Source organism: Bacteroides sp. AF39-11AC, assembly GCF_003474285.1.
Taxonomy (GTDB): domain Bacteria; phylum Bacteroidota; class Bacteroidia; order Bacteroidales; family Bacteroidaceae; genus Bacteroides.
The window spans coordinates 57672-115342 of record NZ_QROH01000007.1 but is presented as its reverse complement, the minus strand read 5'-3'; the positions used below and the strand labels follow the sequence as shown (position 1 = coordinate 115342).

53 protein-coding genes, 1 tRNA gene and 1 pseudogene (2 of these 55 cut by a window edge) are annotated in these 57671 nt (G+C 42.4%); 31 read left to right on the top strand and 24 right to left on the bottom strand.

Features of this window, described 5'->3' with window-relative positions:
• The 6 genes from dnaE to DW036_RS16255 form a co-directional block, all read left to right on the top strand.
• On the top strand, positions 1–54 hold the 3' end of the coding sequence (gene dnaE, locus DW036_RS16280; RefSeq protein ID WP_118465330.1) for a DNA polymerase III subunit alpha. 3741 nt of this gene lie to the left of the window's left edge; only the last 54 of its 3795 coding nucleotides appear in the window; its start codon lies off the left edge, out of view; its stop codon occupies positions 52–54.
• 66 nt (positions 55–120) lie between these two features.
• A complete protein-coding gene (gene trxA / locus DW036_RS16275) occupies positions 121–438 on the top strand; it encodes a thioredoxin (protein WP_007667249.1) in 318 nt (105 codons plus the stop codon).
• A 45-nt stretch (positions 439–483) separates the two neighbouring features.
• Complete coding sequence (locus tag DW036_RS16270; RefSeq protein WP_117693968.1) at positions 484–822, top strand: hypothetical protein; 339 nt, start codon at positions 484–486, stop codon at positions 820–822.
• A 218-nt stretch (positions 823–1040) separates the two neighbouring features.
• Positions 1041–2240 (top strand): efflux RND transporter periplasmic adaptor subunit, encoded by a 1200-nt coding sequence (locus tag DW036_RS16265; RefSeq protein WP_118465329.1) that lies wholly within the window; start codon positions 1041–1043, stop codon positions 2238–2240.
• Positions 2237–5368, top strand: coding sequence for an efflux RND transporter permease subunit (locus DW036_RS16260; RefSeq protein WP_118465328.1), 3132 nt, complete (start codon positions 2237–2239; stop codon positions 5366–5368). The genes DW036_RS16265 and DW036_RS16260 overlap by 4 nt, the downstream gene beginning before the upstream one ends.
• A gap of 3 nt (positions 5369–5371) precedes the next feature.
• Positions 5372–6748: an efflux transporter outer membrane subunit gene (locus DW036_RS16255; protein ID WP_118465327.1), complete on the top strand. Its 1377-nt coding sequence runs from the start codon at positions 5372–5374 to the stop codon at positions 6746–6748.
• 59 nt (positions 6749–6807) lie between these two features.
• Here DW036_RS16255 and DW036_RS16250 read toward each other — a convergent pair whose 3' ends face one another.
• From DW036_RS16250 to DW036_RS16215, 8 genes are all read right to left on the bottom strand, one after another.
• Positions 6808–7023, bottom strand: a complete 216-nt coding sequence (locus DW036_RS16250; protein ID WP_007667236.1) for an immunity 17 family protein — start codon at positions 7021–7023, stop codon at positions 6808–6810.
• A 6-nt stretch (positions 7024–7029) separates the two neighbouring features.
• Positions 7030–7455 carry a tRNA (adenosine(37)-N6)-threonylcarbamoyltransferase complex ATPase subunit type 1 TsaE gene (gene tsaE, locus DW036_RS16245; protein ID WP_118465326.1) on the bottom strand — a complete coding sequence of 142 codons (426 nt, stop codon included), beginning with the start codon at positions 7453–7455 and terminating at the stop codon, positions 7030–7032.
• A 25-nt stretch (positions 7456–7480) separates the two neighbouring features.
• The gene (locus DW036_RS16240) at positions 7481–9040 is read right to left on the bottom strand and encodes a bifunctional response regulator/alkaline phosphatase family protein (protein ID WP_118465325.1); all 1560 of its coding nucleotides are present in this window, start codon (positions 9038–9040) and stop codon (positions 7481–7483) included.
• Between the two features lie 16 nt (positions 9041–9056).
• A complete protein-coding gene (locus DW036_RS16235) occupies positions 9057–12044 on the bottom strand; it encodes a tetratricopeptide repeat protein (RefSeq protein ID WP_118465509.1) in 2988 nt (995 codons plus the stop codon).
• 60 nt (positions 12045–12104) lie between these two features.
• Positions 12105–12932, bottom strand: a complete 828-nt coding sequence (locus DW036_RS16230; RefSeq protein ID WP_118465324.1) for a metal ABC transporter permease — start codon at positions 12930–12932, stop codon at positions 12105–12107.
• A 1-nt stretch (position 12933) separates the two neighbouring features.
• On the bottom strand, positions 12934–13350 hold the full coding sequence (locus DW036_RS16225) for a phospholipase (protein WP_118465323.1): 417 nt from the start codon (positions 13348–13350) through the stop codon (positions 12934–12936).
• Positions 13351–13353: 3 nt separating this feature from the next.
• Positions 13354–14604, bottom strand: coding sequence for a 3-phosphoshikimate 1-carboxyvinyltransferase (locus DW036_RS16220; protein WP_118465322.1), 1251 nt, complete (start codon positions 14602–14604; stop codon positions 13354–13356).
• A 397-nt stretch (positions 14605–15001) separates the two neighbouring features.
• The gene (locus DW036_RS16215) at positions 15002–15922 is read right to left on the bottom strand and encodes an AraC family transcriptional regulator (protein ID WP_118465321.1); all 921 of its coding nucleotides are present in this window, start codon (positions 15920–15922) and stop codon (positions 15002–15004) included.
• 147 nt (positions 15923–16069) lie between these two features.
• On the opposite strand from DW036_RS16215, the gene DW036_RS16210 reads away from it, so the two are divergent.
• The 4 genes from DW036_RS16210 to DW036_RS16195 all read left to right on the top strand — a co-directional run bounded on the left by DW036_RS16210 (position 16070) and on the right by DW036_RS16195 (position 21397).
• Positions 16070–17380 (top strand): TolC family protein, encoded by a 1311-nt coding sequence (locus DW036_RS16210; RefSeq protein ID WP_118465320.1) that lies wholly within the window; start codon positions 16070–16072, stop codon positions 17378–17380.
• 47 nt (positions 17381–17427) lie between these two features.
• Complete coding sequence (locus DW036_RS16205) at positions 17428–18462, top strand: HlyD family secretion protein (protein ID WP_118465319.1); 1035 nt, start codon at positions 17428–17430, stop codon at positions 18460–18462.
• A gap of 4 nt (positions 18463–18466) precedes the next feature.
• The gene (locus DW036_RS16200; RefSeq protein WP_118465318.1) at positions 18467–20062 is read left to right on the top strand and encodes a hypothetical protein; all 1596 of its coding nucleotides are present in this window, start codon (positions 18467–18469) and stop codon (positions 20060–20062) included.
• 129 nt (positions 20063–20191) lie between these two features.
• On the top strand, positions 20192–21397 hold the full coding sequence (locus DW036_RS16195; protein ID WP_118465317.1) for a multidrug effflux MFS transporter: 1206 nt from the start codon (positions 20192–20194) through the stop codon (positions 21395–21397).
• Here DW036_RS16195 and DW036_RS16190 read toward each other — a convergent pair.
• Positions 21364–21756: a hypothetical protein gene (locus DW036_RS16190; RefSeq protein WP_118465508.1), complete on the bottom strand. Its 393-nt coding sequence runs from the start codon at positions 21754–21756 to the stop codon at positions 21364–21366. The two genes, DW036_RS16195 and DW036_RS16190, sit on opposite strands and share 34 nt — an antisense overlap.
• Before the next feature lie 231 nt (positions 21757–21987).
• Between DW036_RS16190 and DW036_RS16185 the strand changes: the two genes are divergently transcribed.
• Both DW036_RS16185 and DW036_RS16180 read left to right on the top strand, forming a co-directional pair.
• Entirely contained in the window at positions 21988–22425 is a 438-nt protein-coding gene (locus DW036_RS16185) for a cupin domain-containing protein (RefSeq protein ID WP_118465316.1), read from the top strand.
• Positions 22426–22625: 200 nt separating this feature from the next.
• Positions 22626–23015: a DUF2721 domain-containing protein gene (locus DW036_RS16180; protein ID WP_022392763.1), complete on the top strand. Its 390-nt coding sequence runs from the start codon at positions 22626–22628 to the stop codon at positions 23013–23015.
• 10 nt (positions 23016–23025) lie between these two features.
• Here the strand turns inward: DW036_RS16180 and DW036_RS16175 are convergent, their stop codons facing one another.
• From DW036_RS16175 to DW036_RS16165, 4 genes are all read right to left on the bottom strand, one after another.
• Positions 23026–24267 (bottom strand): nitroreductase family protein, encoded by a 1242-nt coding sequence (locus DW036_RS16175; protein WP_118465315.1) that lies wholly within the window; start codon positions 24265–24267, stop codon positions 23026–23028.
• A 198-nt stretch (positions 24268–24465) separates the two neighbouring features.
• Complete coding sequence (locus tag DW036_RS25415; protein WP_147401503.1) at positions 24466–24789, bottom strand: hypothetical protein; 324 nt, start codon at positions 24787–24789, stop codon at positions 24466–24468.
• Between the two features lie 240 nt (positions 24790–25029).
• A complete protein-coding gene (locus tag DW036_RS16170; RefSeq protein WP_118465314.1) occupies positions 25030–26625 on the bottom strand; it encodes an aspartate:alanine exchanger family transporter in 1596 nt (531 codons plus the stop codon).
• 82 nt (positions 26626–26707) lie between these two features.
• Positions 26708–29908, bottom strand: a complete 3201-nt coding sequence (locus tag DW036_RS16165) for a S41 family peptidase (protein ID WP_118465313.1) — start codon at positions 29906–29908, stop codon at positions 26708–26710.
• A gap of 293 nt (positions 29909–30201) precedes the next feature.
• On the opposite strand from DW036_RS16165, the gene DW036_RS16160 reads away from it, so the two are divergent.
• Complete coding sequence (locus DW036_RS16160) at positions 30202–30384, top strand: type II toxin-antitoxin system HicA family toxin (RefSeq protein WP_118465312.1); 183 nt, start codon at positions 30202–30204, stop codon at positions 30382–30384.
• Between the two features lie 34 nt (positions 30385–30418).
• Positions 30419–30817 (top strand): type II toxin-antitoxin system HicB family antitoxin, encoded by a 399-nt coding sequence (locus DW036_RS16155; protein WP_118465311.1) that lies wholly within the window; start codon positions 30419–30421, stop codon positions 30815–30817.
• 180 nt (positions 30818–30997) lie between these two features.
• Here DW036_RS16155 and DW036_RS16150 read toward each other — a convergent pair.
• A tRNA-Pro gene (locus tag DW036_RS16150) sits at positions 30998–31071 on the bottom strand.
• Positions 31072–31433: 362 nt separating this feature from the next.
• Between DW036_RS16150 and DW036_RS16145 the strand changes: the two genes are divergently transcribed.
• The 10 genes and pseudogenes from DW036_RS16145 (at position 31434) to DW036_RS16095 (ending at position 38974) form a co-directional block, all read left to right on the top strand.
• Complete coding sequence (locus tag DW036_RS16145) at positions 31434–32702, top strand: site-specific integrase (protein ID WP_118465507.1); 1269 nt, start codon at positions 31434–31436, stop codon at positions 32700–32702.
• Complete coding sequence (locus DW036_RS16140; RefSeq protein ID WP_118465310.1) at positions 32699–33484, top strand: hypothetical protein; 786 nt, start codon at positions 32699–32701, stop codon at positions 33482–33484. Before DW036_RS16145 ends, DW036_RS16140 begins: the two co-directional genes overlap by 4 nt.
• Before the next feature lie 143 nt (positions 33485–33627).
• A complete protein-coding gene (locus DW036_RS16135) occupies positions 33628–33945 on the top strand; it encodes an AlpA family transcriptional regulator (RefSeq protein ID WP_118465309.1) in 318 nt (105 codons plus the stop codon).
• A gap of 119 nt (positions 33946–34064) precedes the next feature.
• Positions 34065–34937 (top strand): phage/plasmid replication protein, encoded by an 873-nt coding sequence (locus DW036_RS16130; protein WP_233560461.1) that lies wholly within the window; start codon positions 34065–34067, stop codon positions 34935–34937.
• 382 nt (positions 34938–35319) lie between these two features.
• On the top strand, positions 35320–35769 hold the full coding sequence (locus DW036_RS16125) for a hypothetical protein (RefSeq protein WP_118465307.1): 450 nt from the start codon (positions 35320–35322) through the stop codon (positions 35767–35769).
• A 40-nt stretch (positions 35770–35809) separates the two neighbouring features.
• Positions 35810–36148: a hypothetical protein gene (locus DW036_RS16120; protein WP_118465306.1), complete on the top strand. Its 339-nt coding sequence runs from the start codon at positions 35810–35812 to the stop codon at positions 36146–36148.
• A 32-nt stretch (positions 36149–36180) separates the two neighbouring features.
• On the top strand, positions 36181–36699 hold the full coding sequence (locus DW036_RS16115) for a hypothetical protein (protein WP_118465305.1): 519 nt from the start codon (positions 36181–36183) through the stop codon (positions 36697–36699).
• Positions 36700–36727: 28 nt separating this feature from the next.
• Positions 36728–37495, top strand: a pseudogene (locus DW036_RS16110) (ADP-ribosylglycohydrolase family protein); the annotation flags it as partial.
• A gap of 233 nt (positions 37496–37728) precedes the next feature.
• Positions 37729–37920: a hypothetical protein gene (locus tag DW036_RS16105; protein WP_118465303.1), complete on the top strand. Its 192-nt coding sequence runs from the start codon at positions 37729–37731 to the stop codon at positions 37918–37920.
• A 733-nt stretch (positions 37921–38653) separates the two neighbouring features.
• Complete coding sequence (locus DW036_RS16095; protein ID WP_118465301.1) at positions 38654–38974, top strand: HigA family addiction module antitoxin; 321 nt, start codon at positions 38654–38656, stop codon at positions 38972–38974.
• Positions 38975–39094: 120 nt separating this feature from the next.
• Here the strand turns inward: DW036_RS16095 and DW036_RS16090 are convergent, their stop codons facing one another.
• Together DW036_RS16090 and aroB are read right to left on the bottom strand one after the other, a co-directional pair.
• Entirely contained in the window at positions 39095–39352 is a 258-nt protein-coding gene (locus tag DW036_RS16090) for a hypothetical protein (RefSeq protein ID WP_233560460.1), read from the bottom strand.
• A gap of 68 nt (positions 39353–39420) precedes the next feature.
• Entirely contained in the window at positions 39421–40482 is a 1062-nt protein-coding gene (aroB, locus tag DW036_RS16085) for a 3-dehydroquinate synthase (protein ID WP_118465300.1), read from the bottom strand.
• A 202-nt stretch (positions 40483–40684) separates the two neighbouring features.
• Here aroB and DW036_RS16080 point away from each other — a divergent pair, with 202 nt between their 5' ends.
• The 3 genes from DW036_RS16080 to cls all read left to right on the top strand — a co-directional run bounded on the left by DW036_RS16080 (position 40685) and on the right by cls (position 45687).
• Positions 40685–41098: a hypothetical protein gene (locus DW036_RS16080; RefSeq protein ID WP_118465299.1), complete on the top strand. Its 414-nt coding sequence runs from the start codon at positions 40685–40687 to the stop codon at positions 41096–41098.
• Between the two features lie 99 nt (positions 41099–41197).
• Positions 41198–44116, top strand: coding sequence for a TonB-dependent receptor (locus DW036_RS16075; RefSeq protein ID WP_118465298.1), 2919 nt, complete (start codon positions 41198–41200; stop codon positions 44114–44116).
• A gap of 131 nt (positions 44117–44247) precedes the next feature.
• Positions 44248–45687: a cardiolipin synthase gene (gene cls / locus DW036_RS16070; RefSeq protein WP_118465297.1), complete on the top strand. Its 1440-nt coding sequence runs from the start codon at positions 44248–44250 to the stop codon at positions 45685–45687.
• Here the strand turns inward: cls and DW036_RS16065 are convergent.
• The 3 genes from DW036_RS16065 to DW036_RS16055 are packed head-to-tail and all read right to left on the bottom strand — an operon-like array spanning position 45682 to position 47709.
• Entirely contained in the window at positions 45682–46233 is a 552-nt protein-coding gene (locus DW036_RS16065; RefSeq protein WP_022392751.1) for an RsmD family RNA methyltransferase, read from the bottom strand. The two genes, cls and DW036_RS16065, sit on opposite strands and share 6 nt — an antisense overlap.
• Positions 46224–47003 carry a DUF3822 family protein gene (locus tag DW036_RS16060; protein ID WP_118465296.1) on the bottom strand — a complete coding sequence of 260 codons (780 nt, stop codon included), beginning with the start codon at positions 47001–47003 and terminating at the stop codon, positions 46224–46226. Before DW036_RS16060 ends, DW036_RS16065 begins: the two co-directional genes overlap by 10 nt.
• Before the next feature lie 19 nt (positions 47004–47022).
• Positions 47023–47709, bottom strand: coding sequence for a hypothetical protein (locus DW036_RS16055; protein ID WP_118465295.1), 687 nt, complete (start codon positions 47707–47709; stop codon positions 47023–47025).
• A 95-nt stretch (positions 47710–47804) separates the two neighbouring features.
• Between DW036_RS16055 and DW036_RS16050 the strand changes: the two genes are divergently transcribed.
• Positions 47805–49223, top strand: a complete 1419-nt coding sequence (locus DW036_RS16050; RefSeq protein WP_118465294.1) for an ATP-dependent RecD-like DNA helicase — start codon at positions 47805–47807, stop codon at positions 49221–49223.
• Positions 49224–49315: 92 nt separating this feature from the next.
• On the top strand, positions 49316–50146 hold the full coding sequence (locus DW036_RS16045; protein ID WP_118465293.1) for a hypothetical protein: 831 nt from the start codon (positions 49316–49318) through the stop codon (positions 50144–50146).
• Between the two features lie 414 nt (positions 50147–50560).
• Here the strand turns inward: DW036_RS16045 and alaS are convergent, their stop codons facing one another.
• Positions 50561–53179 (bottom strand): alanine--tRNA ligase, encoded by a 2619-nt coding sequence (gene alaS / locus DW036_RS16040; RefSeq protein ID WP_118465292.1) that lies wholly within the window; start codon positions 53177–53179, stop codon positions 50561–50563.
• A 152-nt stretch (positions 53180–53331) separates the two neighbouring features.
• Between alaS and DW036_RS16035 the strand changes: the two genes are divergently transcribed.
• Both DW036_RS16035 and DW036_RS16030 read left to right on the top strand, forming a co-directional pair.
• Complete coding sequence (locus DW036_RS16035) at positions 53332–54300, top strand: M23 family metallopeptidase (protein WP_022392745.1); 969 nt, start codon at positions 53332–53334, stop codon at positions 54298–54300.
• A gap of 5 nt (positions 54301–54305) precedes the next feature.
• Positions 54306–54683 carry a MerR family transcriptional regulator gene (locus DW036_RS16030; protein ID WP_022392744.1) on the top strand — a complete coding sequence of 126 codons (378 nt, stop codon included), beginning with the start codon at positions 54306–54308 and terminating at the stop codon, positions 54681–54683.
• Between the two features lie 81 nt (positions 54684–54764).
• Here DW036_RS16030 and DW036_RS16025 read toward each other — a convergent pair whose 3' ends face one another.
• The 4 genes in view from DW036_RS16025 to DW036_RS16010 are tightly spaced (at most 58 nt apart) and all read right to left on the bottom strand, a layout consistent with a single transcriptional unit that may run on beyond the window.
• Entirely contained in the window at positions 54765–55472 is a 708-nt protein-coding gene (locus DW036_RS16025) for a hypothetical protein (RefSeq protein ID WP_118465291.1), read from the bottom strand.
• Between the two features lie 28 nt (positions 55473–55500).
• Positions 55501–56070 (bottom strand): hypothetical protein, encoded by a 570-nt coding sequence (locus DW036_RS16020; RefSeq protein ID WP_118465290.1) that lies wholly within the window; start codon positions 56068–56070, stop codon positions 55501–55503.
• Positions 56071–56128: 58 nt separating this feature from the next.
• Positions 56129–57424 carry a phenylacetate--CoA ligase family protein gene (locus DW036_RS16015; protein WP_118465289.1) on the bottom strand — a complete coding sequence of 432 codons (1296 nt, stop codon included), beginning with the start codon at positions 57422–57424 and terminating at the stop codon, positions 56129–56131.
• Position 57425: 1 nt separating this feature from the next.
• Positions 57426–57671 carry the final stretch of a C45 family peptidase gene (locus tag DW036_RS16010; RefSeq protein ID WP_118465288.1) on the bottom strand. Its footprint extends 1422 nt past the window's final position, so only the last 246 of its 1668 coding nucleotides appear in the window; its start codon lies beyond the right edge, outside the window — the gene reads right to left on this strand; its stop codon occupies positions 57426–57428.

Genomic DNA, 57671 nt, shown 5'->3' with positions numbered 1-57671 from the left:
GAGTTAATCTCTTATTTAAATGATCGTCCCGAACTGGAATTCCGGATAAATTAGTTATCTTTGCTTCCGTAAATAATTTGACAGTAATCATTAAACATTAAATAATTAATCATTAACGCAATGGCTTTAGAAATTACAGACAGCAACTATAAGGAAATCCTTGCAGAAGGTAAGCCTGTAGTGATTGACTTTTGGGCCCCTTGGTGTGGTCCTTGTAAGATGGTAGGTCCTATCATAGAAGAATTGGCAGAAGTGTATGAAGGACAGGTTCTCATCGGTAAGTGTGATGTAGATGAGAATGGTGATGTGGCTGCTGAATATGGTATCCGTAACATTCCTACCGTATTGTTCTTTAAAAACGGTGAGTTGGTTGACAAGCAGGTAGGTTCTGCTGGCAAATCTGCTTTTGATGACAAGATAAAAAAGATGCTTTTATAGGAGCATAATATAATAAGGTATTAACCCTTAAAAAAACTAACTGTTATGGGACTGGAAGACGATTTCTTAAAGGATGATCTCGATGACGAAAAAACCATCGAATACATCAAGAATTATTTGCCGCAGGAGTTAAAAGAGAAATACTCCGATGATGAACTCTATTATTTCCTCGATTTGATTGACGAGTATTATTCTGAAAGCGGCATCTTGGATGCAAAGCCGGATGAAGATGGATGCATCGAAGTCGACTTGGGGCAAATCGTAGATTACATCATCAAAGAAGCCCACAAAGATGAGATGGGTGAGTATGATCCGGAAGAAATTCTGTTTGTAGTTCAAGGAGAACTGGAATATACGGAGTCATTGGATGATGATGAAGAATAAGAAGTTTCAGTTAAGTAAAAGAGAAGTCCGGACAGTTTGTTCGGACTTTTTTTGTGGAATAATTCCACACTTGTAGAGCGAATTCCCCACTCACATAATCCTTTGTTAAAACTTTAATGATTTGACTATGAATAATAAAGGTATAGCCATCGAACTTTGGCACGCTGGTTGTGTTTTTTATTTATAGGGTTTTTAACATTAACATAAACAGAGAGCTTATGAAACCGTTTTTTAAGAAGAGAGAATTCAGAATAACGAAAAAACAGGCAGTGATTGCCGCAATTGGTATAGTACTGTTAGTAGCGATTTACTGGTTTATTACTCATCGCCCGGCACCTGCACCGGATCTTCCGGTAGTAGCTGTGGAACCGGTGACACAAGATGATGTCGAAATCTATGGTGAATACGTGGGACGTGTTCGTGCTCAACAGTTTGTAGAAGTGCGTGCCCGCGTAGAAGGATATCTGGAAAATATGCTTTTCGAAGAAGGTACTTATGTGACGAAGAATCAGGTTTTGTTTGTTATCAATCAGGATCAGTATCGTGCTAAAGCGGATAAGGCTCGTGCACAGCTGAAAAAAGATGAAGCACAAGCTAAAAAAGCACAACGTGACTTGGAGCGTATTCGCCCCTTGTATGAACAAAATGCTGCCAGTCAATTAGATTTGGATAACGCGGTGGCTGCTTATGAAACAGCAGTGGCCAGTGTTGCTATGAGTCAGGCCGATCTTGACCAGGCAGAACTGGAACTTGGATATACAGTGGTTCGCTCTCCGCTGGCCGGGCACATCAGTGAACGGTATGTAGACCTTGGTACATTGGTCGGTACGGGCGGCAAGTCATTGCTTGCCAATATCGTGAAAAGCGATACGGTACTGGTAGATTTCAGTATGACAGCATTAGACTATCTGAAAACCAAGGAACGTAACGTGAATCTGGGACAGAAAGATTCTACCCGTTCCTGGCAGCCGAATATTTCTATTACACTTGCCGATAATACAGTTTATCCTTTCAAAGGCTTGGTCGACTTTGCCGAACCGCAGGTTGATCCACGTACCGGTACTTTCTCTGTTCGTGCCGAAATGCCTAATCCGAAACACGTATTGCTTCCGGGCCAGTTTACTAAAGTGAAGCTATTGCTGGATGTGCGGGAGAATGCAACAGTGGTCCCCCTGAAGTCTGTTATTATAGAAAAAGGTGGTGCCTATGTGTTTGTTATGCGTCGTGATTCTACTGTAGAACGTCGTTTTATAGAGTTAGGACCGGAATTCCAGAATCAAGTAGTGGTGGAGAGAGGTTTGGTGCCGGGTGAAACAATAGTGGTAGAAGGATACCATAAACTGAGCCCGGGGATGAAAGTTAAAGTTAACAATGCCCTGTTGAAGAAAGAAGGTGAAGAGGGAGGGGAGAGCGTATGAAAGTAAGTTTCTTTATAGACAGACCGGTATTTTCGGCTGTCATCTCTATACTGATTGTCATTGTGGGTATCATCGGACTGACGATGCTTCCCATTGACCAATATCCGCAGATAACACCGCCGGTGGTGAAGATTAGTGCTTCGTATCCCGGTGCCAGTGCACTGACGGTATCCCAAGCGGTTGCTACACCTATTGAGCAAGAGTTGAACGGAACGCCGGGAATGCTCTACATGGAGTCCAATAGCTCAAACTCCGGTGGTTTTTCAGCTACAGTAACATTTGATATTTCTGCTGATCCTGACTTAGCAGCGGTTGAAATACAGAACCGCTTGAAGTTGGCGGAATCCCGTCTTCCGGCAGAGGTGGTACAAAACGGTATATCTGTAGAAAAACAGGCAGCCAGTCAGTTAATGACTATCTGTCTGAGGTCCTCTGATCCGAAGTTTGATGAGATCTATCTGAGTAACTTTGCTACATTGAACGTGCTCGATTTACTTCGCCGTATTCCCGGTGTAGGTCGTGTGTCGAATATTGGTAGCCGTTACTATGCTATGCAGATTTGGGTGCAACCGGATAAGTTGGCAAACTTTGGACTGACCGTAGCCGATTTGCAGAATGCTCTGAAAGATCAGAATCGTGAATCTGCAGCTGGTGTATTGGGACAACAACCTGTGACAGGATTGGATATTACCATTCCTATTACAACGCAGGGACGTCTTTCTACAGTAGGACAGTTTGAGGAAATCGTAATTCGCGCTAATGCGGATGGTTCCATTATCCGTTTGCGTGACGTGGCACGTATCTCATTGGAGGCTTCTTCGTACAATACGGAGAGTAGCATCAATGGTGAGAATGCGGCTGTGTTAGGTATCTATATGCTTCCGGGCGCCAATGCTATGGAAGTGGCGGAGAATGTGAAAAAGGCAATGGATGAAATCAGCAATAACTTTCCTGATGGATTGAGTTACGAGATTCCATTTGATATGACTACTTACATTTCAGAGTCTATCCACGAAGTATACAAGACTTTGTTTGAAGCATTGATACTGGTGATTATCGTAGTATTTTTATCATTGCAAAGTTGGCGTGCTACCCTTATTCCGATTGTAGCAGTACCTATCTCTCTGATTGGTACGTTTGGTTTCATGCTAATATTCGGTTTCTCTCTTAATATACTTACCTTACTTGGATTAGTACTTGCTATTGGTATTGTGGTAGATGATGCTATTGTGGTGGTAGAGAATGTGGAGCGCATCATGCATGAAGAGAAACTGCCTCCTTACGAAGCTACAAAGAAAGCGATGGAAGGATTGACGGGAGCAATTATTGCTACGTCTCTGGTACTGGCAGCTGTGTTTGTACCGGTTAGTTTCCTCGGTGGTATCACAGGGCAGCTTTATCGTCAGTTTACGGTGACAATTGTGGTTTCCGTATTGCTTTCTACAGTTGTTGCGCTGACTCTGAGTCCGGTGATGTGTTCATTGATATTGAAACCGGAATCTCATAAACGGAAGAATATTGTATTCCGCTATATCAACTACGCATTGAATACGGGTAACCGTAAGTATGTTCGCCAGATTTCACGTGTGATAGGTAATCCCCGCAGGGTACTGAGTGCATTTGGTGTGATACTGGTGGCTATTTTGCTGATAAACCGCCTGATACCGACCAGCTTCTTGCCTGTAGAAGATCAAGGATACTTTAAAGTGGAATTGGAATTGCCTGAAGGTGCGACACTGGAGCGTACGCGAATCGTATCGGAACGTGCTATAGAATATCTGATGTTGAATCCGGCTGTAGAGTATGTTCAGAGCGTAGTAGGTAGTAGCCCCCGTGTGGGTAGCAGTCAGGCACGCAGTGAACTGACGGTTATCCTGAAACCGTGGGGTGCACGTGACGGACAGACTATCGATGAGGTAATGGCTCAGGTGAAAAAGGACTTGCAGGAGTATCCCGAGTGTAAAGTATATCTTTCCACACCGCCGGTTATCCCGGGACTGGGAAGTTCGGGTGGTTTCGAAATGCAACTCGAAGCACGTGGAGATGCAACTTTTGATAACTTGGTACAAGCAACAGATACGTTGATGTATTACGCTTCACAACGCAAGGAATTATCCGGGCTATCATCATCTTTGCAGGCAGATATCCCGCAGCTTTATTTCGATGTAGATCGTGATAAGGTGAAACTGGCAGGTGTGCCGCTGGCGGATGTGTTTTCAACCATGAAAGCTTATACTGGTTCGGTATATGTAAACGACTTCAATATGTTTAACCGTATCTATCGTGTATATATCCAGGCGGAAGCACCTTACAGGGAACATAAGGAAAATATCAACCTGTTCTTTGTACGTGGGGCGGATAATGTGATGATACCGCTGACTTCCCTCGGAACTACTTCATATACCACGGGGCCGGGTAGCATCAAGCGTTTCAATATGTTCAACAGTGCTGTGATCCGTGGTGGAGCAGCCGACGGCTATAGTTCCGGTCAGGCAATGGAGATTATTGAGCAGATTGCCCGTGAGCATTTGCCGGAGAACATAGGTGTGGAATGGAGCGGACTTTCATATCAGGAGAAGCAGGCCGGTGGACAGACGGCAATGGTGTTGGCACTGGTATTCCTGTTTGTATTCCTCTTCCTGGCTGCCCTTTACGAGAGTTGGACAGTGCCGATTGCGGTATTACTTTCATTGCCGATTGCCGCATTGGGAGCTTATCTCGGAGTATGGGCTTGCGGCTTGGAGAATGATGTCTATTTCCAGATCGGGCTGGTTATGTTAGTCGGACTGGCAGCAAAGAATGCAATCTTGATTGTAGAATTTGCTAAGGAACAGGTAGATCGTGGTGCGAATGTAGTTAAAGCAGCCTTGCATGCATCACAGTTGCGTTTCCGCCCTATCTTGATGACATCTTTGGCATTTATCCTCGGTATGCTGCCGATGGTGATTGCCAGTGGACCGGGTTCGGCAAGCCGTCAGGCTATTGGTACTGGTGTATTCTTCGGAATGATTCTGGCTGTAACGGTAGGTATTCTTTTAGTCCCGTTCTTCTTCGTACTGATTTATAAGGCGAAGGCAAAAGCGAAAAGCGCGAATATTAAGAAAGTTACGAAGCGATTTAAACGATAAGTTATGAAAAGAAAATATACAATATATGGTATGATGATGTTAGTGGTACTGGCGTTCAGTTCCTGCCAGTTGGGTAAACACTATGCACGTCCGGAGTTGAATTTGCCGCAGCAACTTGACTCCACAGAACAGGACACACTTTCTATTGCTGACCGGCAATGGTGGGAACTCTATACTGATACCACGCTGCAAGCACTTATTGAGCGTACTCTTGAATATAACAAAGATATGAAAATTGCTGCTGCCCGGGTAAAGGAGTTGGCCGCAATGAAACGCATTGACTTTGCTAATCTTTTCCCACAAGTCAGTGGAAAGCTGTATGCAGATAAGGAGGCAGAGAACTATGGCGGAGATAATTACAGTTCGGACCGGAGTTATGAAGCCAAAGCAATAGTCTCATGGGAAGTGGACCTTTGGGGAAACCTGCGTTGGGCAAAAGATAAGAGTATGGCAGATTTCTTGGGTTCGATAGAAGCACAACGGGCACTGAAAATGAGTCTGGTGGCAGAAGTGGCTCAGGCGTATTTTGAATTGGTAGCCTTGGATAACGAATTGGCTATTGTGCGGCAGACACTGAATGCTCGTAAAGAGGGAGTTCGTTTGGCAAAGCTTCGTTTTGAAGGTGGACTGACTTCAGAGACTTCTTATCAGCAGGCACAGGTGGAATTGGCACGTACTGCGACGTTGGTACCGGATCTGGAGCGAAAGATTTCTATAAAAGAGAATGATATTGCATTCCTGGCTGGTAATTATCCGCAGAAGATTGCACGTTCAGTATTGCCGGAAGAAGTGAAATTACCGGAAAGCCTTCCTGTTGGACTTCCTTCCACATTATTGGAGCGTCGTCCGGACGTACGTCAGGCGGAACAGAAGCTGATTGCAGCCAATGCATCAGTGGGGCTTGCATATACCAATATGTTTCCTCGTTTGGCTTTGACAGCGCATTATGGTTTGGAGAGTGCTGAGTTCTCGGATTTCCTGAAATCACCATACCATTTTTTGAGTGGATCATTACTGACACCCTTGTTTGCTATGGGAAAGAACCGCGCAATGTTAAAAGCAAAGAAAGCAGCTTATGAACAAGAGGTGTATTCTTATGAGAAATCAGTATTGACAGCATTTAAGGATGCGCGGAATGCCATTGTGGATTTCAGTAAAATCAAAGAGATTTATGAATCGCGTCTACAACTGGAACAAGCGGCACGGAGTAATGTAGAGTTGGCTCAATTGCAGTATATTAACGGAGTGATCGGATATTTGGATGTGCTGGATGCACAACGTGGATATTTTGATGCACAGATAGGTTTAAGCAATGCGATACGGGATAAGCAGATAACGTTGGTGCGGTTATATAAAGCACTTGGCGGAGGATGGCAATAGGGGCTTAACCAGTTTTTATTTTTTTAGGTGCGGATTACACGTAATCCGCACCTAAAAAGTTATACCGGCGGTGTATTCAGAAAGAAGAACACCGACATTCCGATAAGAATAACTCCCAGTACACCATAGAATAACCGGGCACGTTTTCTTCCCACACTTTTTACAGCGAATTGTGTATTGCGGGCAGTGAAGAACCACTCCCAGTCCAATATTGCTGCCAGTAATGAAATAATGCCGGCTACTGCAAAGATGCCTTGTACGATGTATTGACTCATAAGATATTAGCCTTGGTTTTCCATTGTCAACTTGCGTGAACCATCTTCCAGTTCTTCGATGGTTACTTTCACTGTATTGCCCGGCAACAGTTCTTCTACCAACTCCGGCCATTCAATGAAACAGAGTGCCCCACTGTAGAAATAATCCTCATAACCCATATCATATACCTCTTCCAGCTTCTTGATACGATAGAAATCGAAATGGTAAATGAGTTCTCCCGCTATGTCTGAACGATACTCGTTGATAACGGCAAAGGTGGGTGATGTAACGACATCTTCAACACCCAGTTCCTGACAAAGTGCTTTGATAAAAGTAGTTTTACCGGCTCCCATCTTTCCATAGAGAGCAAAAACAGTGTTGTCGCCCATTGCAGCGATAAACTTGCGGGCGACTTCATGGATATGGTCCAGAGATTGAATTTTAATTTCCATATTAGATTGAATTTACAATTTACTTTCAGCTTCGTCCGCTCAGTGTGATGAGCGGGATTATCATTTCCTCCATCGAAATACCTCCGTGCTGGAAGGTATCGGTGTAGTAACTGACATAATGGTTGTAATTATTGGGGTAGGCAAAGAAATCACGTCCTGTGGCAAAGATATAGCGCGTACTCACATTGGGTGAGGGAAGGTGTATCTCGGCTGGGCGGGTGATTTCGAATACCTGTTTGGGGTTGTATGCCATATTGCGTGATAGCTTGTAGCGTAGATTGGCATTGATTTCCTTACTGTTGCTCTGTACTTTTACAGGGTTATCTACGCGGATACTGCCGTGGTCGGTCGTGATAATGACACGATATTGACGGGATGCAAGTGCTTTCAGAAGATCGCTCAAGGGTGAATGGCGGAACCATGAAAGGGTAATGCTGCGATAGGCAGCTTCAGTAGAAGCGAGTTCACGTATCATTTTACTCTCTGTACGACTATGGCTCAACATATCGATGAAATTGAACACGGCAACGTTTAAGTCATTCTGTGCCAGGGCAGGGAGTTGTGCCAGTAAGCGTTCTGCACCGGCTGCATCATTGATTTTATGATAAGAAAATGTATCGTTGCGGCGATAGCGCTCAATGATTGTACGTATCAGTGGAGCCTCGTTCAGGTTTTTGTTTTCTTCTTCGTCTTCATCTACCCACAATTCCGGAAACAATTTGGCTATTTGATCAGGCATCAGACCGGAAAAAATAGCGTTACGGGCATATTGTGTGGCAGTGGGCAGAATGCTGAAATAGAGTTGCTCGTCTATATTGAACAGACCGGATAATTCGTCGGCAAGTACGCGCCACTGGTCGTAACGGAAATTATCGAGCACGATGAAGAAAACCTTCTCGCCTTTGTCCAGTGTCGGGAAAAGAATACGCTTGAAGAGATCCGGACTCATCAGAGGACGATCGGCAGGCGCATCTTTAGCTGATACCCAATCTGCATAGTTCCTTTTGATGAATTTCGCAAAAGCACTGTTGGCCTCTGTTTTCTGCATGGCAAGCATTTCGCTCATGGGGCTGTCTGTTGCTTCCAGTTCCAGTTCCCAATAAACAAGGCGGCGATATAACTCCATCCAGTCGGTTGCCGTTAGTGAGTCATTAATCTGCATGCCTATCTTACCAAAACTCTGCTGATAACCGGTTTGTGCGGCTTCGCTGACAATATCCCGGCGGTGTAGGTTCTTCTTTAGCGATAATAATATTTGATTGGGATTGACGGGCTTGATCAGGTAATCTGCAATTTTCTGGCCGATAGCCATGTCCATGATATTTTCCTCTTCACTCTTGGTGATCATGACCACGGGGACGGTGGGGCAGATATCTTTTATCAAAGCCAGGGTTTGCAGGCCACTCAGCCCAGGCATGTTTTCATCCAGAAAGATCAGGTCATAGGTTGTAGCACGGCAACGGTCCAGTGCATCCTGTCCGTTGGTTACGGTGTCTACTTCGTAACCTTTGCCTTCCAGAAACAGGATGTGCGGTCGCAGCAAGCTGATCTCATCGTCTACCCAAAGGAGTTTATCTTTCTTCATAACACTACTCACTTTTTCAGTCCTCAAAGATAACACCATTTTCCGGGTCATCCTCTTCCGTAGGCAGATTTTCTTCTTTCTGTCGTTCTTCTTCCTCTGTTGGCAGGTTCAGTAGTGGCTCATCCAGCGTGTAACCTTTTAACTCAGGTTCAGGTATGGAAGAGAAGTGTGCACGGTAGAAGGTATCGTAATCGTCGAAACTATACTGTTTAATCAGTTGTTCGTAGTTGGCTTCTGATATGAGTATGGCACGCATACCACTGAGTCGTGTAGCCATTTCGGGATTGGCATAAAGACGGCGGAAGTATTGTTGTGCCTCATCGTAGTTACTGAATGGTCGGATTTGCAGCATGCCGATACCTCGTTCGTGAGCAAACGCAAGATCGAAGTTCTTCACCAGGAAAGTGGAGAAGTTATAGCGTGCTACTTCAAACAGTAGCATGTTCTCATTTACCTTTCCTTCTTCGTAAGCCAGGATAAAAAGGAACGGCGTATTGCGCTCTGTACTGAATGCGCTGTCCGGAGGAAGAATAGCGCCACCACTCAGACTATCGCCCGTTAACTTGCCAGCCTCGGCAAGTTCAGCATTCCGCCGTTGCCAGATGGAACCAAATGTATGACTGTCGCGAGCCAGCAGACGTCCTTCCTGTACCCCTTTCAGAATATGGGCAGCCAGATCAGTGATTTCATTTTGTGGATATTGCTGTACAAGTGCCTTCAGGATAGCAAGGAACTGATCGGTTTCTCCTCCCTGTAGCCGAGTGACGGCATTGAGGAACATAAATTTGGGACGATGCTGCCCCAGAGGGTATATCTCGGCAGAAAGATGTTCGGCTGCACGCACAGTGGTTGTATCACCCAGTTGGAAATGTTTGTAAGCACGGGCATAGAGGGAGTCCTCACGTTGTTTGCCATATACGGCATTTTCTGCAAAGTCCGGGTCGGCCAGTGTCTTGGCATAGCGGCTTTTGGGGAACCGGGCGATAAGTTCGGCCTTATATTTCTCTGCACGTTGCAGGGCAGGAAGTTCTCCATAATAATTTAGAGCCAGTTCGGTCAGGAATAACTGATAATATGCTTCATCCGCTTGTGCAAAGTCAGGGAACTGGCGTACCAGTCGTTCAAACGCAGCTTCTGCCCGTTTGAAATCCTGCATACGATCCTTGAAAATCATTCCGGCACCATATAAGGCTTCTGATAACAGTGTGTTTGAGGCTTGCATAGCTTCTTCTGTCAACGGAATTTGTGCCAGATAGTATTCCGGGCGGTGAGTATCACCGGCAATGCTGTCGGCAGTGTTCTTTTCGTTTTCTTCTTTCTGGGGAGTGGAAGAATCGGTAGTTTCATTTCCCCGATTGCCATGGATTGTGTCTTCTTTAGCAACACCTTCTTCCGGTTCGCTGTAATCTATCGCTTCAAAATCGTCCAGTGCAACTACTGTTTTATTTTTCCTTCGCCAGTTATCTTCCAGCTTTCTGCGCCCCCACAAGCGTTGGAATTCAGCTTTTCCTTGCTCTACCAGTTGAGGGTTATAGAAATACCAGTCTTGCTTTCCTCCTATTGAAGGTTGGAGGGTCTGTGGGGTAGCGACTGCATTTTCCTGTCCCGGTCTGCTGATAATTGAAGTAGCAGGTAATTGACTTTCTGCTTCTTCCCTCATCTTTTGGCGGTTTGCCTCCCGTTCAGCTTCTTCTGCAGCTTTGCGTTCAGCTTCTTCCCGGGCTATCACTTGTGCTATGATTTTCTCTATGGCTGCCATTCGCTCTGTTTCCGGCAGTCTGGCAAGATGTTGTAAGCTATCCTGTAACTGTATGGCATTGGTATGTGGTACCAGTTCGTCCAGGATCTCTGAACGATTGGTGATAGTGGCATATTCCCGATGGGTTTTGTCTATCAATCCTATCGCTTCGGCATAGGCTTTTTGTGCTTCGGCATAACGCGCTTGCTGCCAGTACAAATTGCCCAGTGTAAGTTGAAGAACTCCTTTCTCCACACCGTTCCGAGTGCTCTTTTCTATTCCCTTGTGATAGGCGGCAAGAGCTTGTACCGTATCTTTTTCGGCAAGGTATACATTTCCCAATGCATAATAAATCTGATCGAGGTATTCTTTGTTTTTCTCATCCTTGCTGAGGCGCAATAACTTTCCGGTAATCTTACGACTATTGGCAGTGGGCATCACTTCCGTCTGACGGATGCGGGCACTTAACGCCAGTTCGTACGGTGGATTAAGGCGGATTACCTTGCTGTACGCCTGATAGGCCTGTTCCGGTTGTTGCAGCGTTTGATAAGTCTGCCCCAGGAGATAGTAACATCGTGCTTTCTGCTGCTTGTTCTTTTCCTTCCTGGCTGTCTTTTCGAGATGGGGGATTGCTTCTCTGTATCGTTGGCTACCTAATAGGAAATTTCCTGTGGCCGAAGCATATGGAACAGCCAGCGCTGGTGGCAAGCTGTCATTATTTACCCTGTTTAAAGCATCTTCCGCATCATATTGCCACCCCAGCGCAGAGTAGCAACGGGACAACCAGATTAAAGCTTCAGAAGTGATATTCGTCTGTCCGTCATAGAGTCGTGCAATATAAGAGAAGGTTGCGGCCGCTTCCGGAAAGTCTCCCTTCTGATATTGAGCTTTGCCCAATAGCATCCAGGCACGATTAATGAAAGGATTGAACTCCCGGCGTGCCAGCCATTTCTTGTATTCATCCGTATAAGCCCGTCCCGGTTTACGGATAGGGCGTCGTTTGATGGAATGCTGGCGAATGGCTTTTTGTGCTTTCTCAATGGCACGCTCATAGTCGGAAGTGCCGATGCCTGTAGTCTCTTTATTGCCTATGGGATAGAGGGGGAGCATCTCCATGTAGTTATCTTTGTTCCCTTGTTGTTGTGCCTGCAATCCGGCTTTGTAAGCCTCGTTTCCGTTGAAGTATACGTTATAACGGGTGGTTAGGGCATGATAGAAGCGTGTACCGGCTGTGTTCTTTCGGGTGGAACATCCGGCAACGAGCATCAAAGTAACTAAGATGCCAACGAGGAGGATTGCTTTGCGTTTCAACTATACCAGTAGGTTTTACGGGTTCTGCATTTTCTGCCGTAAAGATAAATAAAAACTCTTTCCCAGCTTACATACTACATATATAATGATGGAAAAGAAGATGATAGCCGCCCCGGAAGGAACGTTCAGATAATAAGATATCATTAATCCGCCCAGGCAACTGAGATAACCGATGCCAATAGACAACCAGATAATACGGTGGAAACGATGTGTAAACAGATTCGCAGTCATTTGCGGGATGGTGAGCAGGGAAATAACCAGCACGATGCCTACCATACGCAGGCATGCAACAATGGTCAATGCAATGAACATCATCAGTACATATTCGAATATCTGTACGGGAATACCTTGTGAACGGGCAAATTCCCGGTCGAAAGCAACATAGATGATCGGGCGCAAATATAGGACAAAGAAGATGGCTAATATTACTGCAAGTCCCGCCAGCAGGGCGATGTCTCCTAATGTAATCGTTAGTATGTTGCCAAATAGGTAAGCAGAAAGATCGGGTGCAAACCCGGGTGAAAGGAAAGTAAACATGATACCCAGTGCCATACCCAGCGTCCAGAATACAGCGATAGCTGAATCTTCACGCATATCATTGCGCTTGCTAAGCCATTCCACTCCAAAAGCCGACAGCACAGCAAACACACCAGCAGCCAGTATGGGAGAAATGCCTGTATATAATCCCAGACCGATGCCTCCGAAAGAAGCGTGCGTCAGTCCGCCACTGATGAATACCAAGCGTCTCGTTACGATATACGTACCGATAAGCCCGCAAACAATGCTTGCCAGTAAACTGCCGATGAGGGCATGTTGAAAGAAGGTGTATTGTAGTAGCTCCACTTTAAGATCTCCTTTCTCCTATAATCAGAAATATTTCATCCTTGATATTGTCCGGTAGTGCTATTCCCCGTAATTGCAGACTGCGCACCCACCCGGCAACGTCGGTATCCTGCATTGTATAGAATACGTCCCTGAACTCATCTTCCTGTTCGGGAGTGTAGTCTTCGGGAGCAATGCCAATGTATCTGTCTAATTCTTCATCATCATAGTACTCTATCTTTTTGCTGACGGCAGCCAACAGGCTGTCCCGCTCGCATACTTCATGCTGTCCACAACATTCCGCATCAGCCTCTTTCACTTCGGGCATGGCATCCAGTTCTCCGCGTTCTATCTTTTTTTGCAGACGCTGGTTACGGATGTATCCTGCCATAAGGGCGATACAGACCAGTACAATAAGACTTATAATTAATATCAACATAGCTTATTCCTCAATTTCAATTCTAAACCCTGCTTGTTTCAAATCTTTCCAATATCCCGGATAAGACTTGGAAACCACTTGTGGCTCAGCAATCTGTATCGATGGTACCAATAGAGAGGCAGGGGCAAAAGCCATCGCCATCCGGTGGTCTTCGTAAGTTGCAATCACGGGACTGACTTCCGGTTCACAACGTTCACCGTTCCAGATTAATATACTGTCCTGTTCCGACTCCACCACATATCCCAACTTATGTAATTCTGTGATAAGTGCCTGAATACGATCAGTTTCCTTTATCTTCAAACTTTGTAATCCGCTGAAGCGGAAAGGTATGTTCATTAAACAACAAGTCACAACAAAAGTTTGTGCCAGATCGGGTATGTCCACTAAATCTTCCTTTAAGCGGGTAACGGGAGTTCCTATCTTGGTTAATACCACTCCCCGGTCAGTATATGTAGTCCGTACGCCGAGTTTGGTAAATATCTCTGTTCCCCGGCTGTCGCCCTGATAACTGCGTGGGAAAAGTCCCAGTAGTTCTACTTCTGTTTTTGCAGCTTCTTCTTTGCTGTCCTGGCTCAGGGCAACCATTTGATACCAGTAGGAAGCACCGCTCCAGTCACTTTCTACCGTGAAAGGTATGTCTTTGTACTGGCCCGGACGGACGGTAATACTGCTTTCGGAACTCCATGCAGCGTCTGCACCGAATTCTTTCATCAATTGCAGAGTCAAATTGATATAAGGACGTGAAATGATTTCTCCTGTCAGGTTCAGCCTTAATCCGTTTTTCAGAATAGGGCCGATCATCAGTAAAGCGGATATGTATTGTGAACTTACATTTCCGGCAAGGCTGATTTCTTCGCCCGTCAATATTGTGCCTGTGATACGCAAGGGAGGGAAACCTTCGTTTCCGGCATATTCTATTTGTGCTCCCAACTCGCGCAAGGCGTCCACCAGAATACGTATGGGGCGTTGTTGCATCCGCTCAGTACCTGTAATGATGCGTGTGCCGGGTGTTACACTCAGATAAGCCGTGAGAAAACGCATGGCGGTTCCGGCAGCAAGAATATCGATATGCTCGGGATTTCCGTCCAGGGCTTTTATCATGACGCAGGTATCGTCACAATCACTCAGATTGGTAGGCGTGATATGTCCTTGTGCTAAAGCATGTAATATCAAAGCACGGTTGCTGATACTCTTGGAAGCCGGGAGCTGGATAGTGGTATGCAAGGTGGCAGGTGCCGAAAGTTTATAGCGCATAGTTGTATTCCTTCTTAAACGTAATAGCTGGTTTACAGGCTACAAAAGTACGATAAATATCTGAATAAAGAAACTTGATTTACATGACTTCAGGGCAACCGCACCAAATTTTCAGGGTAACTGCACTGAAATTCCTTTCTTTCGGACGGGTTATGAATTAAATGGGTCCGCGTCGTCCGCGTATCTATTTATTCATTACTTTTCCATAAGCACAATGATATTTTAATAATTTGTTGAGTTTTATTAATGGCGGAGGCGCTTTTTAACTTTCTGATTATCAATATGATATTTCGTCCCCTGTTCAGTATACGACAGAATGGCATTCACTATACGACTGAATTAGGTTCAGTATATTACTTTTCTTTAAACATTTACTATTTGTAAATAATATGCAATGTTATTTTGTTTCCTCCTCTACAAACAGTACATCTTTCCTGAAATCAACTGGCGATATACCTGCTTTCCGCTTAAAGAACTTCCCAAAAGAAGACTGGTCGGAGAAATTGAGGGTGGTGGCGATTTCTTGTACGGAAAGTTTGGAGTGGGTTAACAAGTTACGGGCTTCACTGAATAACATTTCAAAAATGAAGTCACTTACACTTTGCCCTGTTACGAGTTTCACAATCTGCGTCAGGTGATGGGCGGATAAGTTCAGTTGGGCGGCGTAAAAATCCACTTTATGCTCTTTGCGATAATGAGTTGCCAGTAACTCGATGAATGATTTGATGATACTTTCATAACGGGTCAGGCAACCATTCGTATGTGGCAGATTAGTTCGTTCAAGGATATCGCTTAAATCGAGATAAAAGGCGAACAGGCGGTTCAGGATAACTTCTTTGTGATAGAAATGCTCTGTCCGGTCTATGTTCTTATTGATGCTGATCAGTCTTTCGGCTAATAAGCCGGCATGTGAGTGCTCCAGGGGGACTACCGGTTCGTTGTATAATCGTACGCCATATTTAGTCCGTCGGTAAATCATATCGGTGGAATCCATCTCATCTGTAAAAGCTTTGCTGACAAAGAGGCACTGGCACTGGAAATCATCACTGCATTCTCCAAAATGGAACAAATGGGCAGAAGACAGCAGTAGGAGGGTATCCGCTTGAATATCATACGTCTTGTAATTGATTACCGTATGTCCTTTTCCGGATAAAACCAATAAGACAATAAAGGCATCCAAGTGAATGTCTGATGAAAATTGTTCTTCTGCTTCCCGTTGGCCAATGGTGATACAACTGATTTTCTTTCGTGTATCATTTCTGCTACCACTGATGATAGGGAGTTCACAGATGTTTTTTATACGTATGGAAGAGGTCATTGGAGGTGATTTTATTGCAGTACAAAGGTAGCGGAAACCTTTGAAATCTCCAAATTAAACCAACTTTGCCAAATTTCGGATTTCTCTTTAGCAAAGAATTAATCCGACCTTTGCAGCCGTTTTTGAGGTAACAATTTAATAGGCATTATGAAAAGATTAAAAGAATTATTTGTCTTTGTTTGGGCGCTGAACATCTCTGTTGCATCTGCACAAACCTTTCAGAAGATGACAATTGAAGAGATGTTTGAGATGGCGGATGCCAATAGCCGCAGTATCCGTACATTCCGTTTAGCAGAAGAGGAAGCCGGGCAGGCGGTGAAGGTGGCTAAAAATGCGCAACTTCCTTCGATTGATGTATCCGTTTCGGCAAGCTATCTGGGCGATGCCTGGTTGGCAGACCGTGATTTTACAAACGGTGAAAATGCTGCTATGCCACACTTCGGCAATAACTTTGCAATAGAGGCTTCGCAGGTCATCTATGCAGGTGGAGCCATCACAAGCCGGATTGCCATTGCTAAATTGCAGCAGCAATTGGCAGAATTGGATAAAGAGAAGAACAGGCAGGATATCCGCTTCCTGCTGGTAGGAAATTATCTGGAGATGTACAAACTACAGAATCAGGCAGAAGTATATCGGAAAAATATAGAGCAAACCCGAAAACTGGTGGAAGATATCAATGCCAAGCAGTCGCAGGGACTGGCTTTGAAAAATGATATCACTCGTTATGAATTACAATTGAAATCCCTGGAACTGGCATTGACGCAGATTGAGAATAGTATCCTCATTTTAAATAATCAGTTGACCACCGTACTCGGCTTACCCGAAGAAACGGTGATTGCTGTAGATACTACTTTGCTGGGGCGACTTCCCAAACCTTCGGAAGAGGCCCATTGGCAGGAGACGGCAGTATTGAGCTCTCCTGTGCTGCAACAGATGAAACTGAATATCAAGCAGTCAGAATATAATGAACGGATTGCGAAGGCGGAACGCTTACCATCCGTAGCTCTCTTTGCCGGTGATAAACTGGACGGCCCCATTACGATTGAAGTACCGCCTATTAACAAGAATCTGAATTACTGGTATGTGGGCATAGGATTGAAGTTCGATATAGCTTCCACCTTTAAATCCGGGAAGAAAGTCCGTCTGGCACGCCTGTCCACCCAGCGTGCACAGGAGAGCGATTTGTTGTTACAGGAGAATGTACGGACAGAAGTGAAGGCGGCATATATTCGTTTTTATGAGGCTTTTACCATTTGTGATACGCAAGAGAAGAGTCTGGAACTGGCGGCACAAAATTACAGTGTGGTGAATAACCGCTACTTGAATGATCTGGCATTGATTACTGATATGCTGGATGCCAGTAATTCTAAGTTGAATGCGGAGTTGCAATTGGTGAATGCACAGATTAATATACTTTTCAACCTCTATAAGCTGAAGAAGACAGCGGGATGTCTGTAAATTGTCGGCAATTATATATGAATGAAAACTAATGAATTAAATAAGATATGGAACGCAAAAAGAAAAAACTGATTTATAACGTAGTGGTTAGTCTCTTACTTATTGCCGGGCTGGTGTGGGTATGCTCTCATTTCGTCCACCTCGGCAGCGTAGCTTATACTGACAATGCACAGGTAAAACAGCTGATTGTCCCCGTCAATAGCCGTGTGCAAGGCTTTATCAAGAAGATCTATTTCGATGAATACCAGGAAGTGCGCAAAGGTGACACCTTGGCATTGATTGAAGATTCCGAGTTCCGTTTCCGTCTGGCACAGGCTGAGGCTGATTTTCAGAATGCTATTTCGGGAAAGAATGCAGTGGCCACCACGGTACATACCACTCAGAATAATATTGCCGTATCCGATGCAGGTTTACAGGAAGCTAAAGTTCGCCTGGACAATGCCGAGCGCGAATATCACCGATATAAAAACCTTTTGGCACAGGATGCTGTCACCAAACAACAGTACGATGCTGTGCAGACAGATTACGAAGCATCCAAGGCACGTTATGAACTTCTGCTTCGTCAGCGCCAATCTACAACTTTAGTAAAGCAGGAGCAGACCCACCGTCTGGAACAAACAGATGCAGGTATCAAACTGGCGCAGGCTGCTTTGGAACTGGCGCGCCTGAATCTTTCTTATACCGTTATCCTTGCTCCCTGCGACGGAACTACGGGACGGAAAGAAATTCAGGAAGGGCAGTTGATACAACCCGGGCAGACTTTAGTTGACGTTGTTGACGAAAATGAAAGATGGGTAGTAGCCAATTACAAAGAAACTCAGACTACCTATATCCGGGAGGGCCAGCCAGTAGAAATAGAAGTGGATGCCGTACCCGGAATTGTTTTTAAGGGTATTGTGAAATCTATTTCCCGCGCTACGGGTGCCAGCTTTTCTCTTCTACCGCAGGACAATTCCGCAGGGAACTTCGTAAAGGTGGAACAACGTATTCCTATCCGCATTGAGTTCTCTACCGGTAACCGTCCGGAAGATATGGAGCGCTTGCGTGCCGGTATGAATGTGGAGTGTGTAGTAAACTATTGATATTATGCACGAAACAGGACCTTTTTCCATTCCGGCTATCCGTGATTTTGTACCTCCTAAACTGCGCCCCTGGATTATCATTGCCTTTGTCATAGTCTTCCAGTTCTCCGGTGGTCTCTATTTGGCGGCAGTCAATGAGATGGTTGGCTCTACGGCATTAATGCAGGAGGACATTATGATGGCAGGTTATGCTTCTATGGTGGGCATGGGGTTGACATTTGCCATCATGTTCCGCCTGAAGTTCCGTTTTACTTCGAAGGCTTCGTTGATGACGTGCAGCATTGCCCTGATTATTTCTAATCTGATATGTATGCATACACATAGTATTCCTGTGCTGGTAATCACCTGTTTCTTTGCAGGTATCTTCCGCATGTGGGCCACGTTCGAATGTAATTCTACCATTCAATTATGGCTTACTCCCAAGCGGGATCTATCGGTATTCTTCTGCTTTATCTACCTGCTGGTGCAGAGTTGTATTCAGCTATCGGGATTGGTAACAATCTATACGGCCTTCTGGGCGAAGTGGGAGTATATGCATTGGTTGATTATTGGCTTGTTGCTATTGGTGATGCTGGTTACATTGTGGTTATTCCGTAGTTATCGCTCCTTGCCGAAATTACCGTTGTTCGGTATCGATTGGTTGGGGGCTTTGATGTGGGGACTTGTGCTGTTGTGTATCCTTTTTGTCTGCGTGTATGGGGAACATTATGATTGGTATCAGTCTTTCCAGATACGTACGGCAACTATCATCGGTGCCCTGATTCTTGTATTGAATCTGTGGCGTGCATCTTTCATCCGTCATCCGTTCATTGCTTTGAAGACGTGGACGTATCGCGCTGTTTGGCTTCCTTTTATACTATATATAATAATAGATATTTTGCTGGCACCATCACATCTGTTCGAACATGTCTATATGGAAGGCATATTGGGGTATGATGCCTTGAATGTAATTTCACTCAACTGGGTGGTTCTGCTGGGGATTGTTGTGGGAGCGGGCTTTACCTTCTTCACTTTCTCCCGTCGTAAATGGCGTTATAAGACAATGACGGTGATTGCATTTTCTTCCATTACCGGGTATCTGATGTATTTCTATTTCGGTATTGAGTATGCTTTACCAAAGGAGACCTTGTTTATACCGCTGTTTCTGCGTAGCTTCGGGTATGTGATGATAGCTATTTGTTTCCTTACAGTATTGTCTCGTGTTCCCTTCCAGCATTTTTTCCAGGCGGTGTCTGTGCAGTCGTTTGTCAGTGCCGGATTTGGTGGAGCTCTGGGCACGGCCATTTTGGGACATGCTCTGAATGGGGCAATGAAGAAGAATGCAATGCTGCTGGGCACTGGGTTAGATCATGTGAACCCTTTTATCAGCCGGATACCTGCAGGAGAGTTATATGGTGTTGTACAACAACAGGCCCTGATGGTTTCAATGAAAGAACTGTACGGCTGGCTTGTTCTGTTAGCATTGTTTTGTCTGTTGGTGTTCCTGGTTTACGAAAGTGACATTCGTCCGTATAAAGTACTGCATCCTACTTACCGCTCTATTCGCCGTTTTGTGAAGCATGAGTTGCGTATGGACAAGAAATTGGAAGCCACAGGTTAAGTTGAGATTTTTTTGTTCTTGTATTGGATAGCTTTGAATAAAATAGGTAGGGAGAATAAAATGGATTATTCTTATTTTTGCAGTCCGAAAGTGGACGTATATTCCACGAAATATATAAATTAAGTTTATATGGGAAAAGATAATTCAAAACTGTTCATTCTTATTTTATTGGGCATGCTGACGGCCTTCGGGCCTTTTGTTACGGATATGTATCTGCCAAGTCTTCCGGTTATGGGAGAATACTTCAACACGAGTTCTTCAATGGTCCAGTTGGGATTAACTACCAGTATGATCGGACTGGCTGTCGGCCAGATATTCTTCGGACCTTTGAGCGACCGTTATGGCAGGCGCATACCGTTGCAGGTTGCCATGTGGTTGTTTATCGTATCAACAGTGTGCTGCTTGTTTGCTCAGAACATCCAGCAATTCGTTGCTTTCCGTTTGATACAAGGTATTGCCGGGGCGGGAGGTATCGTAATAGCCCGTTCCATTGCTACGGATAAATTTTCAGGTAGAGATCTGGCAAAGATGTTGGCGATTATTGGTGCTATTAACGGTATTGCTCCCGTGGTAGCTCCTATTATCGGGGGAGTCTTTACGGAAGCTATCGGTTGGCAGGGCATTTTCGGTATTTTACTTGTGCTGGGGGTATTGCTCCTGATAGGATGTATCCGTTTCCGGGAGTCGCTTCCTAAAGAAAACCGTCTGGCTACGAAGTGGGCGGATACCTTTCACAGTTTCAAGGTAGTACTTAAGAATAAGCAGTTTGTTTGCTATGTGTTGCAACTGGCTTTTGCACAGGGAGTGCTGTTTGCCTATATTGCATCTTCCCCCTTTATTATACAGCAGCACTATGGTTATTCCCCTTTTGCTTTCAGCGTTTGTTTCAGTATTAATGCCATAGCTATCGGTGGAGCGGCGGCATTTTCTGTAAAGTTTCGCCGACCAGCGAACGGAACACTGATTGGCTGTATGGGTATGCTTATCTTCTCCTTGCTCGAATGTGCCGCATTGGCTTTAGGTTGCAGTTTCTGGATTTATGAACTCCTGTTGCTGGCAGTTCTCTTTATGATGGGAATGACGTTCACTACATCTACTGCATTAGCTATGGAGTGTGAGCGCGACAATGCCGGGACAGCCTCAGCATTGTTGGGGGCTGTCTGCTTTTCGTTTGGTGGCATTGTCTCTCCTTTAGTAGGTATTGGAAACATTTTGGTTTCCACGGGGGTAATATTTGTCATCTGCTCTCTTTGTTCCCTTTCCTGTATTTTACTGGCTTTGGGCAGAAGGCGGGCAAGACTTTATTTTGCATTCAGTACATCCCAGAAACGTTGAGGCAGGTGGATATTGGGCACGTTTGCAGCTTCTTTAAATAGAGGAGCAATTTCTTTCGGGGCAAAACCGGCAATGCCGCATCCTATTTCTGTAACAAGGAAAGTGTATTGTGAGTGTTCTTTAGCAAAGCGGATAAATTCATCTACATAAGGTTTGATGGCTTCCGGTTCTCCGTGCATAGTCGGAATACCATAGGTCTGTCCTTGCAATCCGGTTCCTTGTCCCCAGATGGCTCCCCATTTTTTCCATGCCAGATAAGCGGCTCCGCCACCATGTGCGCCTTCCAGATTACTACCGAAAACGAATATCTCGTCCGGGTGTAGTTCTGTGATACGATTAGAGGTAATTCTTGTTTTCATACTCATGTGATTAGGTCATAATTAATTATTTTCTCTTTTTCTTCATTTTTAAACTCTTGCTTTTCAGCAAAAGTAACCTTTAGGTAACTATCTTACTTGTTTGTAACTTCTTGTTTATAAGTAAAATAGTGCATAGCTTTGCACTGTCGGAAAGTCACTGACTGCATTGCGAAGTTAGTGAAAAAACTGATGAATGCAACTATCTTATAAACAATTTAAAAACAAAAAACGATGAAAGAGCTTACAGTAAAGAATTACAGGACCGCAGAAGGTCAGAAAATTAGTCAGGGCGGTAATGAATTTACAGTGAAACCGATTGTTGCGCAGGCGGATGTGAACCAGTGCCGTGTGAACTTTGTAGAAGTGGAACCGGGTAGTTTTGCCTATGGATACCATTATCATGAAACGGATGAAGAGGTATTCTATATTATCAGCGGTACAGGTATCGTTCGTACCATCAATGGAGATGTAACGGTGAAAGCCGGTGATGCTATTACTTTCCCTGCGGGTCCGGAAGGTGCGCATGTTATTCGCAACGGATCGGATACGGAAAAGCTGGTTTATATTGATTTCGACACAAATAATCTTCCAGAGATTGTACACTTCCCTGATACGAACCAGGTGATGGCTTATGGAAAATTCTCTAATGGAATTTATGATAAGAAGTAGGGGTATGATGAATAAATTAATTGCTACTGCGCGAAAAGGTTGCGTAGTAGCAATGTAATCTTCTGATTTTTATTGTAACTTTGCGTAATGCATTACTCTAAAAAAATGGTATATGAAAATTAGAGAATGGCTTTATATGAGAATTTAGGTTTCAATACTTATTAAAGATATCGTTATGCATTTTAAGTTATAATAGAAATATGGAAATAGATTTAACGACTCCCGCTCTGCTGTTTTCGGCAATTTCATTGATTATGCTGGCTTATACCAATCGGTTCATGTCGTATGCTCAATTGGTACGTACATTGAAGGAACAGTATCGGGGAAATCATTCGTCAGTAACCGCAGCACAGATCGCAAATCTTCGTAAACGCTTGTATCTGACACGTGCCATGCAGGTGACGGGAACAGGCAGTTTGTTGTTGTGTGTTGTAAGTATGTTCTTTATTTATATACAGCTCTATCTTGTATCCATCTATATTTTTGGATTGGCAATGGTGTTATTGATTATTTCTCTGGCTATTTCTGTATACGAGATTTATATTTCGGTGAAGGCTTTGGAAATACATCTGGATGATATGGATGAATAATTGCTTCTTTTTATTTGCTCTCTGTCCAGCGGTTATAATGAATATTTTCCGGTTTCCATTTATCTTTCGGAAGTGGATTCTCGGCTGGATAGCCGATTGGAATTACGTTTAGGGGAATGATGTCTTTAGGCAATAGGAGTATTTTCTGTACTTCTTTTACCCGTTCTTCTATAGGGTAAACTCCTGACCATACGGCCCCTAATCCTAAACCTTGTGCAGCCAGCAGTAAGTTTTCTGTTGCAGCCGAAGCATCTTGTACCCAGTACTCCATACCTGCACCACTGATAGCTTTATTTAAATCTCCACATACTACGATGGCCAGTGGAGCATCCTTTGCCATTTTGGTATAAGGAAGGGTAGAACTCAATTCGTTTAGAATCTCTTTATCCCTGATGACAATGAAAGCCCAAGGTTGTCTATTGGTTGCTGTGGGAGCAGCCATGGCAGCTCTTAACAGCTGCTCTATTTTTTCATCTTCTACTTCTTGTGGTTGATAAGAGCGGATACTGGTTCTTACATGTATGGCTTCAAGAACGGAAAGTTTATCATTTTGTTTCATAATAGGTTCCTCCATCTTATTAGGTTGATTTGGTCTCGGTTGAATAGATAATGCAGTTACTACTATAACCAAGGCAAGACTGAAAGTGTTCAGTACATATTGTGTCATTTGTCCTTTAGGTTTTCTGGAGAAATATACAATGATCAGGGTGCACAGTGCAATGCCTGCCAGTAAACCCAGGAAAAGTATCCAGTCAAACCTGAAAGCAGTTGCAGGCTTGTCGGCCGAATGTTCCTTTGCATATTCCATTGCCCTGTGGATGGACTGGATAATAGCTACCGAAGATTCTGTAGCTCCGGATATTCCGTCTACTTCTTTATTGATTGCTTCTTCCGGTGATAGATTATTCCATTGTTGCAGCAGGTCACTGTTTCGTACCTTGGCAAAGTAACTGGGGGTTTCAGAGTTTTCCAATGCCACAACTTTTGTAATGCGGTTATCCTGCATATAGACCTCAAGAGGGATATTTCCTCCATATCCGTTGATATCTTTCGTTATTTTTCGGGTAGATATTATCTGTACTCCTTCATCCGTATGCCGTAATATATCGGAAGTTCCTGTAGAGTTTTCTGTTGCATTTTCCTCATCGGAGAGAATGCTCCCGAACTTGTTTCCCTTACAAATTGTTACTGCCAGAATCAGGAAAAAGCAAGTTGTCAGGCTTATAATGGTTTGGACTTTCAATGTTTTCATATTTAGTTGGTATTTATATCGTATGCAAATTTAAGGGGAATTTTGTTGAAAATAGCAAGTACCCACTAAAAGTAGTGGGTGGTTTTGCTTTATTTATCATAAAAGCAATAGATAGTTAATGTTGATATATTTTTTAGTTTGTGTGAGCTTTGTGTTATGTGAGGTGTTTTATAATGATTTTATTTATTTGGTTTTATTCTACCTATTCGAAGGGGGGATGTTGTTGTAAATAAAGGTGTTACGAGAGCCGAGAGCGAACTGAATGATGCGTTGATTACGGCTGTCTATAATTTTCGTCCGGAAGGGATTAGGAATACGCCAAGTGATTGCCATACTGAGTGTTCTGATTTGATCGTTGGAAGCGAGGAGACTGAAGTCTGGATTACTTATGTGGGTAATGGTGGTGCTCATCTCAATAACAGTTTGTACTATTATACCTATACAGATGAGGTCAATGACTATCGAGATCTGGATATTGTCCTGACTTAGTGAATGGCAGAAACCTATTTTTTGTGCATCCAACTCGAATTATAGTTTTAGTATATAAATGCTTGATATAATACTAATTCCTTACGATTAATTAATATTCGAGGCATAGTCGTATATTGAGGGTACTTCAGTCGTATACTTAGGGTATCTCAATATCATACTTAGGGTACCTCAGTCCTATACTGAGATTAGACTATTATAACATCACTGATAACCAATTAGTTATTTTTATACTGAAATGAAATCATTTAATCAAGTATATATTTGTTTGGCTTAAACCATAGTTGCAATAATCTGGATAAACAGTATAAGGAATACCATTGCAATAGGATAAACCGTAGCGTAAGCTACACTCGGAATGTTACTGTCAGTCATAGAGTCTGCCGCTGCAAGTCCCGGAGTACTGGTCATACCACCGGTGATGGTTCCCAATAAGTCGAGTATACTGATTTTGAAGACAAACACCCCAACAAACACAGCTACTAACATAGGTACCAGCGTAATAGCAGCACCTACTCCAAATAGCAGCCAGCCGCTTTCCTGGAAAGTTGCTACAAGATTGGTACCAGCCGAGGTGCCGACTTCGGCAAGGAAAAGCAACAATCCCAACTGACGCAATAATTGGTTAGCAGGTCCGGACATAGACCATAGAATAGGTCCTGTCTTACCAATTGCACTTAAGAACAGAGCCACAATCAAAATACCTCCCGTCAATCCTGGAGAGAAAGATAAACCACCGGGGAAAGTAATATTCAGTTTGCCGAACAGTACTCCTAAAACAATACCCATTGCAATAGGGAAGAAGTCTGTATCAGATAGCTTTTTAGCATTGTTTCCCAGTAAGCGGGCCAATCCTTTAAGTCCTTCTTTTTCTCCTACCACCATCAGTTTGTCGCCGAATTTCAGAGTTAAATCCGGTGACGGAGACAGGTCGATGCCGCTTCGGCGGACACGTGTTATCGTACATCCGAAGTTTTTCATCAGGTTCAAATCCCCCAATTGTTTATTAATCATATCCTTTTTGGTCAGTAATAAGGATTCGATTTCCTGTGTGTCTACCAAAGGTAATTCACCTTCTTCGCGTTCTCCAACTAAGACCGAAAGTTGGTTCAGAGCTTCTTCACTGCCTACTGCCTGTATGTAATCGTCTTCGTGTAACACTGTCTGAGCTGTAGGGATGGAAATGACATCATCGTGTTTATGGCGTGAAATAACAGCTCCTGTCATGGTCCGTGCATTGATTTGCATCAGGCTACGATTGAATACGGCAGGGTTTGTTACACGATAAATACAGGTAGTCAGTTCGGGAAACTGTCCTCGACGTTCTTTTTCCAGTCGGCGGGCTTCCTTATCCAGATCAATGCGCATAATGCGGGGAAGCAGCTTTACAAACAGGATCACACCGATAACTCCAAACGGATAAGCGATACCGTAGGAAATGGATGCCAATGGAGAATTTGTACTGTCGATGGCTACGGCAAGTCCCGGTGTACTGGTCAGTGCACCGGCTATCAATCCTACTACACTGGGGGTATCGATGTCGAAAAGGTATTTGAGCCCGACAGCAGTAAGGGAAGCCGAGCAAATAATCAACATAGTGATTATGATCAGGGTCTTACCTTTACTTCGGAACGAGTCGAAGAAACCGGGACCGGCCTGAATACCGATAGTAAAGATGAAAAGTACCAATCCGAAGTTTCCTAACTCTTTAGGAATGACTACACCGAAGTGTCCAAAGAGAAGAGCAATGAAAATAACTGCGGAAACGTCCAGAGATAATCCTTTAATTTTGATTTTTCCCAGCATGAAGCCCAATGCGACGATGAGGAAGAGGGCGAAATAGGAGGAATTAAGTAGGTCAGCAAACATGAATTTAGATTATTTGTTGATTTTGCCGCAAAGGTACAAAAAAGGAGCCAAATTCATAGTCTGGCTCCTTAATAATCCCTATCTATTGTAGTGCTTTCAATAATTCTTCTACTGCTACTTTCAACTGTGTATCTTCGCCTTTCACGATTGTTTCGGGCGAATTGGCTACTTTTATATCCGGTTCCAACTGCGTATTTTCCAGATAACTGCCATCGGGCAAGCGGTAACCAATCACAGGAATGCCGAATACCAGTGTCGGATCTTGCAGACGTTCCCATGATACGCTGGTCATAGTGCCCGGTACAGGCATACCTACCAGTTTGCCCAGTTTCTGATGGCTGTATACCCATGGTGTACCGTGTGCATTGGAATAGTTGGCCTCGCACGTCAGCATGATGGAAGGCTTGTTCCAGCGGCGGCTCGGCATATCGCAGGCTTCACGGCCGCGAACCACCTGTGTGAAGTATTTCTTGCCGCTGAACAGTATCTCTATATCTTCATGCAGACGACCGCCTCCGTTGAAACGGGTGTCGATGACAATACCTTCACAGTTGTTGTATTTTCCTAAAATGTCCGAGTAGATGGAACGGAAGCTGTCATCACCCATTGATTTGATGTGCACGTATCCCAGTTTACCGTTCGACCATTTCTCAACATCTGCTGCACGTTGCTTAACCCAACGTTCGTAAAGTAATGTACTGAGTTCGCTGTCTCTGATAGGGATTACTACCTCTTCCCAGCGTTCTTTCGTCTTGGGATCATACAATGAAACAAGTGTTTTCTTTTTTACTTTGTCATTGAGAAGCACATAATAATCAGCTTCGGGAGTGATTTCTTTACCGTCGATCTTTTCAATAACGACACCGGCTTTCACCTTTGTAGTGGCTTTGTCGAACGGACCTTTTTCTATCACTTCAGCAATGAGCATTCCTTTATCTTGGTAATTCCAGTCAAAAAGTAGTCCCAGGCTGGCTGTTGGTTCACTTTGTCCGTCCGGATAGAAACGGCCTCCGGTATGGGAGACATTCAACTCGCCCAGCCATTCACTCAATAGTTCGGCGAAGTCATAGTTATTATCGATGTGTGGCAGGAACTTGCGATAGGCAGCCGTCATGGCGTCCCAGTTGACCCCGTGCATGTTGGTATTATAGAAACGTTTCTGTTGTTGCTTGTATACATGGTCGAACATGTATTCGCGTTCGGCGGCCAGATCCAGTTTCACTTGGGCAAGATATTTAATGGGCTTCAGGTCATTGGAAGCCATGTTCATCTTCTGCATATTCTTACCGTTCAGAATGAAGAGAGTCTTCCCTTCTTTATCCATTTCCAGGGAGGTCCAGCCGGCATCTACTTTATGGAGCAACTTGGTCTCTTTCTTGTTCAAATCCATCTTCCATAAGTTACGACCGCTTTCGGTACTGGCCAGATAATAGAGGGTTTTTCCGTCTTTGGAGATGAGGGTACTTCCCATATTAGATGAGTTTGGTGTCAGGCGTACGATGCGGTCTTCTATGTTTTTCAATTCCACCACGATATCCTTTACCTTGCTACTGTCTTTTGCAGCAACCTTTTGCCGGTCGGAGTTTGCTTCTTTATATAGTTCGTAGTCTTCTTTGCTCAGGCTGAATTTATCGTATGCATCCTGATTCAGGAATACTAACATAGCATCGTCCAGCGAACCCCATGAAGCATGTGCACGCATACCGTAGCGTTCGGTAGTGAAAAGAATGGCATTGCCATCGAGCGCAAAACTGGGTGAACCGCTGCTGTATCCGCTATTGGTTAGGTTGATGATCTCGCCATTGCCTTGTGCACTGACCAGACCTATATCCGAATATGGATCGTGCTTGTTTCCGATAAATTCCAGTGTGAACCACTTGCTGTCCGGAGACCATGCATAGTCGAACCCTCCGCCTGTGCTGTACCAGGTAGAACCGTCGGTGATCCGGCGTACTTTCTTGGTTTCCAGGTTGAGTACCATCAGGCGGTTGCGGTCTTCAATGAAGGCCAGTTCCTTACCATCGGGTGAGAATTGCGGGTGCGAACGTTCTACGGTGGTAGAAGGCAATAATACCTCTTCCTTTATTAAAGTTGCATTCGGAAAATTCGGATCTTCTTCCCGAACTATTTTAGCCAGATAAATTTGCCAGTTACCACTACGTTCACTGGCATAGGCCAGCGTCCGGTTGTCCGGGGCAAACGAGAGACCATCTTCCTCTGCTGCTGTATGTGTAATCTGTTTGGTGGTGTTATAGTCTGTCGATGTTACGAATACTTCACCGCGCACAGTGAAAGCAATTTGCTTGCCGTCTGGTGAAACTGTAGCGGAGGTTGCTCTATCCGGATATTTCAGATAAGCTATTTGTGGCTGGTCGTCACGAATGATTTCTACATTTATCTTCCGGGGATTCGAGCCTTCCTGCTGAGTATAAATCTCACCATCGTATCCATAGCACAAGGTGCCGTTGTTACTCATTGAGAGGAAACGCACGGGATGGGTTTTAAAGCTGGTAATTGTTTTTATCGATTGGGGTTGCGAAACCGGGAAAGAATATACGTTGAATGAGCCGCCATTACGTTCGCTCAGGAAGTAGACGGTTTGTCCGCCCGGTGATACTATCGGATTGCGGTCTTCGCCTGCATGCTGGGTAAGGTTAGTGTGTGAACCTGTTTTGGCATCATACATCCATACATCGCGGGTGATGGAAGAAGTATGATGCTTTCTCCATTCGTTTTCACCTCCCTTGCGGTCCTGATAGAAAAAACGGTTGCCGGACTTATCAAAACATACCGCTTCGGCAGGAGTGCCCAGTACTTGTTCAGTGCGTCCGCCGACTGAAGGAACTTTGTAGAGTTCAGTCATGGCGGCTGAAGGAAAGAGGGCACTGCTTGCCGGGTCCTGAATAGATGCTGAGAATAAAATATATTTGCCGTCCGGGGTAAAAGCGGAGGGTAGTTCAGTAGCTGAATGAGTAGTCAGTCGCTGGGCTGTTCCGCCATTTGCCGACATGATGAAGATATCGAAATTTCCGTTTCTATCACTGGCAAAGGCTATTTGTTTGCCATCCGGTGACCATATCGGAGTACATTCGTAAGAGTCTTGCGTAGTGAGTTGTGTAGCTGTTCCGCCCTTGGCAGGCACTTTGTAGATGTCTCCCTTATAACAAAATGCGATTTCTGTCCCGTCGGGTGAGATCTGTACGTCACGCATCCAGAGGGGAGTGGTTGCATAGCTGGTTATTGCCGCAAAACTAAGGGCAATGTAAGCAATAAGTTTCTTCATAAGTATATTAAATGTGTTTTTATGCAAATATAGGTATTAGTCCGTAAAAACGAAAAAGGATAGTCTGATAATTTGATTTATTTTTACTGCTGGTATATTTGCAGGTATGGCTAGTCGGTCTTTATCCTTTGAATCCTCACGATATACCAACCATTTATGCTATGAAAGAGCAAATGCTTGAGCATCTGGAAACTCTACCGGAGGGGTTAAATAATGGTAATATTGCTATTGTTCGCTTGTGGATAGTGGTAGTTTTGCTATCTTTGTGAAGTCAAGCAACAAATCATAAGATAATGAAAAGTACAGAATTACACCGGATGTTCATTAAGAAGGGATGGAAGTTCGACCATGCGGAAGGAAGCCATTACTTTTATAAGAATGAAAAAGGTGAATTAACGGAGCCTGTTCCTTATCATGGGGCTAAAGAAATGGGTAAGGGGTTGGTTAATAAATTAATCAAGAAGTATGGGCTTTGATTCCCGTACTTTCTAAAAAAGAAAGGGTAGGATTATGGAAAAAATTATTGTAGTGATTGAGAAAAGCAAGGATTTTTACGACGGATATTCGGATAATTGTGACGGTATCTATGGCGCGGGTGACAGCATACAGGCTGTAAAGGATGATATTCATGAGGCAATTAGATTGATTAAGAAGAATTTACCTGTAGAACAATGGCCGGAACAAATCAAAAGCGAGTACGAAATTGAATTTAAGTTGGACGTAGCGAGTTTCTTGGAATATTATTCAAAGTTCCTTTCTTTAGCTGGTATGGAGAAGATTACAGGTATCAATCAAAAGCAGCTTTCCAATTACTTGAATCGTCGTTCTATACCTCGTAGAGCGCAGGCGGAACGCATTTGCAGCGGACTTCATTCATTTGCGAAAGAATTATTATCGGTAACACTCTGATTTGTTGTTTGACACCACTTTTTGGAGTTTTTTCAGAGGTCTTCCATCGTGGAGACCTCTTTTTGTGTGTCTAAAAGTGAATGTGTACGAGAACTTTTTGCGTCAACCACCATTAGGTGGAAACTCGTAAAAAAGCAAAAAGCATCGATAATCTTACGATTATCAATGCTTTATCGGTAGTCGGGATGACAAGATTCGAACTTGCGACCACACGCCCCCCAGACGCGTACTCTACCGGGCTGAGCTACATCCCGAATTGTTTTAATTGCGGGTGCAAAAGTACGTATTTACAGGGAAAGTGCAAATTTTTTAGCTTGTTTTTTTGTATAAAAAGTGATTTTAATTCTCTTGTTTGCGTTAATATGCAGATAGCCAGTGGTATATCTTCTATTTGTGTAGTGATTGCATTATCCTTTATTTGTATTGAGTAGTTTTTAATGTTTTAGAAATGTTTTAGAAATGTTTTAGGGAAGATGTGCTTCGAAAGTGGTATATATTTCTTCTAAACAGACGTTAAATAGTTCGTTTTTTTATGACTCTCTTTGGGCTTATTCAAATTCTGCTTATCTACTTTTGTGACACATAAAATAATTATTAATTAAAAAATAAAATGCTTATGGCAACATTTAAAGTTTTGCTACATTCTGCTAATAAGAGAAAAGATGGCACTTATTCGGTTTCATTAAGAATCATAAAGAATATGAAGGCGAAGTACATATCACTACAGCTCTATGCTAAAAAGGAAGAATGGGATGATGTAAATGAACGTTTTAAATGTGATAAACGCGTTTGTCCTAACTACAAAGAGTATAATGCGAGGATTATCCAACTATTAGCACGTGCTCAGAAGGTTGAGCGGGATTTTGAGTATGATAAAGTAGATTGGACATTGAATCAATTTGAAGATGCCTTTCTGTATAAGAGTAAGCAGGGGAAATTCCTAGAATTTGCTTTATTATGTATCAAGGATATGAAAGATACTGGGCATATTGGAAATGCTAAAGTGTGGGAAAAGGTTATCTGCAACATGAAATTATTTGATAAAAAACTGTCTGCGCGCTATATGCAAGAGATAGATATCAAATATGTAACTGCCTATAATCAATTTATGGAGAAGAGAGGATGGTCTGGCAATACTCGTAAGCATGATATGAAGACCTTAAGAGCAATTTTGAACCGTGCCATTGTGGCAAAAGAGTGTTCTTCTACTTTTTATCCTTTTGGGAAAGGTGGCTTTTGTATTTCTGCTTTGGAAGAAGAAACTCGTAAACGATATTTGCCACAGGAATATTTGTTAAGAGTGATGAATACGAAGTTTGAGAATAAGCCTAGAGAAGTTGCAAGGCGCTTGTTCTTGTTCTCATATTTTTGTTATGGAATGAGTTTTATTGATATGGCTAACTTGAAGAAAGAGAATCTTATGATGGAAGGTGGAAAAGAATATATAGTGTATAAGCGTCATAAAACTGAGCATAGTAAGAACACTAGATTTATTAGAATTCCTGTGACTGACAAACTGAAAAGAATGCTTTTGTGGTTTAGGGAGAACACTGTTCTTATAGGAAATTATCTTCTTCCTTTAGTCTCTAAAGATTATGATGGTGAAAAATTATATGATCACTTGAGGCGAAGATTGGCTCGCTATAATGAACGATTAAAAAAAATTGGTGAGGAGTTGGGCTTTACAGAAAAATTGACTAGCTATGTTAGTAGACATTCTATGGCAATGACGTTACAGTCAAATGGAGTTTCTCGCGAAATGATAAGTCAAGTGATGGGGCATAAAGAGTTAGCAACAACTAATACTTATTTAGATAGTTTCGGTGATACAGAGGTTGAGAGAATGACTATAAGTTCATTATATAAAAATGCAGTTAGTATATGAAAAAGAAGATGTTTGAGAATTATTTGGCAAAATTGGCAACAACTAAAAGTTGCATTGATATTGCAGAGATGGAACGTTATATTGCAGATCATATATCATATTGTAGAAATTTATTGGATAGAGAGATTCAGTATGTAGAAGAATTAATAAATAATCGTTACGAACGCTATGGAGTAATAACAGAGGAGGATGAAATAGAAGCATGGAAGCAAGGATATTATACCTTATGTAAATTAGGCGTTACTTTGGATGACGTTCGTAGGATGATTGAAAAAATAGGTTTTGAAAAGGGCTCTTCAATGGAAATTAGAATTCAACAAGATTGGAATTATACTGGGCATTTGTTGAATGATTATTTACAGTTGGAGAATGCTAATCTACTTACTTATTTACAATTACTAAAAGCTAGTCAGCAACGAATACAAAACAAAAAGATGTATAGTACTTATTCGGATAAGCAATTGGATGCTGTTTATACTTATTTATGTAATAAAGAGTGGATTTGTCCATCAGAGAATGGGAGCCGAGATTTTCAGAAGATATTCAGGGCTTGTGGATTGGATGTTACAGAGAAAATTAGGATTAATACAAATAGAAATGGTGCTAAGGCTTATTTACGTGTGGTTATTGAAGTCTTAACAAGTGGCTTCTCAGCTACTTTAGTGAATCAGTACTTTTGTGATTGTGAAGGTAAAGACCTGAAATTGGCTTCTCATAATCGAGCGACTTCATATGATGATGGTAGGAATGAATTAGTGGAAGTTCTTGCGATGAACACCTAAACATCGTTTTGCGATTCTTTTAAGTCGATATATATGTCTGATATTCAGTATGTATATGTCGATTTTTTTTGCTGTTTATGTCGCATTTGTAATTTGGAGATATTCCTTCTACTCCTTTATTTTGCAGCATAATTAAAAAAAAGATGGCAAAGGAACAAAAAGTAAATAGCTTAACCGTTACTGAATTGAAGGAGCTAATTAGTGAAGCCTTGAATTCATGTTTTAGTGAAAGGAAAAGTTCTGATTCTGAAATTATTGGAATTGATGAAGTGTGTGAAATAACAGGACTGTCGAAGTATACTATTTATAAGAAAACTTCGAATAAGGAAATGCCTTTTTATAAATCAACTATGGGCAAAAGGTCTGTTTTAAGGTTTAGACGTTCTGAAATTGAAAAATGGGTTTTAAAATATCGTATAGAAACTGTTGATGAGTTTCTAGAAAAACAGGATGGCTTATAATAATAAGTAAGATAATATTATTAAAATAAGAATATAATAAGGAGTATAGGAGATAGAGTATGTATGATACAGTGAAATTTGTATTATTGGAAAATGATTTAGATAATGAAATTTGCTTCATGGAAGAAGTTGTTTGTAGGATAAATATAGAGAAATGCTCTGTTAATAGAGTGGTAGGATATCTAAAGAATATGAGAGTGGAGGTGAGAGGAACAACTTTGATAGTAGAAGGTAGTTTGACTAAATGGTTTTTGGGTAATAATTATGCGAGAACTCTGGCTCTATGGGAAATTGGAGCAACAATAAAAAGTCTAAGTAGGGCTTTGAATGTGTCTATTGAGAAAGCTAAAGTGACTAGAATTGATGTTGCATTTAATTTTTGTGTGAAGAATGAACCGTGGCTTTATATGAAGCGGTTGCTGTTTCTAGAGTCCTACTATCGTTCTAATATAGAGAAAAGTAGCCTTTATTTTGATAAATATGATTCGCAGCTATTGTTTTATAATAAAGTCACAGCTTTGAAGACTGAAGAGGATGCAGAGTCTATTCAGGGAGTAAAGAATTTTGAAGGACAAAATGTATTGAGGTATGAATTTCGTATAAAGAAAGTGACAAAGATATTCGGAGAGGTGAGAGGAGAAATCCTGTTTGATTCTAAGTTCTGTTTACTATTGCTGAATAAGTGGTATATGTGTTACATGAATATAGATAAGCAATTTGATGAAAGTTCATTGAGGTTTGACGGTGTAAGGCATCTTAAAGAGTCCTGTGTTGCTCAATGTATGTCTGCAATGAATATGTTCGACTTGGTAGAAGAAGCTTTTGCCAAAGGCAATATTAATAGTGCTGAGAAGTTTGCTATAATAAAGGAATTGCGGAGGATAGCAGATCTTTGTTTTGATAGAACACAAGTTTCGTTGATAAATGAATTCACGACTGAAATCAAGAATACGTATATAAACATGAAAAGAATATATAGTGTTGTTCCTTAGCATTTGGAAGTAATGAATATGTGGATTGATGGTTAAGAACCTTTAGAAGTCTACTTATTAAATATTCGTTTTTTGAAGGATTGTTTTGTTAGATGGAGAATTCCTCAGCTTGGTAGTTGAAAATGGAATATAGCGTGTTAAAACGATGATTTTGAAAGTTATATTATTGTTGGTTTTGATTCTTTGAGTTGGCTCTATTGAAATAGTATTTGTTCTTTCTGCTAAAAGAGTGCCTCTTTTCCTCTTTTATAAAAAATTATATAATGACAATTTGGATAGTCTATTTTAATTAAATATATTTGTGTCTATATAAAGTTAAATATGCTATACACAGCGTATTTATGTGGTCTGTTGGGAATTAATAAGAACAAATATTAGGATTATGGAGACTAAAAAGAGTGGTTATAACACGGGGATTGCGAGTGAATATTTGGTGTTGTCTATGCTGTATCGTTTAGGTGCAGATGCTTATATGACAATGGGTAATAAGAAGAGTGTAGATATTTGGATTATAAAGGATGGTGAGCCAGATGTTTCAATTGATGTAAAGTCTGTTCGTGCTTCTGATTCTATTCCAGTTGGCAATGTGAAGGCTAAGAGTGATCATTATGTTGTGTTTGTGATATATAATAACAAATTTGAAGATACTCTTGTCTTGCCTGATTTTTATATTGTTCCTAGTAATAAGGTGGTGGAGTATAGTCGAAAGTTTAATGGTGGTCGTATAAATATATTTAAGAAGGATATTGAACAGTATAAAAATGCTTGGGAACAGTTGGAGCTTCCGAATATAAGTACGAAATTTACACTTAGTGAGGCAACTGTAGAATGAGCGTGAATATTTGTGTAAAGCTTTAATTAGGTGTTGATATATGGAGACACTTTTATACTTGTATTTTCTTGTGATGTTGATCACATGGATATCTCTAAGTTCATGTGTATGTAAGACTGCGCGAAGGTTAAATCGTGATGGGGATGTCTGGTTTTTGTTTTCACTATTCTTCTCACCTATACTTGGTGCCATTATGGTACATTGTCTTGGTCCTATTAAAAAAGAAGAAATAGAAAAACCTGCATGGCCTAGCGATGAAGAAAAATTGATGAAGAAAAATGAAAAAACACTTGAAGAGTTGGAATACGAACGTATTCAGCGTGAGGCTGATGAGAGAATTGCCGAGAGAAAACGACAAAAAGCTAAATCCTTGACATAAGATAGATCTTTTAATTATAAATTAAAGCTAATATGGAAAATATCAGTAAAAAAGGAATAAAAGCACCTCTTTGGGGAGGAATAATATTGTTGATAATGGTGGTAGCGATCATCTTGGACCTTTTTTCTGTAAAATTGCCCGGGGATGTCAATAGACAGTCTAACGTTTTAGATTATAATGATACTATTTTAATTGCTAATGATAGTGTTAAAGATAGATTGTACTCTGAACATGGTTTACAAGTTTTGAAAATAACTTATGATAAATATCATGATGATTGGATTTTTAAATTAAAAAATGTAGCTAATCATACAATTGGTGATGCTCGAGAATTAACTTTGAAATTAACTTATAAAGTAGTTGATTTGAAGACTGATGAAATTGTGAAGGCAGACTATTCTTATCTTAGATTTAACAAATTTCAACCTGGAGAAATGGTACAGCTTCATCCTTATATTGGCTGGAAAGCTTATATTGGAGTGAAATATCGAGTGGATTTTTGGATAGAGAATCTTCCGATGAAACCTTACTTTTTGAAATTGAATTATTAAGTATAGTATTAACTATATTAGAACATATATGATAGGTGCTATTGCAGGAGATATTATTGGCTCTATATATGAGTTTGATAATATAAAAACAAAGAAATTTCCTTTGTTTGGTAAAGGGTCAACTTATACGGATGACTCTATAATGACTATTGCTGTTGCCGACTGGTTGCTTCATGGTGGCAATTTGGTGAAAATAATGCAGTATTATGGGAGAAAATATCCTTCTCCTATGGGAGGATATGGAGGTCGTTTTGGAAGATGGTTGTCTGAGATCGAACCGAAGGCTTATAATAGTTGGGGAAATGGGGCTGCTATGCGTGTTAGTCCGGTAGGTTGGTGCTTTGACTCTTTAGAAGAAACTTTGAAAGTTGCAAGAAACACAGCTATTGTTACTCATGATCATCCAGAAGGTATAAAAGGAGCACAAGCTACGGCAACGGCCATTTTTTTAGCTAGAAACGGAAAAACTAAAGAATTTATAAAGGAGTTTATAGAAGCACTCTTTGGATATGATCTGAATCGTAGTTGCGATGATATTCGTCCTTACTATAAGTTTGATGAAAGCTGTCAAGGAACAGTACCTGAAGCAATTATTGCTTTTTTAGAGAGCGATAGTTATGAGGATGCTATAAGACTGGCTGTTTCGTTAGGTGGCGATAGTGATACATTAGCTTGTATTGCAGGTGGAATTGCAGAGGCTTTTTATATATATCAAATGCCTTATGATATTGTTGAAGAAGTATGTAGAATACTGGATGTGGAATTGCTGAAAATTGTTGAAGAATTTAGAAATAAATATAGAGGGCTCTTTGTTCATCCCCGATGGAGTGATCCAGGTATAGTAAGTATCGTTCACTATCCTACAGAAGAGGAAAAGAAGCAGGGAACAAAGATTATGTGTGATGATTTAGTTGACAATATAGAGAAAATGAGGAAAAGCTGAATTTTGTAAAAAAGTAAATAATGCATTCAGAGCTTGACTAAAAATAAGATGACTATGGAAAAAGAGAAAAACATGCTTGTGGTTATATGGCTGCTGATGACTGGTTTGAAATAGAAGATTATTATACAGGTCGCAAAACTACAATGGAAGATATAGCAGCAATAGGACCTGAAGGAAGAAAAGCATTTAGAGAAAGACCCTCTAATCCCTATTTTTCTAAGCCTGATCTGTCTTTATATGACGAATCTTTATATGATGGAACTAAAATAAGAGAGTAGTTGCACTTTTCTATGTATGTCTAGGGTGCCATTTAATGAGTAGTCTGTTGAATGGAATTTTTGTTTTTGTGATTCTCTTTATGAGAGAAGGAATAAAATCGTGTATTGGTGAAAGATGGGGATAAGTGATAGGGAATGCTTACATGATATAGATATTATATGGATGTGTCTTAGGAGTTTTTTGTTGTTTAAAGCAGAAGTATGTCTGATCTTTATAGTGCATTAAAACTAATAAAACTATGAGACCTTTAGATGTGAGTTTGTACTTGTTTGTATTAAATTGTAACGAATGTTTTAGGAAAGTTGTAGACATGTGGAGAGAAATGAATAAACGAAATTACTTAACTCTCTGTATATCTGCTTTTAAGTCTAAATTATTGAAAATAAGTCGGTTGATTCCCCCAGACGCGTACTCTACCGGGCTGAGCTACATCCCGAATTGCGGATGCAAAAGTAGTGCTTTATTTTTAAATAGCAAACATTTCTATTTATTTTTATGTCACTATAATCTGACTGAATAATACATCTTTCTTATTCTTAATTTGTTATGGTATAAAGTTTGCTCTATTTTAGAATTAGTATAAGTAGTGCTGTAACCTGTCATTTGCTCGTAACTTGTAATTTTCTGCTTCTATAATATTGTTTTTAAAGAGAAATAACTCGCTGAGATTGCGAATCTCTTTATTACTTTTGTATTATCAAAAAGCGGATGCATACATTATAAGTAGAAACTATGAGTATAACAGCTAACAATTTACAATCATTCCGACCTTATCATCCAGGTGAATTGGTAAAGGAAGAATTAGAATGCAGAGACATAAAACAAAAAGACTTTGCAAAAAAGTTTAGTTTGTCTTATTCAGCCTTGAATGAGGTGCTTAATGCAAAACGCCCGATTACTACAGAATTTGCCTTGCTTTTGGAGGCTGCTCTAGGTATCAATGCTGATTTACTTGTAAGAATGCAAACTGATTATAATATGCAAGTGGCGCGTAGGAATAGTTCTCTCCTTGAGAAATTGAATAATATAAAGAAAATTGCTGCTGTGTTTTAGCATTGGTAGTGCAATCGCTTTGTAGTAAACAGGCTTTTTCGAAAATTTTAATTATAGATTATATGCAGATAATAGGACGAGGAGTAAAATTCCAATTTTACTCCTCGTCCTATTATCATTCTACAGAGCAGTTATCGATTCTTCTTTCAACTTCTTCAATAATCCTTCTACGTTTTGAAGATGGTAACATAAGATGCCTTCCAGCTGTTTCAGAAAACCTACGTTGCTTGCCAGTTGTGTAATGAATTGCAAATGCCGGCCTATTTCCCGGTTGGCTTGTAGGAGAGTATTGTGTGGGAGGGTACTATATAATTCAAGTTTCGTATGTAGCCTGAGTCTTGCCACCGTGCTGGCACAGCGTTGCCAATTAACTGGCAAAAGCCGGCATCTTAATGTTGGAACTGCAAAATGTATTCCCGCAAGAGGAGGGGATATGGTAGAAGGCGTTATATCCCCATGCACTCTCTATAGAAATCGAACATTTCGAATATCGTATCTTTATCAGCCGTTTGGTTCAGACAAATGTCTCCGACCTCTTTCAATAACGTAAAGTTTATGACACCGGCGGTATTCTTCTTATCGTGCTTCATCAGTTCATAAAGCTGGTCGTACTGCTTACAGTTAAAGGCAAAACCACCGTAGTTCTCTTTCACAAACTGAATGGTCTGGCGCATTTTGTCTTTCGGAAAACCTACTTTTATATAAGAAAGGTATAGTTCGCAAACAATTCCCCAGGCAACGGCATAGCCATGCAGTACAGGGTGTCCTTCGGCAAGGGCAAGGCTTTCGAAAGCATGTCCTACGGTATGTCCCAGGTTCAGGGCTTTGCGGATGCCATGTTCCAGCGGATCTTGCTCCACGATGTCTTCTTTTACTTGTACGGAGCGACCTACCATTGACTTCAGGGCTGCGTAATCTATCTTGTCCGTATCAAAAGCCAATAATTCTGCCAGGTGTTCCGGAGTACTGATCAGTCCGTGCTTCAACATTTCGGCATAGCCGGAGAAGAAGTTATGGGCGTCGAGGCTGCGCAGGAATTCTGTTTCAAGGAGTACGCTGGCAGCAGGGGCGAAGACGCCGATTTCATTCTTCAGTCCGTTGAAGTTGATGCCTGTCTTGCCTCCTACGGAAGCATCTACCATAGCCAGCAGGGTAGTAGGGATATTGATATAAGCAATGCCCCGCTTAAATGTAGAGGCGGCGAAGCCACCCAAGTCGGTCACCATGCCACCTCCCAGATTGATAAGCAATGAATGGCGCGTAGCTCCCTTTTCACTCAGGGCTTGCCAGACGGAAGCCAGGGTTTCGAGGTTCTTGTGTACATCTTCGGCACCGATAATGATTTCCGTTGCTTCTTTCAATGCCGGAATGTTGCTGAGTTGTGGCAAGCAAAGGCGGTGCGTATGCTCGTCAGTCAGGATAAAGAGCTTGTCATGGGGGCAGTTCCCAATGGCAGTTGTTAAGCTGCTTTCCAGTTCTTCGCAGAGGATTACTTCTTGTTTACTCATGATGTATTTGTCTTTTTTTGCTCTGCAAAGATAATGCAAATCGAGTGCAGAACTTCCATACCGGCATGAAAAAGTTATGCTGAGATGCAGCTTATCTTCTTTAAAGATAGGATTTCTCTGCGAAAGAAGTATCTTTGCAAATCATAAAACTTACATCACTCGGATAGATATTTTAGACTTCATAACTTATAATTTATAAAAAATGAAAGCATTATTACCGGTATATTGCCGCCTGTTAGGATATTTTGTGATAGCATTGGCATTGTTTCTCCCCTTTCTGATGTTGATGATAGGGAAAATGACGGATGGTAACCTTCTGTTTTATAAGGAATGCTCCAAGTTGTTGATGATGATCGGTGCGCTGATGATTCTGTTCGCTTTTACAAAGAATGAAAGCAAAGAAACGGAACAAATACGCAATCAGGCTACCCGTAATGCTATATTCCTGACGGTGCTATTCATCTTTGGCGGTATGCTCTACCGGGTATGGAAGGGTGACATCGTGAGTGTGGATACTTCTTCCTTTTTGATCTTCCTCATACTGAATGTTCTTTGCTTGGAATTTGGTATAAAAAAAGCGACGGTTGATAGGCTATTTAAGCGGGATCGTCGATAATTAGAATATTTTATTTAATCCTCATTAAACTTTTCCATTGAAAGCTTGTCAAATGAAACAGTATAAAAACAGACATTTTGTTTCATAAAAAACAGGCGCATGAAAAAAGTAATCATCGGAACAGTGTTATTGCTGACAACCGCACTTTCCGCTTTCTCACAGACTAAGAACATTACCGTAGCGGGGCGTGTCATCGAGGATGACACGAAAGAACCCGCAGTACAAGCCACAGTACAGTTACTTTCGTTACCGGACAGTGCATTTGCGGCGGGTATCGCCACTACAGCACAGGGATATTTTACCCTGCCCAAAGTAAAGGCTGGGAAGTATGTCTTGAAAGTTTCCTATATCGGCTTCCAACCGACAATGCTTCCTTTGCAACTGTCGGCTCAAACTCCCAATAAAAATGTAGGTACGCTGGCTCTGAAGACAGATGCCGTGATGCTGGCAGAAGCAGTGGTTACTGCAGAAGCTCCACAAGTCACTGTCAGCGAAGATACATTAATGTATAATTCATCAGCTTATCGTACACCCGAAGGTGCTATGCTGGAAGAATTGGTGAAGAAACTTCCCGGTGCCGAGATTGATGACGATGGTAACGTGAAAATCAACGGTAAGGATTTGAAGAAGATTATGGTAGACGGAAAGGAATTCTTCGGCGGAGACGTGAAGACGGGTTTGAAGAACTTGCCTGTGGACATGATTGACCGGTTGAAGACTTATGATAAGAAATCGGACCTGGCACGTATCACAGGTATTGATGACGGTGAAGAAGAAACCGTGCTCGACCTGACTGTAAAGAAAGGTATGAATCAGGGTTGGTTCGGTAATGCCGATGCTGCCGTAGGTACTGAAGATCGCTATGCGGGACGTTTGATGTTGAACCGTTTTGTAGATAAGACACAAGTTTCTTTTATTGCCTCTGCCAACAATGTGAATAATCAGGGCTTTTCCGGTGGTGGCGGTGGGCCGCGTTGGCGTCGTAACAATGGTTTGAATGCTCCTAAGGAACTGGGACTTAACTTTGCTACCGAAACTGCCAAATTGGAGTTAGGCGGTAGTGCCCGTTACAACTACAATGATGCTGACATTGCCAATGTCAATTCATCCGAGCGTTTCTTACAGAATGGCAATTCATATTCCAATTCAAACTCTCTCAACAGGAACAAGAATTCGACATTTAATGCTGATTTCCGTTTGGAGTGGAAGCCGGATTCAATGACGAATATCATCTTCCGTCCGAACTTCTCTTATGGAAAGACGGATAATTCTTCCAGTTCCTTGTCGGGGACCTTCAATGCAGATCCTTACAATCTGGTTACTAACCCGAATGACTATCTTGATTTTGATGTGATAAATAATGAGGACCCGTTGAAGGATATTCGTGTGAATGCTACAAACACGGGGTCGCTTTCCGATAGCAAGACCGTTTCAACGGATGCTACTTTGCAGATCAACCGCAAACTGAATGATAAGGGACGTAATGTTACATTCCGCGGACGCTTCGGTTATGGAGATAATGACAATAACCAGTATACGGAGTCGATGACACGTTATTACCAGATTCCTACGAACCCGGACTCTACGTTGATCCGTAACCAGTATATCACTACGCCGACGAATGACTATAGTTATAGTGCACAGATCACGTATAGCGAACCGATTGCGCGGGCCACTTTCCTGCAATTCAGTTATCAGTTCCAGTATAAGTACAGTGAGAGTGACAAGACGACTTTCGACTTATACAAGATCAATCCGGAGTGGGGAATTGGCGACCCGTTGCCAGTGGGGTATCAGAATCATGCGGTAGATAGTTTAGGTAAGTATGCCGAGTACAGATACTACAACCACGATGCTTCTGTATCCTTGCGTTTCATCCGTGAGAAGTACCAGTTGAGTACCGGTGTTTCTTTCCAACCGCAGAACTCCAAACTGTCTTATAAGAAAGGCGACTATATGATTGATACGACGCGTTCGGTATTCAACTTTGCTCCGAATATAGATTTTCGTTACCGTTTCTCGAAAGTGAGCCAGTTGCGCTTCAACTATCGCGGACGTACTGGTCAGCCCAGCATGGAGAACTTGTTGCCGATTGTGGACAACTCTAATCCGCTGAATATCCGTGTTGGTAATCCGGGCTTGAAACCTTCGTTCACGCACTCTATGCGTTTGTTCTACAATACGTATAATGCAGAACTCCAACGGGGTATCATGACTCATGCCAGCTTCTCGGCTACGCAGAACAGCATCAGTAACAGTACCGAATACGATGATCAGACCGGTGCGCGTACTACTACACCGAAGAATATCAATGGTAACTGGAGTGCTTTCGGTATGTTTGGTTTCAATACGGCATTGAAGAATAAGAAGTACACTATCAACTCATTCACCAATGTCAATTACCAGAATAATGTGGCGTTCTTATATAATCAGGATACCAAAGTGGATGATAAGAATAAGACAACAGGGTTGACGTTGAGTGAGCGTTTGAATGGTGCTTACCGTAACGATTGGTTTGAATTCGGCTTGAATGGTTCTATTTCTTATACTGCTGAGCGTAGCAAACTGCGTCCGGAGAATAATCAGGAACCTTACACATTCTCTTATGGTGCCAATACTCAGTTGATGGCTCCTTGGAACATGACTTTCACTACCAATATTGCTAATCAGAGCCGTCGTGGTTATACGGATGCAAGTATGAACCGTAATGAATTGATCTGGAATGCACAGCTTTCGCAAACCTTCCTGAAAGGTGCGGCTACTGTCAGCCTTGAACTCTATGACATTTTGAAACAGCAAAGTAACATCAGCCGTTCATTGACAGCAGATGGCCGTTCGGTTTCCGAATATAACGGTATCAACAGTTATTGCATGGTACACTTCATCTATCGTCTGAATATCTTCGGTAGCAAGGCTGCCCGTGAAAAGATGCAGGGTAGAGGTGGATTCGGTGGTCATGGAGGCCCCGGCGGACCTGGTGGTCGTCCCGGCGGTTTTGGCGGCGGACGCCGTTTCTAAAGTTTCCTAACCAGTTTTTGTTATAAGTTTCCCCTTCCATTTGCTACTCTGTTGAAGAAATGGAAGGGGACTTTTTTTGATTTTCCTTTTAAATAAACAGGAATTCTTTTATTTTCTCTATATTTGCTTTTGTGATTGACTGGAACTATATACTCAACCAAGTAGCTACCGTCGCCTTTGATATTATTTACTTTGGCGCTATCATCGGAACAATTGTTGTCATTATCCTCGACAATCGTAATCCGGTGAAGACGCTTGCATGGATACTGGTATTGATGTTCCTGCCTGTTGTGGGGTTAGTCTTCTATTTCTTTTTCGGACGAAGCCGCAGGCGGGAGCGCATCATAGGGCAGAAGATTTATAACCGCCTGCTGAATAAACCGATGGTGGAATATCTGGCGCAGGATGCCACTACTTTGCCAATGGCTTACAGTCGGCTTATTTCCCTGTTCCGCAACACGACCCAGGCATTCCCTTTCGACGGTAACCGTATCGAAATCTATACCAATGGCGGCTCCATGCTGCAATCCTTGTTGAGGGAACTGCAGAATGCCCGGCAACATATTCATATTGAATTTTATATCTTTGAAGATGATGCTATCGGGCGTATGGTACGCGATGTATTGGTAGAGAAAGCGCGGGCAGGCGTTGAAGTGCGTCTTATCTATGACGATGTAGGGTGTTGGCATGTGCCCAACCGCTTCTATGATGAAATGCTCTCGGCAGGTATTGAAGTGCGTAGCTTCCTGAAAGTACGTTTCCCTCTATTCACCAGCAAGGTGAACTACCGTAATCACCGTAAGATTGTGGTGATTGACGGGCGTGTGGGATTTGTAGGTGGAATGAATTTGGCAGAACGATATATGCGTGGTTTCTCATGGGGCATTTGGCGCGATACCCATCTTTTACTGGAAGGTAAAGCGGTGCATGGTCTGCAGACTGCTTTCCTGCTCGACTGGTATTTTGTTGACCGTACTTTGATCAGTGCTTCCCGTTACTTCCCAAAGATGGAAGCGACCGGCACTTCTTTGGTGCAGATTGTGACGAGTGATCCCATCGGTCCCTGGAAAGAGATTATGCAAGGATTGAGTATGGCAATTTCCGGTGCAAAGAAGTACTTCTATATACAGACTCCTTATTTTCTGCCTACGGAACAGATTTTGGCCGCTATGCAAACTGCAGCATTGGCAGGAATGGATGTGCGCCTGATGTTGCCTCTGCGTGCGGATAACCGTCTGACGCATTTAGGCTCCTGTTCATATTTGGCGGATGTATTGCAGGCGGGTGTAAAAGTCTATTTCTATAAAAAAGGCTTTTTGCATTCCAAGCTGATGGTATCGGATGATGAGCTTTCCACTGTTGGCTCTACCAATGTGGACTTCCGTAGCTTTGAGCATAATTTCGAGGTGAATGCCTTTATTTATGATACAGAAACGGCATTGCAAATGCGGGAGATCTTTCTTCTGGATCAGCGCGACTGTGTACAAGTCTTCCTTAAAAACTGGGTGAAGCGTCCCTGGTGGCGGAAAGCTGCCGAGAGTGTGGTGCGCTTGATGGCACCACTGCTATAAATCTGAAGCTTGCTGTTTGAAGAATGAGAAGTTTACACTTCCATATACCCGCCGTTCCACAAAGTTCGGATGATTCTCAAAGTTGTCTTTCTTGCCGTGTTCCAATACAAACAAGCCTCCTTCTTTCAGCAGATTATTTTCAAAGATAAGATTGGGAAGGGTTTCCAGTCCTTGTAATTCATACGGAGGATCGGCAAAAATGAAATCGAACTGTTCGCGTCCCCCTTTGATGAACTTGAATACATCGCCACGGATGGGGATACAAGTATCATCCTTCACTTCCTGCATGATTTTGCAAATGAAAGCGTGGTGATCCCGGTCTTTTTCAACGCTGATTACACGATCGCAACCGCGTGATACCAGTTCTATACTGATGCTGCCTGTGCCTGCAAAGAGGTCGAGGGCAGATACACCATCTTCAAAATCCAGATAGTTGGCAAGTACATTAAACAGATTCTCTTTGGCAAAATCTGTTGTGGGACGTGCCTTGAAGGTACGAGGTACGTCAAATCTTCTTCTTTTATATATTCCGCTGATTACTCGCATAGGGTTATGGCTTGTAGGTCGAGGTTAGTGGCAGGGTTCATGACGAATACCTGCCGGATGAATTTTCGTAGTTCACTGAGCAAAGTTTCTTTGTCGAACAACTCACCGGTAAGATGTAGTTCGTCGCGTTCTTGTTCGAAACCAAGCTGTTTCCATATATATAATAGGTAATAGATACGGTCTGCTGTCTGTTTGCACTCAAAAGAGTTGGCAAGGAGCAGGTGATTGCGGTCGTAGCAATATAGTTCGGCAGCATCTTTCCGTAGGTGCACATACATTTTCCGACTGTTTCCCAAACGGCTTTTACTGGAGAAGTGTTCAATGAATGAACTTGCCTGTGAATAAAACCTCACATCAGGATATTGTTCGCAAAGAAACGAACGGGCACTTTTGTCCATGCTGAACAGTACTACGGTATTATTTTTCCGCAGAATGTTGTATTGTATAACTTCATTCTCCCGTTTGGGGTGGTTATGGTAAAAGAGTATTTCCGTTTGTTCGTCCTCGAAAAATTCCAACGGTACAAGGGTAAAGCGTTTACTTGCCATGAGTATATTTACCCGGCGGTAAGGATGTTTTAACCATTCTACTTCGCGGAAAGTCTGCTTCAGGTTGGCTGTGAGTGAGAGTGATTCTTCAACTTTACGGTCAAAGAAAAAGAGTTCACCCTCATTGAGAGGGTTGAATACAGAAAAAGAAAATCCATCCGCACTGAGGCGGATGGATAACGTATATTGTTCCGATTTACTAAAGTCAATCGTTTCTATCATACAGAGTTCAGGATAGGAATTATTCCCAGTTACCTGCGTTATTGTTAGCAGTTTCCAAGCTACCGATCATCAGACCGCAGTATTTACCCAATTTGGTTTGTACATCCTTCATGTTAGCAATTTCTTGCTTGTCCAGACCGTTCAGGTAAGTTTCGTACGGAGTCTTAACTTCGAGCAGACAGAAAGGAGCACCGGATTTAGCTGTATCATTTCTGATAGCCATTTCGAACTGTGCACCACCGCCGTAAGGAACATATCTCATAGAGTCAGGATTGAAACCTTTAGGGAATACTGTATCCAGTACGGCAACCCACAAAGTATCACGTTTGAAGTTTTCCAGACCGGCTTTCTTTACTTCATCGTATTTTCCTGTTTTCTTTGCTTTGTTGATGATAGCAATAGCTTTCTTTTCTGTCATACCGTCTTCCAACTGCTTATCATTCAATTCACCTTCTTTGTAGATGAAAGGCAACTTCTGGTTTTTAACAAAGTTGATCAAAGTGTCGAAACTTGCCGTGTACTGTTGGTGGTTCAAGTTACGGTACTCCTGCTGTGCTTTACGGATGTCCATTAAGCGGGCAATAACTGCCTTCTCTCTGTGCTTTCTTGCCTTTTCGAAATTAATAGGACCCATAATGCTGGTATAGCAGATGTAGATCAGTACCACTGCACACAAGCCTAAAATGACATTAAATACTGTTTTCATGATAAATATGTTTTTTAGTTGTTATATTCGTACCGCAAAAATAAAATAAATAATTCTAATGGCGATAGTTCCTGTAACTTTTTTCTATTACAAAAATGATAAATAACTATTTAGAAACGCAAATTAAGGAAAATTTTCCTTATGAACCAACTTTTGAGCAAGAAATAGTACTAAAATCATTGGCTACCTTCTTGCTATCTCCCCGTAACGATGCGGTTTTTGTGCTGCGCGGATACGCTGGTACGGGAAAAACGTCACTGGTTGGAGCATTGGTACGGACATTGGATAAGTTACAACAGAAGTCAATTCTGTTGGCTCCTACAGGGCGGGCGGCGAAAGTCTTTTCTGCTTATGCGGGGCATCCGGCGTTTACTATTCACAAAAAGATTTACCGTCAGCAATCTTTCTCCAACGAGGTGAGTAACTTCTCGGTGAATGATAATTTGACTACACATACCTTATATATAGTGGATGAGGCTTCGATGATTTCAAACGAGGGTTTATCCGGTGCTGTGTTTGGTACGGGGCGTTTGCTGGACGATCTGATACAGTTTGTTTACTCCGGTACGGGATGTCGTCTGGTGTTGATGGGCGATACAGCGCAGCTTCCTCCGGTGGGTGAGGATCAGAGTCCTGCCTTATTTGCTGAAGCTCTGAAAGGATATGGACTGGAAGTGATAGAGGTCGATTTGACGCAGGTAGTGCGTCAGGTGCAGGACTCCGGTATTTTGTGGAATGCTACCCGGCTGCGCCAACTTATAGCCGAAGATACCTGTGGGAGTCTGCCAAAGATAAAGGTGTCGGGCTTCGCTGATATAAAAGTAGTTCCGGGCGACGAACTGATAGATACGCTGAGTACTTGCTACGACCGTGACGGGATGGATGAGACCATTGTTGTATGCCGTTCCAATAAGCGGGCGAATATCTACAATAATGGTATACGTGCGCAAATCCTTTGGCGGGAAGATGAATTGAACACAGGCGACTTGCTGATGGTAGCAAAGAATAATTACTACTGGACGGAGAAAAGTAAAGAAATGGATTTCATAGCCAATGGTGAAATAGCTGTTCTTCGCCGCCTACGCCGTACACGTGAGTTATATGGTTTCCGTTTTGCGGAGGTTTTGCTCGCTTTTCCTGATTACGGGGACTTTGAGCTGGAAGTTAATCTGCTGCTGGATACCTTGCATACTGATGCACCAGCTTTGCCAAAGGCAGACAATGACCGGCTTTTCTATGCCGTACTCGAAGATTATGCTGATATTTCCATGAAGCGCGAAAGGATGAAAAAGATGAAGGCGGACCCGCATTATAATGCCTTGCAAGTGAAGTATGCCTATGCCGTTACTTGCCACAAAGCGCAGGGCGGGCAATGGAAGAATGTATTTCTCGATCAGGGGTATATGACGGATGAGTATCTGACACCGGATTATTTCCGCTGGCTATATACTGCTTTTACCCGTGCTACAGGTACTTTGTATCTGGTGGATTATCCGAAAGAACAAATACTATAAATCGTTGGAACTAAAAAAAATATCTGTTCTCATGCAGTAATTAACTATTTGCTGCATTTTCATTATACGAATCCGATATAAAAGCTAAAACAATGAGACACATCTATTCTATTTTAATGTTGATTTCACTCTTGTTTGTAGGTACTGCATGCGAGGATGATTATCGTGATATAGTGTTTTTTACGGGTGATGCGCCTATTTATCAAGTTGGCACCTGTGGGAATATGTTTAGTTCTGCGAATCTCTATCTGAATAAACCGGAAGGTATTATTGTCGGTGTGGATGGTGGAGACGGTAACTATTCCATAGTGAACGGTGACGATGCCATAGTAACTGCTGCTTTTGTAAAAAGTGAAAGTGGGTACCAACGTATACAGATTATTCCTAAAGCCGAAGGTGAGACGGGAATTACGGTAAGAGATGGTAGTGGTTCTTCAGCTTTACTGAGAGTGAAGGTAGATGAATGCCTGAAATTGGTTTGGTCTAAAGTGAAGGATGGTATCGTGGTTACCGGAGAAGCTACAGAGGAACAAAAGAAGAATATTGCGGATGCATTCACTGACTTCTTTACCGTAAAGGTGGGAGGACGTTATGAGATGATACCGGATAATGAATCTGAAATGTTGGAAGAAGGAATCTTGCGTGTTCGTCCGGATGATTCTGCTATTGCTCCTTTCATAGGACGATATGAAAGGATTCCGGTTGTTGAAGATGAAAAGGAACGCTTAGGTCTGCTATTTGAATATAATGGCGAAAAGCATCTTTATACTTTCAATGGTCCTGATCTGACCAGAACGTCTGTAATGGAATATATGGACTTTTGGGAAAATGTTACCGAGAACTGTCCGGTAGAAGTCCCGGCGGGATGTAAAGTTTATCATGTGGAACGCTTGAAGCCATATGAGGGAGTGGTGAATAATTGAAAAAGATATACTAATCTAACCTTTTTTGTCAAGAGAGAATTTATGTTTGTTTAACGGGACGGGAGGGCTTCGGCTTTCCCGTTTCTATTTTCTGCAAACAGATGGTGTGTTACCCTTAAACGGATGATGTGTTTTACCCAAACAGATGGTTTGTTTGGGGTGATTACATCGTTTGTTTTACTTCATTACATGGTATGTTATCCTGTAAAACATACTATCTTAACTCATTTTCACTTCTATAGATACAAAAAAAGAGGAGAAACATTCGCTTCTCCTCTTTACTATATATCTTCCCGAAACTAAATCAGGATTACATTGACAAAGATACGACATCAGGATGTCAAAGTCAAGTCTTTGGCTAGTTATTTACTTGCACAGGCGAATAATAATCCGCCTGCCTTCACAAGTCAATTATTAAATTCCGGCCAGTTCCAGTACCTTTTCTATTGCTGCATTCAGTCCGTCAATGTTCTTTCCACCTGCTGTTGCAAAGTGAGGTTGGCCGCCGCCGCCGCCTTGAATCAGTTTGGCAGCTTCTTTCACCAGATTTCCGGCTTTCAATCCGCCGGCTACGAGGTTGTCGCTCAACATAACTGTCAGCATCGGCTTTCCTTCATTGATGGTTCCGGCAACGAAACACAGGTTTTCTGTAATCTCGCCACGCAGTTGGAATGCAATATTCTTAATGCTTTCTGCAGGTATCGGAGCACAAATCTTAATTACCTTTATGCCGTGGATTTCCTGCATGTTTTTCAGCAATCTTTCCTTTATCTGTGCCTCTTTCTCCCTCATGAAGTCTTCCATCTGTTTCTTCAATCCGGCATTCTCCTCAATGTACTTGCGGATGGTTCCGGCCAAGTCGGGGGCATTGTTGAAGAGAGCTTTCAGATCTTTCAGGGTATCTTCGATGGTGTCCATCAATTCTTCTACGCGTGCACCTGTGTAAGCTTCGATACGGCGTACGCCGGCAGCAACGGAGCTTTCAGATACAATCTTTATCATGCCGATGTTTCCGGTAGCGGCAACGTGTGTACCTCCACAGAACTCTACGGATGAACCGAACTGGATAACACGCACATGGTCGCCGTACTTTTCACCGAACAAGGCGATAGCACCCAATTCTTTGGCATCTTCAATAGGAATATTACGATATTCCTTCAAAGGTATGTTAGCGCGGATTTTAGCATTCACCAGATGTTCTACCTGGCGGATTTCTTCGTCTGTCACTTTCTGGAAGTGAGAGAAGTCGAAACGCAGTGAGTCGGGGCTTACTAAAGAACCCTTTTGCTCTACATGCTCGCCCAGTACTTCGCGGAGTGCAGAGTCCAGCAAGTGGGTAGCCGAGTGATTGGCTGCACAGGCAGCACGTTTGTCGGTATCTACGCAAGCCATCATCGGAGCTTCCGGATGTGCGGGCAATTTCTTGGTGATATGTATCGGAAGGTTATTTTCCTTCTTTGTATCAATTACTTCAATCGTTTCGAATTCGCTGACTAATACACCTGTATCACCTACCTGGCCACCGCTTTCGGCATAGAACGGGGTATAGTCCAGTACAATCTGATACAATGTCTGGTTTTTCTGTTTCACCTGACGGTAACGGAGGATGTTTGTTTCATATTCCGTATAGTCGTAACCTACAAATTCAGTTGTTCCTTCTTTCAGTGTAATCCAGTCGCCGGTTTCTATGGCAGCGGCATTGCGCGCACGTTGCTTCTGTTGTTGCATCTCGGCGTCGAACTCCTTGATGTCGGCAGTCATACCGTTTTCACGGAGAATCAGTTCCGTCAGGTCGAGCGGGAAACCGAAAGTATCATATAATGTAAAGGCATCTTTACCACTGATTTCTGTCTTTCCGGCAGCTTTGGCGTCAGCCATCGTCTTATCCAGCAAGCGGATACCGGTTTCCAGTGTGCGGAGGAAGGAGTCTTCTTCTTCTTTAATAACCTTGCTGATCAGTTCTTTCTGTGCTTCCAGTTCTGGATAAGCTCCACCCATGTTTTCAATCAGAACCGGCAGTAATTTATACATGAATGCCTGTCTCTGTCCCAAGAATGTATAACCGTAACGAACTGCACGACGCAAGATACGGCGGATTACATAACCTGCTTTTGCATTCGAAGGCAATTGTCCGTCTGTGATAGAGAAAGCGATTGTACGAATGTGGTCGGCAATCACACGCATGGCGATATCTTGTTGGTTGTCTTTGCCATAAGTGGTGCCTGCCATATCAGCGATGGCTTTCAATATAGGCTGGAATACGTCCGTATCATAGTTTGAAGTCTTGCCCTGTAGCGTGCGTACCAAACGTTCAAAGCCCATACCCGTATCTATAACTTTGGCGGGAAGTCCTTCCAGGCTCCCATCAGCTTTACGGTTGAATTGCATGAATACGAGGTTCCAGATTTCGATAACCTGCGGGTGATCCTTGTTCACCAATTGGCTACCCGGAACTTTGGCTTTCTCTTCTTCCGGACGTGAGTCTATATGTATCTCGGAACACGGACCACACGGACCTGTATCGCCCATTTCCCAGAAGTTATCATGCTTGTTGCCGTTGAGGATGTGATCTTTCGGAAGGTGCTGTTCCCAAAAGGCGGCGGCTTCATTGTCACGTTCCAACCCTTCTTCGGGGCTGCCTTCGAATACGGTGGCATAAAGGTTTTTGGGATCTATCTTCAATACCTCTACCAGATATTCCCATGCCCAGTCGATAGCCTCTTTCTTAAAGTAGTCACCGAACGACCAGTTACCCAACATCTCGAACATGGTGTGGTGGTACGTGTCGTGTCCTACTTCTTCCAGGTCATTATGCTTTCCGCTAACGCGCAGACATTTCTGCGAGTCCGCGACTCTTTTATATTTCGCAGGGTGGTTGCCCAAAATAATATCTTTAAACTGATTCATCCCCGCATTAGTAAACATCAGTGTCGGGTCATCTTTAATTACCATCGGAGCCGAGGGCACTATCTGGTGGCCTTTGCTCTCGAAGAAACTCTTGAATGAGTTCCGGATTTCATTTGCAGTCAACATACTCTTCTATTTATCTTAATCTGTTACTATCTTCTATTCGCTATTATCTACTAACTACTTGCTACTTAGTATTAATATTCTTGAAAAAACAGCGCAAAGATAGCTTGTTTTTATTACTTTTGCCGTATTAATGAGCGAAATATTTCCAAAAGATGCGCAAAGTTTACTACATTTATAATCCACAGACGCAGACTTATGACCGTATTTACCCTACTGTCCGGCAACGGATGGTGAGTCTCTTGCGCCGTTTGTTTATCGGCATGGGCTTAGGGGCAGGTAGTTTTATAATTCTGCTGATTATCTTCGGTTCACCTTCGGAGAAAGAGTTGAGGAAGGAAAACAGCCAACTTTTAGCGCAGTATAATGTGCTTTCCCGTCGTCTGGACGAGGCAATGGGGGTGTTGCAGGATGTGCAGCAACGTGATGATAACCTGTATCGGGTTATATTTGCGGCTGACCCCATACCTTCGGCTATCCGTCAGGCAGGGTATGGCGGCACTAACCGTTATGAACACCTGATGGATATGGCAAACTCCGATCTGGTAGTGAATACAACTCAGAAAATGGATATGCTCAGCAAGCAACTCTATATCCAGTCGCGTTCTTTCGATGATGTGGTGGATATGTGCAAGAGCCATGATGAAATGTTGCGTTGTATCCCCGCTATCCAGCCTGTTTCCAATAAAGACCTTCGCAAAACAGCTTCCGGTTACGGAACGCGTATCGATCCTATCTATGGAACTACCAAATTTCATGCAGGTATGGACTTCTCGGCACCTTTGGGTACGGATGTTTATGCCACAGGAGATGGTACGGTGATACAGATGGGGTGGCAAACCGGATATGGTAACCGGATTGTAGTAGACCATGGATTTGGTTATCAGACTGTATATGCGCATTTGCGTGATTTCCGTACTAAGGTCGGAAAGAAGGTGGTACGCGGTGAAGTTATTGGCGGGGTAGGCAGTACGGGAAAGAGTACAGGGCCTCACTTGCATTATGAAGTTCATGTAAAAGGTCAGGTAGTCAACCCTGTCAACTATTACTTTATGGACTTGAGTGCTGAGGATTACGACCGAATGATACAGATTGCTGCCAACCACGGTAAAGTTCTCGATTAACAGCTATGGATAAAGACCTGAAATTATATTATTCCATCAGTGAAGTAGCCCAGATGTTCGATGTGAACGAGTCCTTGCTTCGTTTCTGGGAGAAAGAGTTTCCACAACTTTCTCCGAAGAAGGGAAGTCGTGGGGTGCGACAATACCGCAAAGAGGATATTGAAACAGTGAAGCTGATCTATCATCTGGTGAAGGAACGGGGAATGACATTACCCGGTGCCCGCCAGAGAATGAAAGACAATAAAGAAACCACTCTCCGTAACTTTGAAATTGTAGATCGCCTGAAAGCGATTCGTGAGGAGTTGATCAGTATGAAGAAAGCCCTTGACGGATTTACTTATGAACAGGTGGATGAACTGAAAAAAGATATTCAGCAGGGATAAGAAACTATTATAAATGAAAAGCGGATTGAAAACTATATGGCGTAGAATTCAATCCGCTTTTTAGTATAGAGACTGCTTTACTTAGAATTCGAAACCAAATTTGATTCCGATGCCATTTATAGACTCATTATCATAGTAATAATGGCTGCTATAATAGTATTCGTAATCATATTCTTGATATGCGTATTCCAGTTTAAGATTCAGTGCCATCTTTTTAGCAAGAGCGAAGCGTACACCTATACCAAATGTAACAAAAGCCCCTTCTACATCACCAGCGGCGTAACCACTTTTAATATCAGCAAACGGAGTAATCTTGTTTTTGGTGAAATTGGCTCTGAAGCTGGCAAATATGGGAACAGAATATAAATCAGCATCTGTATAACAATTCAATCCCAAACCACCTCCGACAAACAGATAATTATTAAACTGATAACCGTGTGTGGTTGATAAAGTAAATCTGTTAGCATCATAATCGCTTAGGTCGAAGATATAACCGGTTTCAACAAAACCCTTATAACCTCTCAAGGTACTGCTCTTTTTTCCAAAATCTTGGTGTCTATTCTTAGATGCACCTACCTCTTTTGTGATTTTCTCAACTTCATTCATTGGATAGGCAAAGATACTTCCATCAGCAGTTTGTATTTTCAGCGAACTGTTGGGTATTTGCTCAATGATAATACCACGGATGATACTTCCGTTTTTCAGATAAACAACTTCAGTGTAATTTTGTGCTGCACAGTGAAGGCTGATACCTACTAATAAGGTAAATAATAATAGTAATTTTTTCATCGTCTTTTGTTTTTAGTATATTCTTGTTTTATAGATTGTTTATAACTTTATAAATAGAACCAGCCCAATAATTGCGTAATCCAAAACCTCTTGCTTTACCACCTGTTGCCCAATCTTGTATTATTTCTTTCGTATCCGTATTGAAGAATACTACCTGATAAGAGCCGTATGCCTCTGCTTTGTTCAATAATTTAGCAATGATAATCAGTCCAATACCTGGTTTGTTTTGCGTGGGAAGTGCTTTCACTATTTGTTTAATCTGCTCTTCACTTAACGTATAGCTTGTATCAGTCGTCATCAATTCTTGTGGATTGATTGCTCCATTTACCTGATTGACTGCGTCAAGTGAAATTTCACTGACTCTTACTTTTAACTTCTTGCCAACATCATATTTCTTGGCTTCGGTGATAAATAATTGGTTAATTTCATCGAATGCCACCTTAAATTGTGCCGGGGATTCTGCTGCACCAAATACTTTGGCCGCCGAATAGTCCACTCCATAGAAATTGATACTTTCAGTTTCTTTAAGGAAGTTCTTGTTTTGTCCGAAGCAAATTATGCTTGTTGCAAGGAACAGAAGGGTGAATAGCTTTTTCATACAATTAATAATTTAGAATCAGTACTCAGTTTATAAATTTGTCAAAATTAGAAAATAGTTATCGTAAATCAAAGAATTTAATGCTTTTTCTACTCATCGGAGGCATTTGTATCTGGGCAATGTATTCTGCCGGTTCGAACCGGATAGTGGGAGCTACCCGTATTTTAGAACGGAATAAATCTTTAATTTCTTTGGCAAAGCTTTCGCTGTTCTCGTCACTGCCAATCCGAATCAAGATCTCGTCTGTACCTAACTTATTGGTATACACTTCAACAACATAGTTTTTTACCCGTGGAATATCATCCAATATGTCGAATAATGCAGGTGGGTACAGGGTTGTTCCTTTATATTTTATCATTTGGCCTTTTCGTCCCAGCACAGAACTTAACCGGATGGTATTTCTGCCACATGCACAAGGTTCCGTATATTGGTAACAGATATCTCCGGTTTTAAAACGAAGCAAAGGCATGCCTTCCACCCCTAAGGTGGTAATGGTTACTTCTCCCGGTTCCCCTTCTTTTACCGGAAGGTTCTTGTCATCCAGAAACTCTACAATGATAAGCTCGGGTTGCAGGTGTCCGCCATGGAATTCAGAACATTCGGTGAAGGACGATTGCATTTCCGTAGAGGCATAAGTGGAATAGAGTTGAAGTGACGGCCACTTTTCGCTGATACGTTGTCCAAGGGTGTTCAATGTAAAGTCAGGGTTACGCAGTGCTTCGCCGATACATACACACTTCTTCATAGAACAGGTGTTATGATCAATCTGATTTCTTTCGGCAAACTCTATCAGTTTAATCAGGAATGAAGGAACTACCATACCACAGGTAGGGTGAATACGGTGAATGGTATCCCATTGCAGTTCCGGTATACCGTTGCCTACACGGGCTACTCCCATACCGAGCTCTCTGGCTCCCAAGTAGTAGGCCAGCCCTGCCATGAAGCGGCGGTCTATGGTGGTCATCAGTTGCAGTATATCGTGTCGGCTGCATCCGGCAGTATTGAAAGACAAATATTCGTTGTATGCCAGACGGTCCAGGTCTTTGGAGGTCAGTACAAAAGTAACCGGATCTCCTAAAGTTCCGGAAGTGGTGACATAGTCGATAATATTATCCGGGTCTACACAGATGAATTCACTGTTATGTAGTTGCAGGTCTGTTTTGGTGGTAACGGGAATTTGTTGGAGGTCTTCTATCTTCTTGATCCGGGTGGTGTCTATGGAATGTTCTTTGAACATTTGCTGATAGAAGCGGGAATGTGCCTGCAAGTAAGCCAAGGTTTCAGTGAGTCTGGCTTCCTGATACAATTTAATCTCTTCAGGAGAATGAAACTGTATGTCTGGATTCTTTTCCATATTATTGGTTTTTATTGATTTTTTGTTGGATTCGTACTTTTTCTGCTTGTTTAGGTATGGGCATTGTTAGTGCTTTCTGCCAATAGGTCATGGCGGTATCAGTTTGTTGTATTGCAGCATAATAATCTCCCAATACTTCGTAAACGTAATAGAATGAAGGATTGGATGCCTCATAAAGATTCAGGACCTTTGTTTCTATTGTTTCTTTCCGTTGGATCTTTTCCCGGATGAGCTTCGTAAGGTTTCT

Coding starts and splice junctions, on each gene's coding strand:
- DW036_RS16185 (WP_118465316.1), top strand. CDS start 21,988: ATGAAAGAGCTTACAGTAAAGAATTACAGGACCGCAGAAGGTCAGAAA.
- DW036_RS16095 (WP_118465301.1), top strand. CDS start 38,654: ATGAGTATAACAGCTAACAATTTACAATCATTCCGACCTTATCATCCA.
- DW036_RS16080 (WP_118465299.1), top strand. CDS start 40,685: ATGAAAGCATTATTACCGGTATATTGCCGCCTGTTAGGATATTTTGTG.
- DW036_RS16120 (WP_118465306.1), top strand. CDS start 35,810: ATGGAGACACTTTTATACTTGTATTTTCTTGTGATGTTGATCACATGG.
- DW036_RS16060 (WP_118465296.1), bottom strand. CDS start 47,003: ATGATAGAAACGATTGACTTTAGTAAATCGGAACAATATACGTTATCC.
- DW036_RS16255 (WP_118465327.1), top strand. CDS start 5,372: ATGAAAAGAAAATATACAATATATGGTATGATGATGTTAGTGGTACTG.
- DW036_RS16175 (WP_118465315.1), bottom strand. CDS start 24,267: ATGAAAACATTGAAAGTCCAAACCATTATAAGCCTGACAACTTGCTTT.
- DW036_RS16125 (WP_118465307.1), top strand. CDS start 35,320: ATGGAGACTAAAAAGAGTGGTTATAACACGGGGATTGCGAGTGAATAT.
- DW036_RS16115 (WP_118465305.1), top strand. CDS start 36,181: ATGGAAAATATCAGTAAAAAAGGAATAAAAGCACCTCTTTGGGGAGGA.
- DW036_RS16265 (WP_118465329.1), top strand. CDS start 1,041: ATGAAACCGTTTTTTAAGAAGAGAGAATTCAGAATAACGAAAAAACAG.
- DW036_RS16160 (WP_118465312.1), top strand. CDS start 30,202: ATGAAAAGTACAGAATTACACCGGATGTTCATTAAGAAGGGATGGAAG.
- DW036_RS16045 (WP_118465293.1), top strand. CDS start 49,316: ATGAGACACATCTATTCTATTTTAATGTTGATTTCACTCTTGTTTGTA.
- DW036_RS16200 (WP_118465318.1), top strand. CDS start 18,467: ATGCACGAAACAGGACCTTTTTCCATTCCGGCTATCCGTGATTTTGTA.
- DW036_RS16145 (WP_118465507.1), top strand. CDS start 31,434: ATGGCAACATTTAAAGTTTTGCTACATTCTGCTAATAAGAGAAAAGAT.
- DW036_RS16195 (WP_118465317.1), top strand. CDS start 20,192: ATGGGAAAAGATAATTCAAAACTGTTCATTCTTATTTTATTGGGCATG.
- DW036_RS16055 (WP_118465295.1), bottom strand. CDS start 47,709: ATGAAAACAGTATTTAATGTCATTTTAGGCTTGTGTGCAGTGGTACTG.
- DW036_RS16210 (WP_118465320.1), top strand. CDS start 16,070: ATGAAAAGATTAAAAGAATTATTTGTCTTTGTTTGGGCGCTGAACATC.
- DW036_RS16225 (WP_118465323.1), bottom strand. CDS start 13,350: ATGTTGATATTAATTATAAGTCTTATTGTACTGGTCTGTATCGCCCTT.
- alaS (WP_118465292.1), bottom strand. CDS start 53,179: ATGTTGACTGCAAATGAAATCCGGAACTCATTCAAGAGTTTCTTCGAG.
- DW036_RS16215 (WP_118465321.1), bottom strand. CDS start 15,922: ATGACCTCTTCCATACGTATAAAAAACATCTGTGAACTCCCTATCATC.
- DW036_RS16155 (WP_118465311.1), top strand. CDS start 30,419: ATGGAAAAAATTATTGTAGTGATTGAGAAAAGCAAGGATTTTTACGAC.
- DW036_RS16035 (WP_022392745.1), top strand. CDS start 53,332: ATGCGCAAAGTTTACTACATTTATAATCCACAGACGCAGACTTATGAC.
- DW036_RS16135 (WP_118465309.1), top strand. CDS start 33,628: ATGGCAAAGGAACAAAAAGTAAATAGCTTAACCGTTACTGAATTGAAG.
- DW036_RS16220 (WP_118465322.1), bottom strand. CDS start 14,604: ATGCGCTATAAACTTTCGGCACCTGCCACCTTGCATACCACTATCCAG.
- DW036_RS16250 (WP_007667236.1), bottom strand. CDS start 7,023: ATGAGTCAATACATCGTACAAGGCATCTTTGCAGTAGCCGGCATTATT.
- DW036_RS16075 (WP_118465298.1), top strand. CDS start 41,198: ATGAAAAAAGTAATCATCGGAACAGTGTTATTGCTGACAACCGCACTT.
- DW036_RS16015 (WP_118465289.1), bottom strand. CDS start 57,424: ATGGAAAAGAATCCAGACATACAGTTTCATTCTCCTGAAGAGATTAAA.
- trxA (WP_007667249.1), top strand. CDS start 121: ATGGCTTTAGAAATTACAGACAGCAACTATAAGGAAATCCTTGCAGAA.
- DW036_RS16170 (WP_118465314.1), bottom strand. CDS start 26,625: ATGTTTGCTGACCTACTTAATTCCTCCTATTTCGCCCTCTTCCTCATC.
- DW036_RS16130 (WP_233560461.1), top strand. CDS start 34,065: ATGGAAGAAGTTGTTTGTAGGATAAATATAGAGAAATGCTCTGTTAAT.
- DW036_RS16165 (WP_118465313.1), bottom strand. CDS start 29,908: ATGAAGAAACTTATTGCTTACATTGCCCTTAGTTTTGCGGCAATAACC.
- DW036_RS16025 (WP_118465291.1), bottom strand. CDS start 55,472: ATGAAAAAATTACTATTATTATTTACCTTATTAGTAGGTATCAGCCTT.
- DW036_RS16105 (WP_118465303.1), top strand. CDS start 37,729: ATGGCTGCTGATGACTGGTTTGAAATAGAAGATTATTATACAGGTCGC.
- DW036_RS16180 (WP_022392763.1), top strand. CDS start 22,626: ATGGAAATAGATTTAACGACTCCCGCTCTGCTGTTTTCGGCAATTTCA.
- DW036_RS16190 (WP_118465508.1), bottom strand. CDS start 21,756: ATGAAAACAAGAATTACCTCTAATCGTATCACAGAACTACACCCGGAC.
- DW036_RS16140 (WP_118465310.1), top strand. CDS start 32,699: ATGAAAAAGAAGATGTTTGAGAATTATTTGGCAAAATTGGCAACAACT.
- DW036_RS16260 (WP_118465328.1), top strand. CDS start 2,237: ATGAAAGTAAGTTTCTTTATAGACAGACCGGTATTTTCGGCTGTCATC.
- aroB (WP_118465300.1), bottom strand. CDS start 40,482: ATGAGTAAACAAGAAGTAATCCTCTGCGAAGAACTGGAAAGCAGCTTA.
- DW036_RS16240 (WP_118465325.1), bottom strand. CDS start 9,040: ATGAAGAAAGATAAACTCCTTTGGGTAGACGATGAGATCAGCTTGCTG.
- DW036_RS16030 (WP_022392744.1), top strand. CDS start 54,306: ATGGATAAAGACCTGAAATTATATTATTCCATCAGTGAAGTAGCCCAG.
- tsaE (WP_118465326.1), bottom strand. CDS start 7,455: ATGGAAATTAAAATTCAATCTCTGGACCATATCCATGAAGTCGCCCGC.
- DW036_RS16270 (WP_117693968.1), top strand. CDS start 484: ATGGGACTGGAAGACGATTTCTTAAAGGATGATCTCGATGACGAAAAA.
- DW036_RS16020 (WP_118465290.1), bottom strand. CDS start 56,070: ATGAAAAAGCTATTCACCCTTCTGTTCCTTGCAACAAGCATAATTTGC.
- DW036_RS16235 (WP_118465509.1), bottom strand. CDS start 12,044: ATGCTCGTTGCCGGATGTTCCACCCGAAAGAACACAGCCGGTACACGC.
- DW036_RS16065 (WP_022392751.1), bottom strand. CDS start 46,233: ATGCGAGTAATCAGCGGAATATATAAAAGAAGAAGATTTGACGTACCT.
- DW036_RS16205 (WP_118465319.1), top strand. CDS start 17,428: ATGGAACGCAAAAAGAAAAAACTGATTTATAACGTAGTGGTTAGTCTC.
- DW036_RS16050 (WP_118465294.1), top strand. CDS start 47,805: ATGATAAATAACTATTTAGAAACGCAAATTAAGGAAAATTTTCCTTAT.